Here is a 56,335-nt window from a genome sequence, read left to right on the forward strand (position 1 = left end):
GGCGGGGAGGGTGCGGGACGGGATGCGGGACATGGGGTGCGGGACGGGGTTCGCGGCGGGGTATGGGCGCGGCGGAGTGTGGGATGGGGTGGCGCTGCGGGGTGCGAAGGGGGCCGGCCCGGACGTTGCCGGTGGCGCGGGCGGGCGGCCTGTCGGGCTCGGATCCGGGAGGGTGGCGTGCGCGGGTCGGGGCGTGCGCATGGGTGGGTGGCGGGCCTGTCGACTCCCTGCGGGCCCTGCGAGCCCTGCGTGCGCTGTGGGCCCTGCGGGTCCTGTGCGCCTGTGGGCCCTACGTGGCCTGTGTGCCTGTGAGCGCTGCGTGCCCTACGTGGCCTGCGTGCGCTGTGGGCCCTGCGGGTCCTGTGAGCGCTGCGTGTTCTGCGGGCCCTGTGAGCCCTGTGAGCCCTGCGGGTCTGCAGGTGCTGCGGGTCCTACGCGCCTGCGGGCCCTGTGTGCCTGTGAGCGCTGCGGGTCCTACGTGCCTGCGGGCCCTGTGTGCCTGTGAGTGCCGCGTGCCCCACGTGCCTGCGGGCGCCGCATGTCGTGCCCTGCGGGCCCTGTGGGCGCATGTGAAAAGGCGCGCGGCCCGGCGGTCAACCGGGCCACGCGCCTTTTCGGTCTGTGGGTCAGACGGCGGGGGTGAGCGTGAGGTGGATGGTTCCGTCCGGGGTCGTGTGTACGCGGATCGACGTCAGGTCGAGCACGTGGGCCGTGGGGCCGTGCGCGGCGGCCCTGGAGCCGATGCCGATGACCCGCATCCCGGCGGCCTGGCCTGCGGCGATACCTGCGGCGGAGTCTTCGAGGACGATGCAGTCGGCCGGATCCACACCCAACTCGGCGGCGCCCTTGAGGAACCCCTCGGGGTCGGGCTTGCTGGCCCCTACCGACTCGGCCGTCACCCGTACCTCGGGCATGGGCAGTGATGCGGCCGTCATCCGGGCCCGGGCCAGCGCGGCGTCGGCGGAGGTGACCAGTGCGTGCGGGAGGTCGGCGATGGCGGCCATGAACTCCGGCGCGCCGCCGACCGGAACCACGCCGTCGGTGTCGGCGGTCTCGCGGGCGAGCATCTCGACGTTCTCGGCGTGGTTGAGCTCCATCGGCCGCTCGGGCAGAAGGATGGCCATCGTGGCGTAACCCTGACGCCCGTGGACCACCTTGAGGGCCTCGTGCGGGTCGAGCCCGTGGGATACGGCCCAGTCGCGCCAGCAGCGTTCGACCACGGCGTCGGAGTTGACGATGGTGCCGTCCATGTCCAGGAGCAGAGCCTTGGCGGTGAGGACGGTCGAGGTCGAGGCGGTGGTGCTGGCCGGCATCGGCGGGGCTCCAGACGGGGCGGGAAAAAGAACAAGTGGTTCCGCCCACCGGTCAGGGAGTGAAGGCGGAACCACTTTGTTCCCACACGATACAAAATCTGAGGCGGTCCGCGCCACCGTGCGCCCGGCGGGAAGTCCTTCAGGGGTGGGGGTGTGGTGTGGCGTGTGCGGCATTGCTGGTCAACTCGGCTGGTGAGGTGGCGAGTTGAGAATGCGGCTGCCGGCTCGACGGCCGGGGGCGGTGACGAACGGCACACGACCGAGTCGTCGGCCGGACCCCGATGGGTCGCCGGGGGGAGACGTCGGTGGCGGGGCGGGTTGCCGGGCGGGCGGGCGTGCGCGCGTGCGACGGGCCGGGCGCCGTTGCGCGAAGCGGCCCCGGCTGCGCCGGGATCTTCGGGGCTCCGCCCCGCACCCCGCGCCTCAAACGCCGGCGAGGCTGCAATGGACCGGGGTCGGCGTCCGCCTAGCCCTCCAGTGCGCGGCGGGTGGCGGGGCCGTAGACGCCCCAGGGGTCACCTTGGATGTCGTTGTACCACTGGAACTCCGACACCGCGTTCTCCACCGACCTGCCGTACCTGCCGTCCACCCTGCCGCGGTACAGACCCTGCCCCGACAGGAGCTGCTGGAGCTTCTTCACCTCTGATCCGGAGTCTCCGTACGCCAGGGTCGGACCCTGCACCGGCGGCGGTGGGGGTGACTGGGGCTTGGGGGTGCGGCTCGGCTTCGGCGGAGGGGTCGAGGTGGGCGGCGCGGTGGAACGGGACGTGCTCGGCGTGGGGGAGGGCGACGCGGAACGCGATGCGCTCGCGCTCGGTGACGCGGAACGGGACGCGGACGGTGACGGCGAGGCCGACCGGCTTGCCTTCGGGCTGGGTGAAGCCTCCGGCGAACCGGTCGGAGCCAGGCTCGCCACGGGGCCCGACGGCTTCGCGTCCAACAGCGCGGTATCGGTCTTCCCGGGCTCCGAGGATCCCCCCAGCGCCAGTGCCAGCGCCGTACCACCCAGGGCCACCACGGTGCAGGCGCCTGCCAGGAGCAGGACGAGCCGCTTGCGCTTCCTCGGGCCCCCGCCCCCGCCGGTGGGACGGGGCGCGGCGCCCGGCGTGGGGCCCGCAGGGGCCCCGCGCGGGGTGTGCGGAGCCGGGGCGCCGGTCGCCGTGGGCGGGACCGGGCGCAGGGGGATCGTGTGGTCCGACCAGGCCTGCGGCGGCTGCGGCGGTACGGGTATGCCGTACGCCGGGGTGTCGTGCGAAGGCGCGGCTGCCGGCGGGACCGGGGGCAGCAGCTCCGTCGGGGCTTCGCCGGGCGGGCCGAACGGGCCGAACGGGTTGCCGGACGATGGCCGGGCCGGATCGGCCATCGCGCCCAGCACCGGCTGCGGGTACGCCGAAGCGGATCCCGACTGCCCGGGGTCGGACAGGGATACGTACGGGCGAATGCGCAGGGGGTTGAAACCCGCCCCCGGCGCGCACTCGCAGCCGACGCCCTCGGCGCCGCATTCTGGACAGCGCTCAGCGCTCACTGGAACCCTCCCTGGCCACTGCCTGCGATTATGCAGACCCGCCAGGCCCGACCCAACCCTCCCGAGAGGCCATAACCGGACACACCACTCAGGATGGAAATGTTGATCCGGCCTGAGGAGGAGTCGATGGCCCAGGATGTGACCGCATCGGCCGTGCAACCCGGCCCCGGCGGTGAGCGCGCCTCACGTGACGTACTCGTTTCCATCGGCGCCCTGCTGCTGGGGCTGCTGATCGCCGCACTCGACCAGACCATCGTCTCCACCGCCCTGCCGACCATCGTCAGTGAGCTCGGCGGCATGGAGCACCTGTCCTGGGTCGTCACCGCCTACATGCTCGCCTCCACCGCCGCCACGCCGCTGTGGGGCAAGCTCGGTGACCAGTACGGGCGCAAGAGGCTGTTCCAGTACGCGATCGTGATCTTCCTGATCGGGTCCGCGCTGTGCGGGATCGCCCAGGACATGGCGCAGCTCATCGGCTTCCGAGCCCTCCAGGGCCTGGGCGGCGGCGGGCTGATGGTGTTGTCCATGGCGATCGTCGGGGACATCGTCCCGCCCCGTGAACGCGGCAAGTACCAAGGGCTCTTCGGCGCCGTCTTCGGCGCGACCAGCGTCCTCGGGCCGCTGCTGGGCGGCCTGTTCGTGGACCATCTGACCTGGCGCTGGGTCTTCTACATCAACATCCCCATCGGTCTCGTCGCCCTCGCCGTCATCGCCGCGGCCCTCCACATCCCGGTGCGCTCCACCAAGCACACCATCGACTACCTCGGCACCTTCCTCATCGCCTCCGTCGCCACCTGCCTCGTCCTCGTCGCTTCTCTCGGCGGTACCACCTGGGCCTGGGGTTCGGCCCAGATCATCGGTCTGGCCGTTCTCGGCGCCGTCCTCCTGGTCGCCTTCGTCCTCGTCGAGCGGCGGGCCGCCGAACCGGTCCTGCCGCTGAAACTGTTCGCGATCCGTACCTTCACCCTCTGCTCGGTGATCAGCTTCGTCATCGGCTTCGCGATGTTCGGCGCGATGGTCTACCTGCCGACGTTCCTCCAGATCGTCCGGGGCGTCTCGCCGACGATGTCCGGCGTCCACATGTTGCCGATGGTGTTCGGCCTGCTGATCGCCTCCACCGTCTCCGGGCAGATCGTCAGCCGCACCGGGCGCTGGAAGGTCTTCCCGATCGCCGGTACGGGCGTGACCGCCATCGGACTGCTGCTCCTGCACCAGTTGCAGCGCACCAGCTCCGACTGGGAGATGGGGATCTACTTCTTCGTCTTCGGAACCGGACTCGGCCTGGTCATGCAGGTCCTCGTCCTCGTCGTGCAGAACGCGGTCAGCTACGAGGACCTCGGAGTCGCCACCTCCGGCGCCACCTTCTTCCGCTCCATCGGAGCCTCCTTCGGCGTCGCCATCTTCGGCACGATCTTCACCAACCGGCTCGACGACCAGCTCTCCTCCGCGCTGGCCGGTGCGCAGCTGCCGGCCGGTGTGACCGTCGCGGGGCTGGAGGCCGACCCGCGGGCCATCGGAGGACTCCCCGCCGACCTGCGCACCCGGGCGCTCGACGCCTACTCCACCTCCATCACCGACGTCTTCCTGTATGCCGTGCCCATGGTGCTCGTCGCCTTCGTGGTGGCCTGGTTCCTCAAGGAGGACAAGCTCCGCGCATCCGTCACCGCACCCGATGTGACCGAGACCCTCGCCTCCAACCCCGTCCAGCGGTCCTCACACGAAGAGGTCGCCCGCGCCCTGTCGGTCCTCGGGACCCGTGAGGGCCGCCGGCACGTCTACGAGAAGATCACCGCGAAGGCGGGATACGACCTGTTGCCCGCGTCCAGCTGGATGCTGCTGCGGATCAAGAAGTACGGATCGACGGACCCGTCGGTGCTCGCCGACCGCACCGGCGTGCCGATCAAGGTGATCACGGACGCGGCCCGGCAGGTCGAGGGGCGCGGACTCGCGGTACGCGACGGGCTGTCCCTGGTCCTGACCGACCCGGGCCGTGAGAGCGCCGCCCGGCTGGCCGCCGCCCGGCAGGAATCGCTCGCCGAACTGCTCGGCGACTGGTGGGGCCCGAACCGGCCGACCGACCTGATCAAGCTGGTCGAGGAACTCAACGCGGAACTGTGCGGATCAGACTCCGAGGAGCCCTACGACACCCTGCCGCGCCGGGACCACGCCGCCCCCTGAACCCGTGTCGCCCCCTGAGCCCCTGTCGCCCCCTGAATCCCGCCTCAGGCCCTATGTGCCGCGGGCCTGTGTGACGACTACACCAGGGGCTTCTCGAACCAGTGCTCCGCATAGGGGCCGGAGTTGTACGCGGGTATCTCCGCGTACCCGTGCCGTGAGTACAGCGCCCGGGCCTCCACCAGGTCGGACCGGGTGTCCAGCCGTACGCGCTCGGCGCCCAGCGCGCGGCCCGCGTCCTCCAGGGCGGTGAGCAGCGCCGCCCCGCCTCCGGTACCGCGGGCGCGCCGGTCGACGTACACCCGCGTGAGCTCGGCGGTGACGGGGTCCAGCAGACGTATGCCGCCGCAGGCCAGGGCCCGGCCGTCGAGTCTGCCGACGACGAAGCGGCCCGTGGGTGGCAGGAGGTCGTCGGCGGGGAAGTCGAGCATGCCCTGGTCGATCTCCGCCTCGGTGACGGAGCGCTTCCAATACCGCCCGGCGACCTCCGCGTAGTACGCGCGGCGCAGGGCCGTTCCGTCGGGAGTGGTGAACGGTTCCGGGGCGACCTTCCAGGTGCCCGTGGTGGTGATGGCGTCGTTGTCGCTGTTCATGGCGTCATTGTGCGAGAGGAGAGGGGAGGTCCGCGTTGGATTATCCACAGGGGCGGGCCGATGATAGTGAAAAGGACAAATCGTGTACATGGAGGGCGTGAACCGTCATGTCGGAGCATCCTGACTGTGCCCTGATCCGCCGCGGCTACGAGGCTTTCGGCAAGGGCGACCTGGAGGCGTTGGGCGCGATGATGACGGCCGACGTCATCCACCACATGCCCGGAAACAACCCGTTGTCGGGGCATCACAAGGGGCGGGAAGCCGTCATGGGCCTCTACCGCCGCCTCGCGGAGGAGACGAACGGGACGCTCCGGCTCCACCTGGAGTCGGTCATGGCCGACGGCCGCGGCCACGTCATGAGCTTCCACACCGCGCGCGGCGACCGGGGTGACCGGGGGATCGAGATCCGAGAAGGGCTGTTCTTCACGATCGTCGGGCACAAGATCACCGACATCGACGGCTGCACCGAGGACATCGACGAGGCCGACGCGTTCTGGTCCGCCCGACCTGACCTGCCGACTTGACGGTCTGATCTGCCGACCTGTCGACCTGCCGATGTGACCTGCCGGCCTGCCGGTGTGGCCTTCCGGCCTGCCGGTGTGGCCTGCCGGTCTGGCCTGACGATCCGACTGCCGGTCCGATCTGCCGCCTGCCGCCTGCCGCCGCCGGCCGACCCGATGCGACCCGACCCGACATCCGACCCGACCCGATCCGACAGCAGATCCGACCCGCTCAGACCCGCTCCGACCCGACCGGCCGGAAGGCCCGGGGCCACGGCCCCCGGGCCTTCCGCCGCGCTCGTTCACGCCTGCTTCGGCGCCGCCTGCTGGACGACCTCGAACGACCACACCGAGGACCCGGAGGCCGCCGGCTTCGGCCGCTCGCCGCCACCCGCGCCGCCGCCCTGGTGGGCCGCCTTCATCGGGCCGTCCATCCACGCCTGGAAGTCCTCCTCGGAACGCCACCGCGTGTAGACGAGGTACTGGTCGGTGCCCTCCACGGGGCGCAGCAGCTCGAACCACTCGAAGCCGTCCGAACCCTCCACGGCTCCCGCCCGCGAGGCGAAGCGCTGCTCCAGCACCTCTCGCTGCTCGGCCGGGACGGTCAGTGCGTTGATCTTCACGATGCTCATGGACGCCATCCTAGGGATCCGCGAGGGATATCGTCCTTCGGGTAATCAAGTGGTGCGTGGGGCGCGGCAGCCTGGCGAAGTCGAGGTTGCGGCCGACAGGGCGGGAGGCCGGCGAGGCGTGGCTGACGCGGCAGAGCACAGCGGTGGTGACGGACACGTCGGGGTCATGGACGATCGCGGCAGACCGGGAGCCCTGCACCTCCTGCTGTGGGCGCTCGCGGGCGCGCTCGCGGTCAGACAGGCCGTCGCCGTGTTGCGGGTGCCGCCGACGCGATGGCTCGACGGCTTCCACCTCCCGGACGGTCTGTCGGGCTCGCTCTACGAGAGCGGATCCGGCCAGTTCACCGGCACCCCTTTCGCGGGACTGGTCCTGAAGCCGCTGGCCGGTCTCGCGGCGCCCTCCCTGGAAGTGGCCTGGACCTGCGCCACCCTGCTGTTCGTCGCCGCGATCGGGCTGGTCGCCGCGCGAGGCCTGCCCGATCCGGTGCCCCGGCGTGCCGCGTTGCCGGCGGCGCCCGTGCTGGTCGCCCTGATGATGGTCTCGTTGCCCGTGCGCGAGGCCGCGTCGCCGGGTCAGACCGCCGTCCTGCCCGTGCTGTTGGTGTTGCTCGCCGTCTTCAGGGTGCCCGGCGAACGCCCCGCCGGGTTCCTCGTCGGTCTCGCGGCCGCCCTGCAGCCCGGACTGCTGCTGTTCGCAGCGCTGTTGTGGCTGACCGGGCGCCGCCCCACCGCCGGGGCCGCCGCCGTGACGTTCGCGGGCGCGACCGCCCTGTCCTGGGCCTCGCTGCCGCGCGACTCGTGGACGTACTGGGTCGAGCACCTCGCCGGCACCGGCCTCGGGCGCGCCCCCGACGGCCTCGCCAACCAGTCCGTGCACGGCGCGCTGCTCCGCCTCGGCCTGAGCGGACCCGCCGAGATCGCCCTGTACGCGGCGCTCGCGGGCGTGATCCTGTGGATCGGGCTGCGCCGCGCGGTCCGGTACGCCCGCGACGGCCAACTGCTGCTCGCCGTCGCGATCACCGGCTGTGTGGCCGTCGCCGTGTCCCCGGAGGGCTGGCGCCACCAACTGCTGTGGGTACTGCTCGCCGTCGCCGGCAGGGTGGGCAGGCGGGCCGCCGACCGCACCGTCTGGCCGGTCGCCGTCGTGCTCGCCGTGATCCTGCCCAGCGCCGTGCTGCTGCCGAACCTGGGCGTGCTGGCCCTCGTACGGGACAACGTGCTGCTGCTGGCCGCCCTCGCGGCGGCGTGCGCGGTGCCGTTCCTGTCGCTTTCCTCGCCGTACTGGCGAGAGCCCGTGCCCACCGCGTACGGCCGGCCCGCCGCCGCGCGCTGGTCCCGGGTGCCGCTGCTGCCGTTCTGGCGGCGCGTGCTGTCCCGCCCGAACCTGCTGCTGGAACTGCTGTTGATACGGGTCGGCTACTCGATCTACTCGCACATCCGGGCCGCCGCCACGGCGGGCCGCGACCTCGCGGAGGCCAACGGCAGCCGGATCCACGGCATCGAGAAGGCGCTCGGCATCGACATCGAGTACGCCGTCAACCACGCCGTGGTGAACACGCCCTGGCTGGAGGCGTTCTTCGACTTCTACTACACCTCCTTTCACTTCGTCGTCCCCATGGGGATCCTGGCGGTCCTGTACTGGCGCCGCCCCGCCGACTACCGCTGGGCGCGCGCCTCGCTGGGGCTGGCCACGGTCCTCGCGCTCGTCGGCTTCTGGCTGTACCCGCTCGCACCGCCACGCCTGATGCCCGACCTCGGGTTCGTCGACACCGTGCACGGGGTGCAGGACCTCGCGAACCCGCGGTACGGGGCGATGACCGCGATCTCCAACCAGTACGCGGCCATGCCCTCGCTGCACTTCGGCTGGTCGCTGTGGTGCGGGATCGTGATCGTCGTACTCGCCCCGAAAGGGTGGCAGAAGCTGCTGGGCGCCCTCCACCCGCTGATCACGGTGTGCGCGATCGTGGCCACCGCGAACCACTGGGTGCTCGACGCGGTCGGCGGAGCCCTCGTCGTCGGCGCCGGGTTCGGGCTGGTCCACGTACTTTCCGGGCCGCGCGGCGAGCGGGGCGGGGCCGACTCCGGGTTGACGCTGCCGCGGCCCCGGGCCCCCGAGCAGGAGGGCAGCACCCGCGCGGCAGGGGAGCGCACCACCGCCTGACGGCGGGTCGGGTGGGAGCGCGGAGCCCTGCGGATCCCACGGGGGGCCGGTCGGGCGCGGAGCGCGGCCGAAGGGGTGCCGGAACGGTCTCGACACCGCTCCGGCACCCCTTCGGTGGATCGCCGCGTCCGTCCAGGATCCGCCCGGTACGGCGCTCCCGCCACTCGGCGCTCCCGCACGGCACCGGACGTACCGGGGCGGTCCCGACAACGCGGCGCCGGGCGGCGTGGGCCGGGCGGCGTGGGCCGGGCGGCGTGGGTCGGGCAGGATCCGAAGGAGACCGTCTAGTCCGGTGGGAGTTGGGCCACCACGAGGGCGATGGCCGCTTCGGCGGTGTCCGTCTCGCCGATCACGTTCGTCATGCGGGGGCCGCGCACCCGGAACCGGCCGTCGGCCAGCGGCTCGACCGCCGGCACGCCCACGTTGAACGGGGGGCTCGTACGGGAGCTGAACCACAGGGTCCAATGACTGGTGAACGGGTACAGCCGTCTGAGTCTGGGTTCCTTCGAGGCCGCTTCTATCAGCGCCAGGACGCCCTGGCCCATGGTCTTGGAGTCGGCGCGGTCGAGGACCAACTGCCACGTCAAGGGCATCCGCTGCCAGCGTGCTTCCACGGCGTCGGCGGGCCCGCGTTCGTCCTGAAGGTTCATCCGCGAAGTGTGCCGCGCCACCGGCTCCGGGACAACGGCCAAGAAGGTCACAACCGGAACATCGCAACCGGAACGTCACAACGGGAGGGCCGCAACCGGAACGTCACGACGGGAAAGCCATAACCGGAAGGTCACGACCGGAACGTGACGGGCCGGCGGACGGCACGGGCCGGGCATGGGGTGGAACGGCCCCGCCGCCCCCACCCCCGCCGCCCCCGCCCCCGCCGCGGGTCAGCGGCCGCTGACCCGGAGTTCCTTGATGCCGTTGAGCCAGGCGGCGCGCAGTCGCCTCGGGCCCTCGCCGGCCAGGCGCAGGTCGGGCAGCGCGTCGGCCAACGCGTTGAAGATCAGGTCGATCTCCATGACGGCCAGCGACTTGCCGAGGCAGAAGTGCGGGCCGCCGCCCCCGAAGCCCAGGTGGGGGTTGGGGTCGCGGGTGATGTCGAAGGCGTTCGGGTTCTCGAAGACCTCGGGGTCGTGGTTGGCGGAGGAGTAGAACATCCCCACCCGGTCGCCCGCCTTGATCTTCTGGCCGCCCAGTTCGGTGTCCTGGGTGGCGGTCCGCTGGAAGGACACCACCGGGGTGGCCCAGCGCACGATCTCCTCCGCCGCCGTGGCCGGCCGTGTCGCCTTGTACAGCTCCCACTGCTCGGGGTGGGTGAGGAAGGCGTACATGCCGTGGCTGATGGCGTTGCGCGTGGTTTCGTTGCCCGCGACGGCGAGCAGCAGCACGAAGAAGCCGAACTCGTCGGAGCCCAGGTTGCCCTGTCCCTCGGCCGCGACCAGCTGCGTGACGATGTCCTTGGCCGGACACTCCTTGCGGGCCGCCGACAGGTTCATCGCGTAGCCGATGAGTTCCATCGCGGCGTTCGAGCCGACCTCCTCGGTGATCGCGTACTCGGGGTCGTCGTAGGCGATCATCTTGTTCGACCAGTCGAAGATCCGGAGCCGGTCCTCCTGCGGCACGCCGATCAGTTCGGCGATGGCCTGGAGGGGGAGTTCGCACGCCACCTGCGTCACGAAGTCGAAGCTGCCGTCCGCGGAGGCGGTCACCGCCTCCTCGACGATCTTTCGCGCCCGGTCCCGCAGGGCCCCTTCCAGGCCGCGGATCGCCCGCGGGGTGAAGCCGCGCTGGACGATCTGGCGGACGCGGGTGTGTTCCGGCGGATCCATGTTCAACATGATCAGGCGCTGGGCATCGATCTGTTCGCGCGCGATGTGCTCGTTGAAGCGGATGATCGCCGTGTTGGTGGTCGAGGAGAACAACTCGGGGTGCGTGGAGACGTACTTGACGTCCGCGTGCCGCGTCACGGCCCAGTAGCCCTCGTCGTCGAAACCTGTGATGCCCCGCCGCTGCGGGCACCACCACACGGGGGCGGTCTGCCGGAGCTGTGCGAACTCCGGGAAGGGGACCCGGTCCTGGAGGAGGTCGGGGTCGGTGGCGTCGAAGCCTTCGGGCAGCGCGGGGCAGGGCATCGGGCGACTCCAAGGTCTGACGGCCCATCAGAAGTTGGCTCGAAGGTAGTAACGAGTTCCAGAAGTGACAAGGGCTCCGGCGCCAACTGTTGCGTGTGGAATCCGTGGAGCCACGTGCAAGACCCTTGCGTGCCGGGCCTCCAGGTCATAAGACTGCGGAGGGAACTAGAACGCGTACTAGTTCAGGGCGGGGCGCCGGGACGGCCCGCCGCGTCGGCACCGTGCAGGAGAGGACGAGCTCATGGCCGCGGAACCCGTCATCGTCGAAGCCGTACGCACCCCCATCGGAAAGCGCGGGGGCGCCCTCGCCAACCTTCATCCCGCCTACCTGCTCGGTGAGACCTACCGCGAACTCCTCGCCCGTACCGGAATCCAGCCCGACTGCGTGGAGCAGATCGTCGGCGGCACCGTCACCCACGCCGGCGAGCAGTCGATGAACCCCGCCCGCAACGCCTGGCTGGCCATGGGCCTGCCCTACGAGACCGCCGCGACCACCGTGGACTGTCAGTGCGGCAGCTCCCAGCAGGCCAACCACATGGTCGCCAACATGATCTCCGGCGGGGTCATGGACATCGGCATCGCCTGCGGCGTCGAGGCCATGAGCCGGGTCCCCCTCGGTTCCGGCTCCAAGCACGGTCCCGGCAAGCCCTTCCCCGACGAGTGGAACGTCGACCTCCCGAACCAGTTCGAGGCCGCCGAGCGCATCGCCCGCCATCGGGGACTGACCCGGGAGGACGTCGACACCCTGGGCGTGCTCTCCCAGGAGCGGGCGGCCACCGCCTGGGCCGAGGAGCGCTTCAAGCGCGAGACGTTCGCCGTGCAGGTGCCGACCACCGAGGCCGAGCAGGCCGCGGGTCAGGGCATGTGGCGGCTGGTCGACCGGGACGAGGGGCTGCGGGACACCTCCATGGAGGGCCTCGCCCGGCTCAAGCCGGTCATGCCGACCGCCGTGCACACCGCCGGGAACTCCTCGCAGATCTCCGACGGGGCCGCGGCCGTGATGTGGGCCTCGCGCAAGATGGCCCGCGCGCTGAAACTCAAGCCGCGCGCCCGGATCGTGGCCCAGACGCTGGTCGGAGCGGACCCGCACTACCACCTGGACGGGCCGATCGACGCGACACGGGCAGTGCTGGGCAAGGCCGGGATGTCCCTCCGGGACATCGACCTCGTGGAGATCAACGAGGCCTTCGCCTCCGTCGTCCTCAGCTGGGCACAGGTCTTCGACCAGGACCTGGAGAAGGTCAACGTGAACGGCGGCGGCATCGCGCTCGGTCACCCCGTCGGCGCCACCGGCGCCCGACTGATCACCACCGCGCTCCACGAGCTGGAACGGCGCGACAAGGAGTTCGCGCTGATCACCATGTGCGCGGGCGGCGCGCTGGCCACCGGCACGATCATCCAGCGGCTGTAACGGCCGCGTCCGCACCACCACCACCGCGCGAGCGGTCTCGGACCCAGTGGGATGGGAAGCCGAAGGCCCCGACGACCGGACCTGGGGAGGCCGGCCACCGGGGCCTTCGCATGTCTGTCACCGCCTTGTGGGCGGGTTCCGCGTCGCTGCGCGGAGGAAGTTCTCGTCGCCTTGTGGGCGGGAAGTCGTGCGCCGCCTCGCGGGCGGGTCCTGCCGGGTCCGCTGCCACTGGTCGGCTTAGTACCAGTGGTGGGACTGCCAGAAGTTCCAGGCGCCGACAGGGCTGCCGTAGCGGGAGTTCATGTAGTCCAGGCCCCACTTGATCTGGGTCGCCGGGTTGGTCTTCCAGTCCGCGCCCGCCGAGGACATCTTCGACGCCGGCAGGGCCTGGACCAGGCCGTACGCACCGGAGGAGGAGTTCGTGGCGGTGTGGTTCCAGCCGCTCTCGTGAGAGACGATCTTGGAGAAGGCTTCGAACTGGGCCGGGTCCTTGATCATCTGCTGCGCGATGGACTTGGCGTTCATCGGGGCCGCCTGGGCCGGGACCGTGGCGAGCATGGAACCGGCGACGCCGAGGGCGAGGACGGAACCGGCGATGGCCTTCTTGGAGGCGGTGATGCGGCGGATGACGGTGTTGGACACGGAATGGCCTTCCGTAGGGGACGGGGACGGCCGCAAGCACGCCGAAGACGTGCGTGAGCCACTCACGCGGTGGAGAGGGGTTCGTCGGCGGGGGGTGAAGTACCCCTGCCGCCTTGCGACTCATCCAGTTCTACAGACGCCCCGACGGCCTGGCAACGACCCCTCTTACTAGTGACCCTCGCAGGTGGGGCGTTTCGACCCCCCGGCCCGTCGACCGGCCTTCGCGCAGGTGGGGGCCGCTCACGAGGGGGTGATTCGGGCCCCTTGGGGGCTACTAGTCCCGTTCGTATGTGACGTGCGTCCTGTGGGGCGGGTCACCGGCCAGGGCCCCGAATCTCACCGTCCGTGGCGATCCGTACCCCTTTCGCGGGACGGGTCGGAAACGGACTAAACCCCCGAATCAAAGGAAATCGGGGCATCGAAGGCGGCTTTGCGTGTCGCCCGCCGCAGGGCCTTCAGCAGGGTGGCGCCGAGGCTGAGGGTCAGTACGACGGTCAGCGCCGCCCGCCCCAGGTCCCAGCCCAACGAGGTCGCCAGGCAGTACGCGACGAACCGCGCCAGGTTCTCCGGCAGCGGGTCCCCCGGGTGGAAGGAGACGCCCTGCCCCATGCCCTGGAGGATCACCCACCCCTGGAGGTTCATGATCGTGCCGTACGCGAACGACCCCACGAACCCGTACGCCGCGAGCATGCCCAGCTCCACCCGCCCCCGGATGCGGTCCGGACCGGGCAGCAGACCCGCCCCCAGCGAGAACCACCCCAACGCCAGCATCTGGAACGGCATCCACGGCCCGACCCCGCCCGTGAGCAGGGCGGACGCGAACATCGTCACCGAACCCAGGACGAAGCCGAAGCCCGGCCCCAGCACCCGGCCGCTCAACACCATCAGGAAGAACATGGGCTCCAGGCCCGCCGTACCCGCGCCCAACGGTCTGAGCGCCGCACCGACGGCGGCCAGCACGCCGAGCATCGCGACGGCCTTGGCGTCCATGCCGTTGTCGGCGATCGTCGCCACGACGACCGCGACGAGGAGGGGCAGCAGCGCCGCGAAGAGCCACGGCGCGTCCTGGGAGTGGGCCAGCCCCGACTGCCGGTCCGCGAGCAGCGGCCAGCCGAACGCGACGATGCCGATCAGGGTGACCAGGACCAGCGCGACGGCGGCGCGGGGGCCGATGCGGACGGGACGGGCGGAACGGGCGGTACGGGTGGAACGGGCGGTACGGGTGGTGCCGTCGACGGGGCCGGCCGGGTCGACTGGGCCTGCCGGGCCGGTCGGATCAGCCGGGTCGGCGGTGCGGGGGGTGCGCGTGGTGCTCACGGGGCGAGCCCCCCGGCCGTGCCGTCGGCGGCGCCACCGGAGTCCCCGGCGCCACCGGAGTCCCCGGCGTCCCCGGAGCCACCCGAGTCCCCGGCGCCACCCGAGTCACCGGAGAGGGCCCGCGCGACCTGGGACACCGTGAGCCACCGCCCCGGCGCCAGGATCTTGGCCACCTGCGGGGCGAAGGCGGGGGAGGAGACCACCACCTCGGCCGTAGGGCCGTCCGCGACGATCTCCCCGCCGGCCAGGATCACCACCCGGTGCGCCAGCTCGGCGGCGAGTTCCACGTCGTGCGTGGCCAGGACGACGGCGTGCCCCGACGCGGCGAGAGCCCGCAGGATCCCGATCAGTCGGGCCTTGGCGGCGTAGTCCAGGCCGCGGGTGGGCTCGTCGAGCAGCAACAGGGCCGGCTCGCCGGTCAGGACCAGGGCCAGGGCGAGCGCGAGACGCTGCCCCTCGGAGAGGTCCCGGGGGTGGGTGTCGTCGGGCACGTCCGGCAGCAGGGCCGTCACCAGGGCCCGGCAGGTGCCCGGTGCCGCGCCCGCGTCGGAGTCGGCGGCGGCGCACTCGGCGGCGACCGTGTCGGCGTAGAGGAGGTCCCGGGGGTCCTGCGGGACGAGCCCGACGTGGCGGACCATCTCCCGAGGCGGGGTGCGGTGCGGGGTGCGACCGCCGACGAGCACCTTGCCGGTGGTCGGTTCGATCGTGCCGACGAGGGTCGCGAGCAGGGTGGACTTGCCGGCGCCGTTGCGGCCCATGAGGGCGACGGTCTCGCCGGGGGCGATCGTGAGGTCGATCCCGTGCAGGACCTCTGCCCGACCCCGACGCACGGACACGCCCGCGGCCGTGGCCGCGACCGTGCCCGCCGTGGCGTCGACGCCGACACCTGCACCGGCACCGCCGGTGCGCGCGGGCGGGGTGCGGCGCAGCAGCCGGGCCAGCCGGCCGGGACCCTCGGGGCGGCCCGCCGAACCCGGCACCTTCGCGGGTTCGGACGGCGCCCGCACCCCCGCCTCGAACGCCTCGAACGCCGCCGGGGCCGGGTCCGCCCCCGCGTCCTGCGGAAGGCGGGACCGCAGGGGGCCTGCCAGACGGCGTGCGTCGCGGACCGACAGGGGCAGCGGGGACCAGCCCGCGAGCCGGCCCAGGGAGATCACCGGGGGGTGCACCGGGGAGATCGCCATGATCTCCGCCGGGCTCCCCATGACCGGGGCCGCTCCCGGCGACGGCAGGAGCAGTACCCGGTCCGCGTACTGGACCACCCGCTCCAGGCGGTGTTCCGCCATGAGCACCGTGGTGCCCAGGTCGTGCACCAGCCGCTGGAGCACCGCCAGGACCTCCTCGGCCGCCGCCGGGTCCAGCGCCGAGGTGGGTTCGTCCAGGACCAGCACGCGCGGGTGCGGGGTCAGCACGGAGCCGATCGCGACCCGCTGTTGCTGCCCGCCGGAGAGGGTGGCGATGGGGCGGTCGCGGAGTTCGTTGAGGCCCAGCAGGTCGAGGGTCTCCTCGACCCGGCGGCGCATCACCGCGGGCGGGAGCCCCAGCGACTCCATGCCGTAGGCCAGCTCGTCCTCCACCACGTCCGTCACGAAGTGGGCCATCGGATCCTGGCCGACCGTGCCCACCACGTCGGCGAGCTCGCGCGGCTTGTGCGTACGGGTGTCGCGCCCCGCGACCGTGACCCGGCCGCTCAACCGGCCGCCCGTGAAGTGCGGGACCAGCCCGCAGACCGCCCCCAGAAGAGTCGACTTGCCGACACCCGACGGGCCGACCAGCAAGGTCAGCTCCCCTTCCGGCACGACGAAGTCCGCGCCGCGCAGCGCCGGTCCGGCGGCTCCCTCGTAGGTCACCGACACCTGCTCGAAACGGATCACTGCGACGCCTCCTTCGGCGGAACGGGTGCCACGAAGGCGGGAAGCAGGCCGATGAGGATCGCGGCCGCCGGCCACAGCGGGAGGGTGGGCGCGACCAGGGGGACGACCCCCGGGCGCAGGGCCTCCGGGTCCCGGGTGCCCGCGTAGATCAACAGGGCCGCGACCGCCGCCCCCGACCCGGCGACCAGCCAGGCCCGAAGGCCCCAGCGGTCGGGCCGGTACCGGGTGCGGACGCTGCGCCGGCCGCCCAGGCGCAGGCCCGCCAGGGCCAGTGCCAGCCCGACGATGAGCAGGGGCAGGCCGAACGCGGCGCCCTCCGCCGCGAGCAATCCGTACGTGCCCGCGCACATGCCGAGGAGCCCGCCGAGGGTGAGCGCGTTGGTGGTGTGCCGGACCGCGGGCGGAACCCGCGCCGTGCGCCCGTACCCGCGCGCGTCCATCGAGGCGGCCACCGCCACCGAACGCTCCAGCGCGCCCTCCAGGACCGGCAGACCGATCTGGAGGACGGCCTTGACGCCGCCGGTGGGGCGTCCGCGCAGCCGGCGGGCGGTCCGCAGCCGCACCACGTCCGCGACCATGTTCGGCGCGAACGTCATGGCGACGACCACGGCGACCCCCGCCTCGTACAGGGCGGCCGGCAGGGACTTCAGCAGCCGGGCCGGATTGGCGAGGGCGTTGGCGGCGCCCACGCAGATGAGGAGGGTGGCCAGCTTCGCGCCGTCGTAGAAGGCGAAGACCAGCTGCTCGGCGGTCACCCTGCCGCCGAAGCGGATGCCCTGCGCCCAGGCCGGCAGGGGAACCTCCGGCAGGGTGAAGAGGGTGTGCGAGCCGGGCAGCGGGGAGCCGAGCAGCATGGAGAAGACCAGGCGCAGGCCGATGACGAACAGGCCGAGCTTGACGAACGCCCCGTACGAACGCGCCCACGGCGCCGAGGTCCGGCGGGCGGCGACCACGTAGCCGGCGACGCCGACGATCAGGCCGAGGAGGAGGGGATTGGTCGTCCGGGAGGCGGCCGTGGCCAGCCCGAGCGCCCACAGCCACCAGGCCCCCGCGTGCAGGGCGTTCCCGCGACGCGCCTCGGGGGCCAGGTGCGGCCTCTTCTTGTACACGGGCCCGTGCGGGTCGGTCTTCGCCGCCGCGAGGCGGCTCCGCCGGGGCGGTGTCACGTCGCCGACCGCCGCGCCGTGGGTGGTCCCCGACCCGTCGACGGACCCCGTCCCGGACACGGCGGCGGACCCCGTCCCGGACACGGCGGCGGCACCGGTGCCGGGCACCGCGCCGGACCCCGTCCCGGACACGGAAGCGGGCGTGACGCCGGATCCGGTGCCCGACGCCGTACCGGGCCCGCGCGCCGGCTCCGTCATCGGGCGCGGCGGCGGGACTGCCAGACGCCGGCCGCGGCCAGCGCGGCCACCGCCACGATGCCCACGACGAGCCCCGCCGAGGGCCCGCCGGACCCGCCCGAGGACGACGCCGAGGACGCGGACGGGGACGACGGGGAGGAAGGGGACGCCGACGGCCGCTGCCCGGCGCCGTCGGCGATCGGTTCGCCGCAGCCCTGCCGCGGGTACCCCGAGATCCCGCACAGCAGCGCGGCGCTGTTGTAGCGCAGCGGCTTCGCGACCGCCGCCAGGGCCTCCGCCGAAGTGGCGTCCGGCGCCACCCGGGCGCAGGCCGTGCGCGGCGCGTCCCCGGGCGGGGTCTCGCCCGAAGGGGCCTCCGCGGGGAGCCCGAAGTCGATGACGAGGGCCACCCGCTTGCGGCCCTGCTCCGCGGGCGTCGCGGAGCAGACGGCCTCGAAGTCGGCGTCGGCGCGCGGCCGCCCGGACTGGTCCCCGGCGTCCTTGCTCACGCCGAAGCGGAACCCCTGCACCGAGCCGTCCGCCGGGCGCGCCATCGAGGGGCCCTGGGTGGCGTACGACCAGGAACCGTTCGCACCGCCGTCCCAGAACGACCAGTAGCGGTAGCTCGACGCCATCGCCGGGGCGGAGGCGAACAGCACGAGGAGGACGCCGAAGGCGAGGGCGAGGGCCGGGAACCGGCGAGCGGGCAGCCCGCGCATCAGATCTGGTTCTTCTTCCGGCGGCCGCTCAGCAGGATGCCGATGCCCATGCCGGCCGCGGCGCCCGCGCCGATGATCCACCAGAGGTTCCCGTTGCCGGAGCCCTCGTCGTCCTTCTTCTTGTCGGCGTCCTCGGAGGCCTGCGCCTTCGGGGTCGCCGACCGCGGCGCCGGGCCCGTCGCGTTCAGCGCGGCGACCAGGTCGGTGGACCCGAAGGCCTTCGGGTCGGTGCCCGTGGCGTGCGCGGTGAGGATCAGCGTGCCCAGGGCCGCCGGGTTGCCCTTGGACCACTCGGCGGAGTTGGCCTTCAGCCACTCCAGCGCGCCGGCCGCCGACTGCTTGTGGCCGGCCGCGGCCAGGGCGATCACCGCGTCGGCGGTGTTGCCGGTGTCCGGGGTGGGCTGGTCGGCGCCCGGGGTGACGGCGGTGAGGTGGCCGTCCTTCTTCAGGGCCTCGGCGAGGTTCCCGGCCGCGCCCTGGGCGGCGGCCGTCGGGTCGCCGGCGGTCGCCGGGCAGGCGAGCGCGGCGGCCGGGGTGTCCGCGGCGGCCGGGGCGACGAGCGCGCCCTTGCCGAGCGCGGCCAGCGTCGCGGCGGCGGTCGCGTCGGCGTTCGCCGCGAGCTTGCCGTCGGCCGGCTGGTACCCGAAGGCGCCCCGGTCGGCGGCCGGCTCGGCGGAGCAGCCCAGCTGGAAGGAGAGCAGGCCGTCGTACGCGGACTTGCCCGCCTTCGACTTCACGTCGGCGGGCTTCTCGCCCGCCTCGGCCAGCGCGCTGATGACGACCGAGGTGGAGCTGCCCTCGCTGGGGGAGCCGGGGACGTACGCCCAGCCGCCGTCCTCGTTCTGGACGGACTTCAGCCAGTCGACGCCCTTCTTCACCGCCGCGTCGTGGCCGCCGAGCGCCTTGAGGGCCTGCACGGCCACCGCGGTGGCGTTGGTGTCGAGCACGGTCTTCGCGTCGCAGGCCTTCGAGGCGTCGGCGCGGAAGGAGGCGAACCCGCCGTCGGCGCACTGCTGGCCGACGAGCCAGTCCACGGCCTGCGCGGCCGGCTGCTCGCCGACGGTCCGCTGGGCGAGCAGGGCGAACGACTGGCGCCACACGCCGTCGTACGTCGGGTCGCCCTTGCCGAACAGTCCCGAGGGGACGACCGGCGCCGGGGAGGGGGAGGGCGCGGCGAGGGTCGCGGGGGCGGCACCCGCGCAGAGCACGGCGGAGGCGGCGAGCGCGGCGGCGCTGCGTCGTACGTTCATGGTGGGGCGGGTGCCTCTCGTGCTGGGGAACGGAGGCAGGCACGCGCGGGTACCGGGCTCCGGCTCCGTTTACCTCGACGGTGCCGGCCGCCGGAAGACCCGGCGGCACGAGCCGCGCACCTCCGGTACAGGGCATTCCGGCTCCCCGCCCCGATGTCGCGGGGGTGGGTCACGGTTGCGGGTCAGCGCCGGATTCGCACCGGCTTCCCCCCGTACGGAAGTGTGGACGACGGGCCCACTCTACCGGCCCGTAGGTTTCGGTGACCGGGGCGTGGGGCCCTGAGCCCCTTACCGCACCCGGCCCGCGGCGCCCGATGCACGGCGCCGGTGCCCCGTTCCCGGCTCCGCGTTCACAGGGCCCGGTACGTCACCGGGTCGCTGCCCGGTACCGGCTCCGCCCGGCCCTGCTTCACCAGCCGCCGCAGATGCGCCTCCGCCTCGGAGACGGCGATGTTCCGGGAGCCGTACGGGATCTGCTCCCAGGGGCGGTTCCACTCCATCCGCTCCGCCAGCTCCCACGGGGTCAGGGGGGTGGCGAGGAGCCCCCAGAGCCCGGTCAGCCGTTCCTCGTGGTGGTCCAGGAGTTCGCGCACGCGGCCCGGGGCGTCGGTGAAGGGGTGCTGGTGGGCCGGGAGCACCTCGGCGGGCTCCAGCCGGCCGACGCGTTCGAGGGAGTCGAGGTAGTCGCCGAGGGGGTCGGTGACCCGGTGCTCGGAGGGGTCCTCGTACAGGCCGATGTGCGGGGAGATGCCGGGGAGGAGGTGGTCGCCCGAGAACAGCCGGCCGTTGCCGGGCAGGCCCGCGGGATGGGCCTCCTCCAGGTGGAGGCAGACGTGGCCGGGGGTGTGGCCCGGCGTCCAGATGGCGCGCAGCCGCCGCCCGGCGAGGGGCAGCAGTTCGCCGGGGACGATCTCCCGGTCGGGGACGGCCGCGTGCAGGCCGGGCAGGGTCCGCAGTCGGCCGCTCGTGCGGGCCGCCCGCAGGGGGGCGATGTGCTCCTCGGGGGCCCCGGCGACGGCCAGTTTCTCGCTCATGTAGTCGAACCAGACGCCCGGTTCGGCGGAGCGGGTCCGCACGACGACCTCGGTGTCGGCGGCGTGCATGGCGATCCAGGCGCCCGATGCCTCCCGGACCCGGCCGGACAGGCCGTGGTGGTCGGGGTGGTGGTGGGTGATGACCACGCCGTGGACGTCGGCCATCGCGATGCCGAGGGCGTCGAGGCCGGCGACGAGGGTGTCCCAGGACTCCGGGTCGTCCCAGCCGGTGTCGACGAGGACCGGGCCGCGGTCGGTGTCGAGGACGTGGACGAGGGTGTGTCCGAGGGGGTTGTCGGGGATGGGGACCTTGACGCCCCACACGCCTCCGCCGTGGTCGGTGACCTGAGGTGTCACGAGGGCTCCCTGTCTGCCGGCTGTCCGGGCGGTCGTGCGTCCGCCCGCACACGATAAAGAGAACTTGTTCCAGTAGTCGCCCAAGTCGACCATCTCTTCGGGTTTCTGGCTACCCGTCGGATGTCCGTTGGATCTTCTCCGCCGTTCCGTCCTGACCGTGGACTCCTGGAACTAGAACTGGTATCAGTTCTGGAACGTCACGCCGCAGGTAGCCGCAGGAGGCCTCAGCCATGACCGAGCTCGTGGAACACGGACAACTGTTCATCGGCGGGGAGTGGACGGACCCGCTGGGCACCGACACCATCAAGGTCGTCTCCCCGCACACCGGACAGGTCATCGGCAGCGTCCCGCACGCCACCGCGGCGGACGTCGACCGCGCCGTCGCCGTCGCGCGCAAGGCGTTCGACGAGGGCCCCTGGCCCCGGATGTCGCTCGACGAGCGGATCGCCGTCGTCGCGCGCGTCAAGGACGCCATCGCGGTGCGGCACGAGGAGATCGCCCGGTCCATCAGCTCCCAGAACGGATCCCCGTACTCCTGGTCCGTCCTCGCCCAGGCGCTGGGCCCGATGATGGTCTACGACGCGGCGATCACGGTGGCGCGCGACTACGCGTACGAGGAGCACCGCCAAGGCGTGCTCGGTCCGATCCTCGTCCGCCGGGAGCCGGTCGGCGTGGTCGCCGCCGTCATCCCCTGGAACGTCCCGCAGTTCGTCGCCGCCGCCAAACTGGCGCCCGCGCTGCTGACCGGTTCCGCGGTGATCCTCAAGCCCTCGCCGGAGTCCCCGCTGGACTCCTACATCCTCGCCGACATCGTGCGCGAGGCCGGGCTGCCCGAGGGCGTGCTGTCGATCCTGCCCGCCGACCGCGAGGTCAGCGAGTACCTCGTCGGGCACCCCGGCATCGACAAGGTGGCCTTCACCGGATCGGTGGCGGCGGGCCGGCGCGTCATGGAGGTCGCCTCCCGCAACCTCACCCGGGTCACCCTCGAACTCGGCGGCAAGTCGGCGGCCGTGATCCTGCCGGACGCCGACCTGGAGACCACCATCGCCGGCATCGTCCCGGCGGCCTGGATGAACAACGGTCAGGCCTGCGTCGCCCAGACCCGCGTCCTCGCACCGCGCGCCCGGTACGCGGAGGTCGCCGAGGCCCTCGCCGCCGCGGCCGGCGCGCTGGTGGTCGGCGACCCCCTGGACCCGGCGACCCAGCTCGGACCGCTCGTGGCCCGCCGTCAGCAACAGCGCTCGCTGGACTACATCCGGATCGGACAGGAGGAGGGCGCGAAGATCCTCGTCGGCGGCGGCCGCCCCGCCGGTCTGGACCAGGGCTGGTACGTCGAACCCACCCTGTTCGGCGACGTCGACAACTCCATGCGCATCGCGCGCGAGGAGATCTTCGGGCCCGTGGTCTGTCTGATCCCCTACGGCGACGAGGCCGAGGCCGCGCGGATCGCCAACGACTCCGAGTTCGGACTCAGCGGCAGCGTCTGGACGGGCGACGTGGAGCACGGAATCGACTTCGCGCGCGGAGTGCGCACCGGCACCTTCAACGTCAACACCTTCAGCCTGGACATGCTCGGACCGTTCGGCGGCTACAAGAACAGCGGCGTCGGGCGGGAGTTCGGCCCCGAGGGACTGAGCGAGTACCTGGAACACAAGATGATCCACCTGCCCGCCGGGTACCGGCCTCCGGCCGCCCCCGAAACGGACGCGTGATGGGGGACCGCTGGCAGGTGGAGGTGGACCGGGGCGTCTGCATCGGCTCCGGCATGTGCGTGAACCACGCCCCGGCCGGCTTCTCCCTCGACTCGGCGCGCCAGTCACACCCGGCGGCCTCCGAGACGGACGCGAACGAACCGGTCCTGACGGCGGCCGAGGGCTGCCCCGTCGAGGCGATCACGATCACCCTGCTGGGCAGCGGGGAGGCGGTGTTCCCGCCGGAGGAGTAGGAGAACCGGCCCCGCCCCGCAGGCCCTACGGCAGGATCAGGACTTTCCCCGGGCCTTCGGCGGGGCCGGGGCCGGCGTCGTCAGGTCGATCAGGCGACAGACCGTCTCTATGTCGATCTTGACCTGGGCGATCGAGGCACGGCCCGACAACCAGGTGATCAGTGCCGAGTGCCAGGTGTGCTCGATCACGCGCACCGCCGAGAGCTGTTCCGCCGTCGGCGGGGCGTCCAGACCCATCGCGTCCAGGATGATCGCCGTGGTCAGCCGCGACACCGTGTCCACCTCGGGGCTCACGCTCCGGTCGGCGAACGTGAGGGCGCGCACCATCGCGTCGGCGAGGTGCGGTTCGCGCTGGAGGGCCCGGAAGGCGCCCATCAGGGTCTCCGAGACCCGGGCCGCCGGATCGTCGCCCGCCGGGGGGCGCTTGCGGAGCGTGGTGTGCATGTGCTGGAGCTGGTCCTGCATGGTGGCGACCAACAGGTGCACCTTGGACGGGAAGTACCGGTACAGGGTCCCCAGCGCCACGCCGGCCGCCTCGGCGACCTCCCGCATCTGGACCGCGTCGAAACCGCCCCGGCCGGCCAGTTGGGCGCTGGCGTGCAGGATGCGGCGCCGGCGCGCTTCCTGGCGCTCCGTCAGGGGCGGAGACGCCGGTGTGGTCACGGCCTTCACTTCCGCTGTCATCTGTCCCGTTCCAAGGCGTTCAGTGTCGTTGCGCCGGCCGTTCCGGGGCCGATCCGGGGCCGGCGTGTCAGGCGTCGGGGTCGTGGCGTGAATCACCTGCTCCGCCTCTTACGGTGGGGTTTCCGGCCGGTAGATTCAATGCTCTCAGACGGATCAAGTCTGAAACTTGTTCTACATTATCCGAGCGGTTACGCTCCGGCGAAAGTGCAGGGAGAAGGGGGCCGAGAGTGACCGCAGAGGCCGTGGTGACGAGCCCTTTCGCGAGTTCCGCCACCGAAGGTGACCGCCCGTTGCGCATCGCACTCCTCACCTACAAGGGGAACCCGTTCTGCGGCGGCCAGGGCGTCTACGTCCGCCACCTTTCGCGGGAGCTCGTCCGGCTCGGCCACAGTGTCGAGGTCATCGGCGCCCAGCCCTACCCGGTGCTCGACACCGGGGCCACGCTGACCGAGCTGCCGAGCCTGGACCTCTACCGCAGCCCCGACCCGTTCCGTACGCCCAAACGGGCGGAATACCGGGACTGGATCGACGCCCTCGAAGTCGCCACCATGTGGACCGGCGGCTTCCCCGAACCGCTGACCTTCTCGCTGCGCGCGCGCCGGCACCTGGCCGCGCGCGCCGGTGAGTTCGACGTCATCCACGACAACCAGACGCTCGGATACGGGCTGCTGGGGGATCTCGGCGCGCCGCTGGTGACGACGATCCACCACCCGATCACCGTGGACCGCACGTTGGACCTGGCCGCCGCCAAGGACCGCAAGAAGCGGCTCTCGGTGCGCCGTTGGTACGGGTTCACGCGCATGCAGGGCCGGGTGGCCCGCCGGCTGCCGTCCGTGCTGACCGTGTCGGGTTCCTCGCAGGTCGAGATCGCCGAGCACCTGGGCGTGCGCGGCGAGCGCATCCACGTGGTGCACATCGGCGCCGACACCGACCTGTGGTCGCCCGACGCGTCCGTGGCCGAGGTGCCCGGGCGGATCGTGACGACGTCCAGCGCCGACGTGCCGCTGAAGGGGCTCGTCCACCTGGTGGAGGCGCTCGCGAAGCTCCGCACGGAACAGCCCGACGCGCACCTCGTCGTCGTGGGCCGGCGTGCCGAGGAGGGGCCGGTCGCCCGCGCGATCACCACGTACGGACTCCAGGACGCGGTCCGCTTCGTCAAGGGCATCACGGACGCCGAGCTCGTCGACCTGGTGCGCAGCGCGCAGGTCGCCTGCGTGCCCTCGCTGTACGAGGGCTTCTCGCTCCCGGCGGCCGAGGCCATGGCCACCGGCACCCCGCTGGTCGCGACCACCGGCGGGGCGATCCCCGAGGTGACGGGGCCCGACGGGGAGAGCTGCCTGGCGGTGCCGCCCGGTGACGCGGGCGCGCTCGCCGCCGCGCTGGGCCGGCTGTTGGGTGACGCCCCGCTGCGCGAGCGGCTCGGCGCCGCCGGACGCGACAGAGTCCTGACCCGGTTCACCTGGGCCAAGGCCGCCGAGGGGACCGTGGTGCACTACCGGGCCGCCATCGAGCGGGCCGCCCGTACGCGTCGTGCGCGCTGACCCCTCGCCGATGAGTCACCCCCGTTCCGAGTTCCACCCCGTAGACCCCCGCGACCGCGAAGGCAGGACCCCGTGCTGACCGTCGATTTCTCCCGGTTCCCGCTCGCCGCAGGCGACCGCGTGCTCGATCTGGGCTGCGGCGCAGGCCGGCACGCCTTCGAGTGCTACCGGCGCGGCGCGCAGGTGGTCGCCGTGGACCGCAACGGCGAGGAGATCCGCGAGGTCGCCAAGTGGTTCGCCGCGATGAAGGAGGCCGGTGAGGCGCCGGTCGGCGCCACCGCCACCGCCATGGAGGGCGACGCGCTGGCCCTGCCGTTCCCCGACGAGTCCTTCGACGTCGTGATCATCTCCGAGGTGATGGAGCACATCCCCGACGACAAGGGCGTGCTCGCCGAGATGGTGCGGGTGCTCAAGCCGGGCGGCCGGATCGCGATCACGGTGCCGCGCTACGGCCCGGAGAAGATCTGTTGGGCGCTCAGCGACGCCTACCACGAGGTCGAGGGCGGTCACATCCGCATCTACAAGGCGGACGAGCTGATCGGCAAGATGGAGGCCGCGGGCCTCAAGCCGTACGGCACGCACCACGCGCACGGGCTGCACTCCCCGTACTGGTGGCTGAAGTGCGCGTTCGGCGTCGACAACGACAAGGCGCTGCCGGTGAAGGCGTACCACAAGCTGCTGGTCTGGGACATCATGAAGAAGCCGCTGGCCACGCGCCTCGCGGAGCAGGCCCTGAACCCGGTGATCGGCAAGAGCTTCGTGGCGTACGCGACGAAGCCGCACCTGCCCGTGGACGCGGCGAAGTGACGTTCCCCGGTCGTACCGAACACCTGGTCCTGGACGGCGTGCTGACCGCCGAGCAGGCGGCCGGGACCGTCGCGGGCATCCTCGCGGCGCAGCGGGCGGACGGGGCGATCCCGTGGTTCCGCGGCCATCACCTCGATCCGTGGGACCACACCGAGGCCGCGATGGCGTTGGACGTGGCGGGCGAGCACGAGGCGGCGGAGCGGGCGTACGCGTGGCTGGCGCGGCACCAGAACGAGGACGGTTCCTGGTTCGCGGCCTACGCGGACCGGCCCGAGGGCGTGGACACGTCCGCCCCGCAGGACGCGAGCCGTGAGTCGAACTTCGTCGCGTACATCGCGGTGGGGGTGTGGCACCACTACCTGGCGACCGGCGACGACACCTTCCTGGACCGGATGTGGCCGGCCGTGTACGCGGCGGTGGAGTTCGTGTTGGGACTCCAGCAGCCGGGCGGCGAGATCGGTTGGAAGCGGGAGTCGGACGGCGCGGCCGTCACCGACGCGCTGCTGACCGGGTCCTCGTCGATCCATCAGGCGCTGCGGTGCGCGCTCGCCATCGCGGAGCACCGCGAGGACCCGCAGCCGGACTGGGAGTTGGCGGCGGGCGCGCTGGGACACGCGATCCGACGGCACCCGGAGCGGTTCCTCGACAAGTCCCGCTACTCGATGGACTGGTACTACCCGGTGCTGGGCGGCGCGTTGACCGGGCCGGAGGCCACGGCGCGCATCGAGGAGCGGTGGGCGGAGTTCGTCGTCCCGGACCTCGGGGTGCGGTGCGTGCTGCCGAACCCGTGGGTCACGGGCGGGGAGTCCTGCGAACTGGCCCTCGCGCTGTGGGCGTTGGGGGAGTCCGACCGGGCGTTGGAGATCCTGCGGTCGATCGGGCACCTGCGGGCCGACAACGGCATGTACTGGACGGGGTACGAGTTCGTGGACGGGGCGGTGTGGCCGGTCGAGCAGACCACGTGGACGGCGGGCTCGTTGTTGTTGGCCGTCGCCGCGTTGGGCGGGGACGAGGCGACGGGCGAGGTCTTCGGCGGGCTGAACCTGCCGCGGGGGCTTGAGCCGGACTGCTGCGGTTGAGCGTGTGGGGCCCGCGGGCCCCACACGCCCCGTGCGTCAGCGGCGGGAGAGTCGGCTCGCCAGGGCGTGGCCGATGAAGAGGTAGACGACGGCCGCGAGGCCGTAGCCGACGACGACCTGGACCCAGGCGCGGTCGAAGGTGAACAGGTCGTAGGACCAGCCGGCCAGCCAGGTCGCCGCGTCGTGGACGAGGTCGACGAAGGCGTTGCCCTGGTTGGCGTCGAGCAGGAACAGCAGGATCCACAGGCCGATCACGAAGGCTGCGATGTCCGCCACCAGGGCGACGGCCCGGCCCGCTGAACTGCTTCCTCGGGTGTGTACTCGGGTGTGTGTGGGCATGCACCCCGTGTTGCCGCGCAGGCGCGCCGCAAACCCCCGAACGGGTCCCCCAAGTGGCGGAGCCGCATGGCCCGGGTGAGGGTGCGGAGGACACCTCAGTCCCCGGAGGCAACTGTGTCCGTACCCAGAACCGTTCGATTCCGTCGTGCCGTCACGTCGGTGCTCCTGTCCTGTGCGCTGCTGGCGGGCGCCACCGCCTGTGGTTCCGACGGGGGCGGGAAATCCAAGAGCGAGGACGTCTCGCTGTCCGCGGCCACGGCGGCCGACCAGGCGGCGGCGGAGGCCTCGGCCGTCGAGGTGCTGGCCGCCGAGGAGGCCGCCGCCGCGACTCCCGCGCCGAGCACGTCCGCCGAGAAGCAGAAGTTCGCGAAGACCCGCTTCGTCGCGAACGCCGGTCTCGCGGCCGGCGCGACGTACCAGTGGATCGTCAAGCCGTACCAGGCGGGCAAGTTCAAGAAGGGCGCGAAGGGCCGTACGTTCGCGCTGATCAAGGCGGGTCTTGCGGGTGCCTTCGCCTACAACCGGTTGAAGGCGGCGACCGACAACGCCAAGGGCGATCCCCTGCTGTCCAAGGCGGTGGCCCCGCTGACGGCCGGCATCGCGTCCCTCAAGGGTCTCGCCACCAAGCTCCGCAAGGGGCAGGCGGGTGACGCCGACATCGGCGCCTTCGAAAGCGTCATCAACGGGGTCAAGGACGCCGGCAAGAGCGCGGGGGCCGTGGTGACCGACAAGGTTCCCAGCACCTCCCAGCTCGGCGGCTGACCGGCCGCGTCCCCGGGCGGGCCCGGGGTCGGGAGGCGTCGCGGCCCCTCGACCCCGGGCCCGCCGGCACGCGAGGGCCGGCCGCGGCTGTTTCAATGGGGCGCGTGATCGAGTTCGTGGTGGCTGCCGCAGCGGTGGCCGGGGTCGGGTGGCTGGTGCGGCGCAAGCACCGCGAGCGGCAGGCCGCCGAGGTGGTGCCCGGGCTGCCGGGCATGGCACGGCTGCCCGCCGGCGAGGGGCGCTGGCGCATGGGCCGGCTGTACGTGGACGGGGGCGCGCCCCGTTGGGAGCCGCAGCGGGGTCCCGTGGTGGAGCTGGCCGGCGCGCGGGCCACGGCGGTGCGGGCGCCCTCCGTGAAGGAGGGCATGAGCATCAACCCGGGCTCGCGGATCGTCACGTGCGCCCGCCCGGGGGGCGCCGACATCGAGATCGCGGTGATGGCGCTGGACCTGAGGGAGTTCCTCGACGCGGTGCCGCGGGCCGAGCAGGTCTGAGTCGTCAGGTGTTCAGTTCCGCGAGGACCCGCAGGGTGTGCGGGTCGGGGGCGGTCAGGAGCAGGTCGGTGACGGGGCCCTTGCGCCACAGGTCGAGGCGTTCGGCGATCCGCTCCCGGGGGCCGATCAGGGAGATCTCGTCGGCGAACGCGTCGGGGACGGCCAGGACGGCCTCCTCCTTGCGGCCGGCGAGGAACAGTTCCTGGATGCGGCGGGCCTCCTCCTCGTAGCCCATCCTGGCCATCAGGTCGGCGTGGAAGTTGCGGGCCGCGTGCCCCATGCCGCCGATGTAGAAGCCGAGCATCGCCTTGACGGGCAGGAGGCCCTCGGCGACGTCCTCGCAGACGTGGGCCCGGGCCATCGGGGCGATCATGAAGTCTTCGGGGAGGTCGGCGAGGGAGGCCTGGTACACGTCGGTGCGGGACGGCGACCAGTACAGGGGGAGCCAGCCGTCGGCGATCCGGGTGGTCTGGGCGATGTTCCGGGGGCCCTCCGCGCCGAGCAGGATCGGGAGGTCCGCGCGCAGCGGGTGGGTGATCGGCTTGAGCGGTTTGCCGAGGCCGGTGCCGTCCTCGCCGCGGTACGGGTGGTGGTGGAAGCGGCCGTCCAGGGCGACGGGGGCCTCGCGGCGCAGGACCTGGCGGACGACGTCCACGTACTCGCGGGTCGCGGTGAGCGGGGAGGCGGGGAAGGGGCGCCCGTACCAGCCCTCGACGACCTGCGGGCCGGACAGGCCCAGGCCCAGTGTCATCCGGCCGCCGGAGAGGTGGTCCAGGGTGAGGGCGTGCATGGCGGTGGCGGTGGGGGTGCGGGCGGACATCTGGGCGATGGCGGTGCCGAGGCGGATCCGCGAGGTGTGCGCGGCGATCCAGGTCAGCGGGGTGAAGGCGTCGGAGCCCCAGGCCTCGGCGGTCCACACCGAGTGGTAGCCGAGGTTCTCGGCCTCGGTGGCGAGGTCGAGGTGGTTGGGGTTGGGGCCGCGACCCCAGTAGCCGAGTGCCAGTCCGAGGCGCATGGGGGTTCCCTCCGCGAAGCCGCCGACAGCCACCGCCATTCCTGACGGTGCGTCAGGTGACTGTAGGGCACCACCACCGTCCCGGGAAGACCGACGACCCCCGCCCGGGAGGGCGGGGGTCGTTCGGCCGCGCGGGCGAGGAGGCCTCAGCCGCGCTGGATGTCCGACGTCTCGTTCAGCACGCCGCGTCGACCGTCCTGGGTCTGGGCGATCAGCGTGGACGGGCCGCGCTGGTCGACGGCCAGGTACCAGGTGCCCGGCGCGAGTTCCGCGATCGGGTTGTGCGAGCCGTCCTCGGCGAACAGGGGCCGGGTCACCGGCACCGCGAACCAGAACGGGGTGAAGTCCGCCGCCGGGGCGGGCGTCGCGTCCTGCGGGGCCGGGGCGGGCGTGGGGTTCGGCTGCGGGGTGCCGCCGTAGGGCGGTACGGGCTGCGGGGTCTGCCCGTACGGCTGGGGCTGCTGCCCGCCCGGGTAGCCGTAGCCGGCGCCGGGCGGCTGCGGCTGGCCGAGCGGCTGGCCGCCGTACGGCGGGACGGCGGCGGGACGGGACTCGGGAACGAGCTTGCCGGCCAGCGCGGGGACCTTGTCGCCGAACAGGGTCACGCCGGCCAGCGCCAGGGTGGCGAGGAAGGCGATGATGCTGCCGGCGCCCAGGTCGGCGCGGCTCGGGCAGGTGATCAGGGACCACAGGGAGGCCCAGGCCGCCGCGACGGCCAGCACGGTGCCCCAGGCCTGCATGGGCAGCCCGGCGAGCTGGCGGCCCTGCGGCAGGAACCGGGCCGACAGGACCAGACCCGCCGCGATGAACCCGAGCAGGAAGACCGTCGGGAGCACCAGGCTGTACACGTCGGTGTCCCAGGCACTCGGCGTGTCGATGCCGGTCGCGGAGTAAAAATCGAGGAACGAGGCGATGAACAGCAGCACCGCTGCTCCGATCACCACGCCGTCGCCTCGAGTGAGGGAGCGGATGTTCACGTCTCAGGTGTCCTTCTCGGTCTCGGTCGTCTCGTGGTGCCGCGGTCGCAGATCAGGACTGGAGCGGGGCGGGCGGCACCATGGTACGGAGGTTTTCCGTGACCGAGCGGACCGGGGCGGCGGGCTGTCCCGTTGGGGCTACCCGCCGAGGAACCCGACAATGCCGTCCGCGATGCCCTGCGCGGCCTTCTGGCGCCACTGCGGACTCGTCAGTTGAGCCGCGTCCTTGGCGTCACGCATGTTGCCGCATTCGATGAACACCTTGGGGCGAGTTGAGAGGTTCAGTCCGCCCAGATCGTCGCGGACCACCAAACCCGTGCCGGAACCGAGGTAGTTGGCGGGGCCGGAACCGGTCGTGCGGGAGAAGTTGGTCGCGATGCGTTCGCCCAGCAGCCGCGAGGGCTCGATGATCTTCGCGGTGTCCGCGCCACCGCCCTTGACCTTGGCGGGAAGGATGACGTGGTAGCCGCGACTGCCCTCGGAGACCCCGTCGGCGTGGACCGAGACGACGGCGTCGGCCGTGGCCTCGTTGCCGATCCGGGCCCGCTCGTCGATGCAGGGACCCCAGGGGCGGTCGGTTCCGGCCTCGTGGGTGAGGAGCACCTTCAGGCCCTTGGACTCCAGGACGGTGCGCAGCCGGCGGGACACGTCCATCGTGAACTCGGCCTCCATGTAGCCGGAGTTCGTGGTGGTGCCGGTGGTGTCGCACTCCTTGTGGTTGGTGCCGATGTCCACCTGGCGGTCGATCTCTTTGGTGTGCTTGAAGTTGCCCGTGTTGTGGCCGGGGTCGATGACCACCGTACGGCCGGTGAGCGGGACCTTGTCGGCGGTGGGGGCGCCGGACGTGCTGCCGTTCGGGGTGGGGCTCGCGGGCGTGGGCTCGCCGGCCGTGGTCGGTTTCGCGTCCCCGGCGGGCGTGTGGGACGCGGACGGCACCGACGCCTGCGGGCGGTGGTCGTCCTGCCCGTTCCCGGTCAGGACCTGGGTCAGGACCCAGCCCGCCAGACAGGTCGGGGCGAGGGCGGCCGCCGCGACCGCGAGGGTGGAGCGGCGCGTGAACCAGTGCCGGTCCGGGGTGACCGAGGAGCCGGACTCGGGGGGCGGGGGGCTGTCGTCGTAGCGCACCCGGCGATGCTAGACCGGCCGCCCGCCGCCCGGACGGACCGTGCTCCATCCGGGGGCGTGGTGTGTTTGTATGCCTGGCGGTGTCCCGGTTATATGCCCTGGTCGGTGCGTCGCAGGACCCGCAGGGAGTCCGTGACCGAGATCTCCTCGAAGGCCCCGGAGGCCAGCGCGCGCAGGTAGATCCGGTACGGGGCCTGGCCGCCGTCGGCCGGGTCCGGGAACACGTCGTGGATCACCAGCGTGCCGCCCACGGCGAGGTGCGGGGCCCACCCCTCGTAGTCGCCGCTCGCGTGCTCGTCGGTGTGCCCGCCGTCGATGAAGACCAGGCCCAGTGGGCCGCTCCAGGCCGCGGCGACCTGCGGGGAACGGCCCACGATCGCGATCACGTGGTCCTCCAGACCCGCCCGGTGCAGGGTGCGGCGGAAGGTCGGCAAGGTGTCCATCAGGCCGATCTCCGGGTCCACCACCGTCGGGTCGTGGTACTCCCAGCCCGGCTGCTGCTCCTCGCTGCCCCGGTGGTGATCGACGGTGATCGCGGACACCCCCGCCTCGCGGGCGGCGTCGGCGAGCAGGATCGTGGAACGCCCGCAGTACGTGCCGACCTCCAGGAGCGGCAGCCCGAGCGCCGCCGCCCGCGTCGCCGCCGCGTGGAGGGCGAGGCCCTCGCCCACGGGCATGAAGCCCTTGGCCGCCTCGAAAGCGGCGAGGGTCTCCGGCTTGGGGCTGGCCATGTCGTTCCTCCTGAGCTGCGGGTGAGTGGCCGCCCATGCTGCCCTACCGCCCGGTAGGACGCCACGGCCGGGGGCCCGTGACCCGTGGTCGCGCGCGATCAGCGGCCGAAGAGCCGGGACAGGCCACCGCCGAGGTCCGAGCGCCGGTCCTCCCACAGCATCCGCCGGAAGTCCGCACGGACGTCGGTCACCTCGCGGGTCAGCCAGTGGGTGTTGCCGGCGGTGAGGTGGAGCCGGTGCAACAACGGCTTCAGGAGGGTCAACGCGCGGGCGGGATCACCGGCCTCGCCGATGCTCCGGGCCACCCGGTACGCCACCTCCGCGTGACCGCGCTCCGCCAGGCCCTCGGGATCGGGGTACAGCCACAGGTACAGCCGGGCGGCGGTCGGGAAGTCGCCGAGCAGCCAGGCGGCGTGCGCCAGGCGGCGCCGTACGTCCAGCAGGACGGGGCTCTCGGCCGGCAGCCGGCGTTCGAGGTCGGGCAGCAGCGGGCCCAGCCACTCGCGCTCGCTCCGCGCCTGCTCCGGTGTGCGCGAACCCCACTCCCCGTCCGGGCCGCCGTCACCCCGCCGGCGGGCCCCGGCCAGGTGGTAGCGGGCGGTCAGCGTGACGGGATCGTCGGCGCCGAGGACCCGGGCCGCCTGTTCGATGATCTCGCGCAGTTCGTCCTCGTGGCGGCGGCCGTCGCCGGGCCCGTGGGCCGCGGCCTCACCGACGTACGCGGCGCGCGCGGCGATGGTGTCGGGGTGCTCCAGACCGAGCACCCGCATCATCCGGGGCAGGATGCGCTCCAACTCCGTGGCCGACTGGCCCCGCACGGCCATGGCCCGGTGGTACGCGGCCCGCACGGTCAGGGCGTCGTGGGCGCCGAGCTCCTCCGTCAGGTCGGCGACCAGCATGCCCAGCCGCTCGGGGAGGTCGGTCGGGGCGTCCTCCAGCAGCAGGTTCAGCCGCCGCCCGAACATCGCCCGGACCGGATCCCCGGCAGCGGTGTGCACGGTGGGGGAGTAGGCGGGCGGGGGCGGCCACGCGACGGCCGGGGCCGCCGGAGCAGCCGGTACGGGGGCGGGGGCGCCGGCGGGGGTGTGGGCGGGGACGGCCGCCGCGCCCCGGGCGATCTCCGCTAGGCGCAGGCTCACCTCCCGCGCGGTCGCCGGACGCTGCCGGGGGTCCTTCGCGAGCAGGTCGAGCACGAGGGGGTCCAGCGCGGCCGGCAGCCCTTCGCGGAGCGAACCGGGCGCGGGCGGCTCCGTCGTGAGGTGCTGGGCGAGGAGCTCGTGCATCTCACGGGCGGGGAAGGGGCGACTGCCGGTGAGCAGCTCCATGAGCACGCAGCCGAGGGCGTACAGGTCGCAACGCCCGTCGACGGGAACCCCGTTCGCGCCGCCGGTCCAGCGTTCCGGCGCCATGTACGGGAAGGACCCGATGATCATGCCGGTGGCCGTGAGCTCCGTACCGGGGCCGCCCGGGGCCTTGGCGATGCCGAAGTCGAGGACCTTCGTCATCCCGCTCTCGGTGACCATGACGTTGGCCGGCTTGATGTCCCGGTGGACGATCCCGGCGTCGTGCGCGGCCCCGAGCGCGTCCGCGATCCGCGTGGCCCAGTCCAGCGCGTCCGCGAGCGGCGGTACGCCGGCGTCCAGGACCTCGGCGAGGCTGTGGCCCCGGAGCAGTTCCATCACCAGGAACACCGCGTCCCGTCCGCCGTGTTCGGTGCGGCCGAAGTCGTGGATGGTGGCGATGTTGGGGTGCGCGAGGTTCCCGGCGAGGCTCGCCTCCCGCTCGAACCGGCGGGCGGCCTCGACGGTCTCCGGGTATCCGATCTTCACGGCCACCCGGCGGCCCACCCGGGCGTCCCTCGCCCGCCAGACCTCGCCGAATCCGCCCCGTCCGAGCAACTCCTCCAACTCGTACCGGTCTTCGATCACTTCCCGCACACCCTCGACCCCCGTCAACACCCTGCTCCGCCCGCGCGGCAGGAGCATTATCGCCGAGTGCGGGCGGGTTCCGAGTGTGGGCCGGGGAGGGTCAGCGCCTCACCCGTCGCACTCGAACCACACCGTCTTGCCGGTGGCATTCGGTTCGGCGCCCCACCGATCGGTGACGGCGTCGATCAGCAGCAGCCCCCGCCCGCCCTCGGCGAGTTCGGGGCCGGGTGGCCCCGCCACCCGGGGGAGCGCGGGGCAGTCGTCCGACACCTCGACCCGCAGACCGCCGGGCCGGCACAGGATGAGCACGGAGCATCCCCGGCCGGGGACGTGACGCACGACGTTGGCGATCAGCTCGGTGAGCGCCAGTTCGGCGGCATGGGTCAGCGAGGCCAGACCCCAACTGGCGAGGTACATGCGCAGGATGCGCCGAAGGTGACGGGCGGAGTGCTCACCCACGGTGAACCCCATGCGATAGCTCTCGTCAACTGTGTTGGTTGAGTACTCAGTTGTGCGATTCATGAGACCAGCGTGGAGTGATCTGGTTACGCTCGGCTACGGACCGAACCGAACGCCGCACGGCGTGTACTTGGAGGTGACCGCTCCATGGTCAACATCCGTGATCTCGATCCCAGCGCCTCGGCCCTGGACTACTACGGTTCCGAACTACGCCGCCTGCGGGAAGAGGCAGGGCTCAAGCAGGGACAGCTGGGGGGCATCCTCTACTGCGCGGGCTCGCTGGTCGGGCAGATCGAGACGGCGCGGAAGGTTCCGACGAGGGGTTTCTCGGAACGGCTGGACGCCGCGCTCGACACGGGCGGGTTGTTCTCGCGATTGGTGGGGCTGGTGCTGCGGAGCCAGCTCCCGACGTGGTTCCAGCCGTACGCGGAGATGGAGGCGAAGGCGGCGTACATCTCCACCTTTCAAGCGCAATTGGTCGATGGGCTCCTGCAGACTCCCGAGTACGCGCGGGCGGTACTGGGGGTGCGTACGGAGGGGGATCTCGACGCGAAGGTGGCCGCCCGTATGGAGCGGCAGCGGATACTCGACCGCGAGAACCCGCCATTGATGTGGGTCGTACTGAGCGAGGCCGCGTTGTACCAGGAGATCGGCGGCCGGGAGGTCATGCGCAACCAACTGGCGCACCTGTTGGGGCTGCGGGGGCGTGAGTGGGTGCGGGTGCAGATCCTGCCGTTCGAGACGGGCGCCCATGCGGGGGTTCTGGGTTCGTTCAATCTGCTGCGGTTCGACGGGGACCCGGATCTCGTCTACACCGAGGACTTCGTCCAGGGTCATATGACGGCCAATCCGCAAGCTCTCAGGGAGGGTTCGCTCCGTTACGATCACCTTCAGGCCGCTGCTCTCTCCGTGGAGGACTCGGCGGTACAAATTGCCCGTGTAATGGAGGAGCGATATGGACAGCACCCAGAACCTGACGGGCGCGCGGTGGCGTAAGTCCTCGTACAGCGGAGACACCGGCGGCGACTGCGTCGAATGCACCCCGCTCGGCGGCGACTGGCGCAAGTCCAGCTACAGCGGTGACACCGGTGGCCAGTGCGTCGAGATCGCCGCCCGTCCCCACCTGGTCGCCGTCCGGGACTCCAAGGACCCGGACGGCCCCGTCTTCACCGTCGCCCCCGAGGCCTTCGCGGAGTTCGTGCGCAGCGTCTGAGTCGCCGGCCTCGATTAGCCGGGGAGGGCGCCGGGGTCGACGCCCGTGAGGTCGCGGCTCGCGTCCCACAACCGTGCCGCGACGGTGGTGTCGGCGAGGTGGTCCCACAGCGGTTCGCGTCGGGGCTCGCCGCGCAGGCCGAAGTGGCGCGGCCCCCAGAGCTGCCCTCCGCGTACGGCCGGGTCGAGCACCGCCCGGACCGCCGGCCACGCGCCGGCGTGCTTGCCCTGGAGGAGGAGGGCCGAGGGCGCCGCGCCCAGCCGTGCGGCCGTGGTGCGCACGTGGATCGGCGGCCGTGACGGGGTGAGGGAGTCCAGCGCGCCCCCGGGATGGACGACCACGCTCGCCACCGTGCTGCCGGCGGCGCGCAGGCGGCGGTCGAGTTCGAGGCCGAAGTGCATCTGTGCCAGCTTGGAGCGCCCGTAGGTCCGCTTGGGCCGGTAGTCCCTCCGGGACTGGAGGTCGTCCAGGTCGAGCCGCTCGGACTTCGCCGCGAAACTGCCCGTGCTGACGACGCGGGCCGCAGGGGCGGCCGACAGCAGCGGCATGAGCCACTTGGTCAGGGCGAAGTGCCCGAGGTGGTTCGTGCCGAACATCAGCTCGTGACCGTCGCCGGTCTCCTCGCGCGGCGGGTCGTCCAGGGCGACCCCGGCGTTGTGGACCACCGCGTCGAGGCGTTCCACTCCCAGGGATCCCACCGACGCTTCGAGCGACGCGAGGTCGGCGAGGTCCAGTCGTACGGCCCGCACCCGCGCACCGGGGACCCGGGCGCGGATCGAGGCCGTCGCGGCCTCGGCCCGGGTGGGATTGCGGCTGCCGAGCAGGACGTCGGCTCCGGTCGCAGACAACTGCTCCGCGACGAAGTACCCGATGCCGGCGTTGCCGCCGGTCACCAGGACGACGCGGCCGGCGGCGCCGGGCAGCCGTCGGACGTTCCAGGGCGGGGTGGAGGATGCGGACGACACGGTGACGGGCTCCCTTGGTGGAGGGCGGCTGCGGCTGCCCCTCGGGCAACCCGACCTCCACCGTCGCGCCGGCCACCGACACCTCGCGTGTGCACCACCGACGAACCCGCCGGACGCCCGACATCCCACCGACAAGCCGGGGCGGGCCCCCTGTGAGGTTCGTCCTGATCCACCGGCCACTCCGTCATCTGACCTTCCGTCAGAATGGAACGTGTTCTACTCTGGCCCGCGTTCGGGGGGACGACCGGCGCCGGCCGGAAGCGTCGGAGAGGCGGCAGGGAACCGTATGGGCATCGGAATCACGCGGGAACACCAGGAGTTGGCCGAGGCCGTGCGCGGCTGGGCGGCGCGCACCGTGCCCCCCGAGGAGGTGCGCAAACTGCTCGACGGCCCGCCCAGGACCGGGGTGCGGCCCGCGTACTGGGACGCGCTCGCCGCCGCCGGACTGCTCGCACCCCACCTGGAGGGCGGCAACCTGCTCGACCTCGCCGTCGCCGTGGAGGAGGCCGCCCGGGCCGCCCTTCCCGGCCCCTACCTCGCCGGCGCCCTCGCCTCCGCCCTGCTGGACCGGGCCGGGGCGGACGACCTGGCCGCCGCCCTCGCCGACGGCACCCGCGTCGGGGCCGTCGCGCTGGGCCCCGGCAGCCTGACCGCCGTCGCCGTCGAGGGCGGCGGCCACCTCCTCGACGGCCTCGCGCCGCCCGTGCTCGGCGCCGGGGAGGCCGACCTCGTCCTGCTCGCCGCCGAGGCGGCCCACGGCACCTGCTGGTTCGCCGTGGACACCGCCGGCCTGGACATCCGCACCCACGAGAGCGCCGACCCGACCCGGCCCACGGCCGAGGTGCGCGCACGCGCGATCACCGTGCCGCCCGGCCGCCTCCTCGCCCTCGACGCCGCCCTGGTCCGGGACCTGGCCTGCGTCCTGTTCGCCGCCGACGCCTGCGGCACCGCCGCCTGGGCGGTCCACACCGCCGCCGACTACGCGAAGACGCGCGAGCAGTTCGGCCGGCCCATCGGCCGGTTCCAGGGCGTCAAGCACCTGTGCGCCGACATGCTGGTACGCCTCGAACAGGCCCGCGCCCTGGTCTGGGACGCCGCCCGGGCGACGGACGAACCGGCCGAGGTGCGCTCCCTGGTGGCCGCGCTGGCCGCCGCCACCGCCCTCGACGCCGCCTACTCCTGCGCCAAGGACTGCATCCAGGTCCTCGGCGGCATCGGCTTCACCTGGGAACACGACGCGCACATCCACCTGCGCCGGGCCGTCGTCGCCCGGCAACTGCTCGGCGCCGGCGACGGCCACCGGTTACGGGCCGTACGCCTCGCGGCCGGCGGGGCACGCCGCGAACTGCGCCTCGAACTCCCCGCGCGGGCCGAGGACCACCGCGCGAAGGCCCGCGCCGCCATCGAGGACGCGCACGGGCTCGACCCGGCCGCCGCCCGCCGGATCCTGGCGCCCACCGGATACGCGGCCCCCCACCTCCCGCCGCCGTACGGACTCGGCGCCGGCCCCGTCGAACAGCTCGTCGTCCAGCAGGAGATGGCGACGGCCGGCGTCAAGGTCGCCGACCTCGGCATCGCCACCTGGGTCGTGCCCTCGCTGCTCGCCCACGGAACGCCCGCGCAGCAGGACGCCTACGTGCCGGCGACCCTGCGCGGGGACCTCACCTGGTGCCAGCTCTTCTCCGAACCGGGCGCCGGCTCCGACCTGGCCTCGCTGCGCACCAGGGCCGAACGGACCGCCGACGGCTCGTGGAGGGTCAACGGACAGAAGGTGTGGACGAGTTCCGCGCACACCGCCGACTTCGGGATCCTGCTCGCCCGCACCGATCCGACCGCGCCCAAGCACAAGGGCCTCGGCTACTTCGTCATCGACATGACCACCCCCGGCATCGACGTCCGGCCGCTCAAGGAGATCACCGGCGAGGCCCTCTTCAACGAGGTCTTCCTCGACGACGTGCTGCTGCCCGCCGACGCGCTGGTCGGCGCGGTCGACGGAGGCTGGAAGGTGGCCCGCGACACCCTCGGCAACGAACGCGTACACATGGCCGACCAGATGACCTTCGACACCGGCCTGGAGGCGCTGATCACACACTCCGCCGCACTCGACGGCTCGTACCGCGCCCGGATCGGCGCCCTCGCCGCCGAGGCCCACGCGCTCGCCTGCATCGGCCTGCGGACCACCCTCCGGCAGGTCTCGGGAGCGGAACCCGGCGCGGGCGCGTCCGTACGCAAACTCGTACAGACCCCCCACCAGCAGAAGACCGCCGAACTCGCCCTGGAGCTCCTGGGCCCGGCCGGCGCGGTGCGCGAGGGGGCCGGGGAGCGGGCGGTGCACGGGATGCTCATGTCCCGCTGCCTGACCATCGCCGGAGGCACCACACAGGTCCAGCTCAACGTCGTCGCCGAGCGGATTCTCGGCCTTCCCAGGGACTGACCGAAGGGCGGTAGGGCACATGAAGTCGTACATCGTGGGCGTCGGCATGACGAAGTTCGAGAAGCCGGAGTCGAGGGACTGGCAGTACTGGGACATGGTGCGCGAGGCCGGAACCGCGGCACTGGCCGACGCCGGCATCGGATACGACCTGGTGGAACAGGTGCCGGTGGGCTACTGCTTCCAGGCCTCCACCGCAGGCCAGCGCGCCGCGTACGAACTGGGGCTGAGCGGGGTCCCCGTCTACAACGTCAACAACAACTGCGCGACCGGCGCCACCGCGCTCATGATGGCCCGGCAGTTCGTCGAGGGCGGCATCAACGACTGCGTGCTCGCGCTCGGCTTCGAGAAGATGAAGCGGGGCGCGCTCGGCGGCGGAGCCGACGGCGGCGACTTCGCGACCTCACCCGTCGCCCGGCACTACGGGATCATGGCCGGCGGGCACGGCTTCGAGATGTCCCCGCCCACCGCGCAGATCTTCGGGAACGCGGCCCGCGAGCACGCGGAGCGGTACGGCACCACGGCCGCGCAACTCGCGGCGGTCGGCGAGAAGAACCACCGGCACTCGGCGAACAACCCCCACGCCCAGTTCCAGGACGTGTACACGATCGAGGAGATCCTCGCGGCCAAGACCATCCACGAACCGCTGACGAAACTCCAGTGCTCGCCGACCTCCGACGGGGCCGCGGCGGCCCTGGTGGTGTCGGAACGGTTCGTCGTCGCCCACGGCCTCCACGACAAGGCGGTCGAGATCGTCGGCCAGTCGATGACGACGGACACCGTCGAATCCTTCGCGTCGGGATCCTGCATCGACGTCGTCGGCAAGCCGATGTCGGCGGCGGCCGGCCGGGCCGCCTTCGAGACGTCGGGTCTCGGCATCGAGGACGTGGACGTCATCGAACTGCACGACTGCTTCTCGATCAACGAACTGCTGACCTACGAGGCGCTCGGCATGTGCGCGGAAGGCGCCTCGGGCAAACTCGTGGAGAGCGGGGCCACCACCCACGGCGGCCGGTGGGTGGTCAACCCCTCCGGCGGCCTGATCTCCAAGGGGCACCCGCTCGGGGCGACGGGCCTCGCGCAGGCGGCGGAACTGGTGTGGCAACTGCGCGGCGAGGCGGGACCCCGGCAGGTCGCCGGAGCCCGCGTCGGCCTCGCCCACAACATCGGGCTGGGCGGCGCGGCGGTGGTGACCCTGCTGCGCCGCGACACCCCGCCGTCGAAGTAGCGCCGGTCAGGGTGGTGTTCGGGCGGACGGGATCCGGGTACTCGTACAACTTTTCGCCCTCTCAGGAGTCAGACGGGTGTGGCGCACAGTGCGCCTGGTGCCTTTGAGGGAGAAGTGAACGTGGCTCACGCCCGCTCGACCCGGCGGCGGATCCTCGCCGCCACCACCACCGTTCTCGCCGTCACGCTCGGCGCGGGCGCGCTGTCCGCCCCGGCGCACGCCGCCACCACCCCGGTGGGCGCGGCGAAGACGACGAAGGCGCCCGCGGCGAAGACCGCCGCCGACGTCATCGGCTTTCCGAAGAACTCCAAGCTGCTCGACGCCGGCCTGACCGGCTTCCTGACGCGGGAGGAAGGGACCTTCGACAAGCGCTGGACGCGCTACTCGAACGGTGCCTCGCAGGGCTACGGCTCCACCACCGTCCTGCGGTCCTCGAAGACCGCGGACTACCTGGTCTTTCCCATGCACTATCAGGTCACGCTCCGGAACCTGAGCACGATGTCCGTGCTCGACGTACCCGTCGGATCGGCCGGCAACGGCGCCACGTACGCCGGTTCGGCGGCCGACGCCGTCTTCACGACGTCCTCGGACGGCACCGTGCTGCGCAAGCACACGCACCCCACCGAGGGCAACGGCACCGTGACCGTGACCGGCCTCCCGGCCGGCGCGAGCGCCATCGCGGTCACCCCGGGCACCCCGGAGGACGCCCTGGTCACCTTCACCGTCGGCACGGCCGCGAAGTGGGGCCTGCTCGACCTCGCCACGGGCGTCGTCGACGAGATCCAGGACCGGACGCCGGGCTCCGCCGGCGGCGACGTCGCCGTCTCGCGGACACACCTCGCCTGGACCGAGGGCGACTCCACCGACAAGCCGGCGGTGTTCCTCAAGGAGCGGGCCACCGGCACCGTCCGCGAGATCCCCGTCGAGGACGCCTGGTCCAGCGACCTCCGGATCGGCCTGGTCGGCAGCCGGCTGGTGTACGGCGAGGCGGGCGGCCTCTCCAACGGCGACACGAACCCGCTGTACGCCCTCACCGCGTACGACCCGGCCACCGGCACGAAGGTGAAGCTGCTCGACCACCTCACCTCCTCCGCGGCCGCCCCCGACGGCCTGTACGTCCGCGGCGGCACCGTCGACCGGGGCGAGGGCCTCTACAAGATCGTGACCGGTGCGGACGGAACACCGACCGTCACCCTGGTGGCGAGCACCGGCGAGCCCACCAAGGTCGTCATCACCGAGAACAGGGTCCCCGCCGTCGTCGACCTCGACCAGAACGGCGGGGAGATCCACCTCGGTTGGGGGCTGTCCCGGAGCACCGTCGAGGCGGACCTCACCCTGCGCCACGTCCGGACCGGCCTGACCCGCGAACTCTCGATCAGGCACCCGAACACCCCGGACGCGACGTTCCGCTGGGACGGCACGATCGGACCGGACCACGCGAGCGCCCACAACGGGCAGTACACCTGGGAGTTGAAGGTCCGACCGCTCAACGGCATCGGCCCGGCCACCTCCGCCTCCGGCACGTTCGCCGTCACCCGCAAGACCGCGCCGCACGACTTCGACGACAACGGCAGCACGGACGTGCTCTCCCGTGACAGCTCCGGTCGGCTGTGGCGCAGCGACACCACCTTCTTCAAGGAGTTCGGACAGCTGACGGCCCAGCCGCGCCAATCGCTCGGCGCCGGCTGGGACGCCTTCGACCGGATCGAGGCGACGGGGGACCTCGACGGCTCGGCGTTCGGCGACCTCGTGGCCCGGGACAAGACCGGCGTGCTGTGGCTCTACCCCGGCACGGGCCGAGGCGGATTCGCCAATCGCGTCAAGGTCGGCGGGGGCTGGCAGATCTACGACAAGATCGCCGGCGGCAGCGACCTGAACGGGGACGGACGCGCCGACCTGCTCGCCACTGACACCGCCGGGGCGCTCTGGCTCTACAAGGGCACCGGCTCCGCCACCACTCCGTTCGCCGCGAAGACCAAGCTCGGCGAGGGCTGGGGGATCTACAACGAACTCACGGCCGTCGGCGACATCGCGGACACCCCGGCGGGCGACCTCCTCGCCCGGGACAAGGCCGGCGTCCTGTGGCTGTACGCCGGCAAGGGCGACGGGACCTTCGCGCCCCGCACGAAGCTCGGCGCCGGCTGGAACGAGTACGGCTCGCTCGTCGGCATCGGCGACGGCGACCGCGACGGCCGCCCCGACCTCCTCGCCTCCGGCACGGCGGCGCAGTACCTCTACGGGGGCACGGGGAACCTGAACGCGCCCCTGCGGGGCAGGCAGCTCGCCTCCCTGCCGTACGTGAACGACCCGGGCAACCTCATCGCCTGACGGCCCCGCCCGACCCGACCGCCCCGACCGCGCCCCCACTCCGGGGCGCGGTCGGGGCGGTCCGCGTTCCGGGGGCGGGGACCGGGGGCGAGCCGCTACGGACCCGCCAGGGCCGGGTCCACGACCGTCTCCCCCCGCGAGGCGCGGCGGACGGACTCCGCCAGGTCATCGATCGGGCCGTCCCGCAGGATCAGCCCCGCCGCCCCCGCGGCCAGGGCTGCGTCGCGCAGCCCCGGATGCGCCGAACCCGTCATCAGCAGGACGGCGCACTCCGGGTCGTCGGCCAGCAGGGCCGGCACCGTGTCCAGTTCCTCGACCAGGGCCACCGCGGGGCGGCTCATCGTCGAGGCCACCACGTCGATGTCCGGTTCCAGGCCGAGCCGCAGCGCCAGGGCCGGGTTCGGCGGGTCCAGCAGCACCCGCAGGGATCGGGCGGGTCGGGAGGCAACGGGCATTTCGTCCACCCTGTCAGAGTAGGCCCCCCGCGCCGCCGGGGCAGGACTTCCCTCCTGCCGGGGCGGCACTTCCGTCCCGCCGAAAGAGGATCTGACGTGAAGTCAGGAGTCTTCCCAAGTGCTGGGCCGTGCGTTATACATTCCTTCACCGACCCTAGAACGCGTTCTAGAACGAGTCGCGGAGTCGGTCCCGCATACGGCCTCGGTGCGACCGACGGTGCGGACGGCCGCACCGAGGTCTTCCACTCGGTGGAAGCACGAACCACACACAAGGAGCAGCGTCCTCAATGCCGATCGATGCCGCGAAGGCCCTCGCCGCCGCCCCCCGCCGCGGGGACATCGCCTGGGACCACAAGGACATCCAGCTCTACCACCTCGGCCTCGGCGCCGGCCGCCCGGCCACCGACCCCGACGAGCTGCGCTACACCCTCGAATCCAAACTCCACGTCCTCCCCAGCTTCGCGACCGTCGCCGGCGCCGGCATGGCGATGCTCGGCGGCCTCGCCGCCCCCGGGATCGACGTGAACCTCGCCGCCGTCCTGCACGGCGGACACTCCATCGAGCTGCACCGGCCGATCCCCGTCAAGGGGCAGGCCACTTCCAGCTCCCACGTCGCCGCCATTCACGACAAGGGCAAGGCGGCCGTGATCGTCCTGCGCTCCGAGGTCGCCGACGCCGACGGCCCGTTGTGGACCAGCGACGCCCAGATCTTCGTCCGCGGCGAAGGCGGCTTCGGCGGGGAACGCGGACCCTCCGTCAAGGAGGAGGCGCCCGACCGGGAGCCCGACCGGACCGTCGAACGACACATCCGCGAGGAGCAGGCGCTGCTCTACCGGCTGTCGGGCGACTGGAACCCGCTGCACGCCGACCCGGAGTTCGCCAAACCGGCCGGCTTCGACCGGCCGATCCTGCACGGCCTGTGCTCGTACGGGATGACGCTCAAGGCCGTCGTCGACACCGCGCTGGGCGGCGACGTCACCCGGGTCCGCGCCTACCGCACCCGCTTCGCCGGGATCGTCTTCCCCGGCGAGACCCTGCGCATCCGGATGTGGGAAGAGCCCGGCCGGGTGCGGGTGTCGGTGACCGCCGTCGAACGGGACGACGCGCCGGTCCTCGCCGACACCGTCGTCGAACACGCGTAAGCGCCGAGCACGCGCAAACCACACGACCCAAGGAGCCGCACCGTGCGCGCAGCACTGCAGAGCCAGATCGGTCAGGACAAGCTCGAAGTCGTCGACGACATGGAGGCCGTGGGCTTCGGCCCCGGCAAGGTCAGGATCCGGATCAAGGCCACCGGCCTGTGCCACTCCGACCTCTCGGCGATGAGCGGCGTGCTGCCGCAGCCGGCCCCCTTCATCCCCGGGCACGAGGGCTCGGGCGTGATCACGGACGTCGGCGACGGGGTCACCGACCACAAGATCGGGGACCGGGTCCTGGTCTGCTGGCTGCCGCCCTGCGGGCACTGTCCCTCCTGCAAGCGGGGCCAGGGCCACCTGTGCCTGGAGGCGTTCGGAAACGTCGCCACCCCCAACTTCCGGCGCGGGAGCGACGACATCTTCGGCTTCGCCGGCACCGGCACCTTCGCCGAGGAGATGGTCGTCCCCGCCGGGTGCGCCGTACCGATCCCCGACGACGTCCCCTTCGACATCGCCGCCCTGATCGGCTGCGGCGTCACCACCGGACTCGGCGCCGCCATCAACACGGCCAAGGTCGAGGCCGGCTCCTCGGTCGCCGTCATCGGCTGCGGCGGCGTGGGCATCTCCGTCATCCAGGGCGCCAAGGTGCAGGGCGCCGCCCAGATCGTCGCCGTCGACCCGGTCGCCTCACGGCGGGAGGCGGCGCTGCGCTTCGGGGCGACCGAGGCCGTCTCCCCGGAGGCCTTCGGTGACGCCAGGAACCGGATCACCGCGGGCGAGGGCTTCGACTACGTCTTCGAGGTGGTCGGCAAGTCCACGACCACGCAGACCGCCTACGAGATGACCCGGCGCGGCGGCTCCGTCGTCGTGGTCGGCGCGGGCGCCCTCGACGACACCTACTCGATCAACATGTTCTCGCTGTTCTTCGACGAGAAGAAGATCCTGCCGTCGATGTACGGCGGCGGAGACGTCCTGCGTTCCTACGAGCGCACCATCGCCCTGTGGCGGGCCGGCCGGGTGGACCTCGCGGGCCTGATCACCCACCGGGTGCGGCTCGGCGAGATCAACGACGCCCTCGACCAGATGCGCACCGGCGTCGCCCTGCGCACCTGCATCGAACTCTGAGAGAGGAACCGTACGGATGTCACTGCCACTTGAGGGACTCTCCGCGATCGTCACGGGGGCGGGCCGGGGCCTGGGCCGGGCGGAGGCGATCGAACTCGCCCGGCTCGGCGCGAGCGTGGTCGTCAACGACTTCGGCCAACCCGGCCGCGACGGCTCGGGGGAGGCCTCCGCCGCCCCGGCGGAGGAGGTGGCCGCGGAGATCCGCGCGGCGGGCGGAGCGGCCGTCGCCCACCTCGGCGACGTCGCCGACTTCGAGCAGGCCCGGGAACTGGTCGAACTGGCCGTCGCCAGCTTCGGCAAGCTCGACGTCCTCGTCAACAACGCGGGCATCCTGCGCGACCGGATGGTCTTCTCGATGTCGGAGGCCGAATGGGACTCGGTGATCCGGGTCCACCTCAAGGGCCACTTCAACACCACGCACTTCGCCTCGGTGCACTGGCGGGAACGCTCCAAGGCGGCCGGCGGCCCGGTCTACGGCCGGATCGTCAACACCTCCTCCGAGGCCTTCCTCGGCGGCTCGGCGGGCCAGCCGAACTACGCGGCGGCCAAGGGCGGCATCGTGGGCCTCACCACCTCGACGGCCCTCGCCCTCGCCAAGTACGGGGTCACGGCCAACGCGATCTGCCCGCGCGCCCGCACCCGCATGACCGAGGACGTCTTCGCCGGCTTCCAGGTGCCGCAGGACGGCAAGCTCGACGCCCTTGCCCCCGAGCACGTCTCCCCGCTGGTCGGCTACCTGGCCTCGCCGGCCTCGGCGAAGGCCAACGGGCAACTGTTCGTGGTGCACGGCGGCATCGTCGTCGTGATGGAACGCCCCAAGCCGGCCGCGAAGTTCGACACCACCAAGGAGGCCTTCTCCTACGAGGAACTCGACGAGGTCCTCACCCCGCACTACGACGCCCGCCCCGCGAACGAGACCTTCGCGGCCACGGAGGTGCTCGGCCTCAAGCACGACTGACACGAGAGCACGACTGACACGAGAGCGCGACTGGCACGAGCGGGGACCGGAGCCCCCGGGCCCCGGGCCCCGCTCGCGTCACGCCCCGGGCGCCAGGCCCAGCGCGGCGCGCAGGTCGGCGGGCTCCCGGTAGTGGACGCCCGTCATGCCGAGCGCGACGGCCGCCCGGACGTTCTCCTCGCGGTCGTCGACGAACAGGCAGCGGGCCGGGTCGACGCCCGCCCGGGCGGCTGCGATCTCGTAGATCTCCCGGTCCGGCTTCGCCACGCCCACGCGGGCGCTGCTCACCACGTGGTCCGCGAGGTCGGCCAGCCCCAGGGACTCCAGGTCGTCCTCCAGGTCCAGGGTCGCGTTCGTCACCAGGACCACGGGCCTCCCCGCCGCGCGCACCCGGCGCAGCAGGTCCACGACCGCCGGGTCGGCGGAGAACGGCGCCCCGGTGAAGGCGTCGGCCAACGCGCGGGCCGTGTCGACCGGCAGGCCGAACGACCCGGCGAGTTCGGCCGTGACGGACTCCGCCCACTGGTCGCGGGTGAGCCGGCCCACCATCAGCGGCTCCTCCCGCTCGGGGGCGAACGCCACCTTGCCGGTCGTGCCCTCGGCCAGCCCCGCCGCCCGCTCCAGCTCCGTCACCCGGGTCGTGTCGTAGAACCGGATCACCTGGTCGACATCGCACAGCACCGCGTCGTGAGCCCCTGGGTTCGCCATCTCCCCTGTCTAGCAGAGGCCCGCCGGCGCCCGACGTACGGGCCTCAGCTCAGCGGTGCCTGTTGGAGCGGGACCGGGCGCGGCGCCGCCGGCGGGGCGGGGTCCACGTGCGCGGCGGCCACGTCCTCCGGCTCCGCGTCCACCGGGGGCACCTCCGCCGGGGCCACCCGCACCGGGGGCGGCGGGGCGATCGGCCGGCGCAGGGTGGCCACACCGCACGGGACCTCCGGCGTGGCGTACGGAAGCCGCAACCGGCCCTCCGCGTTCCACAGGCCGCCGCCGAGCCAGCCCATCGGGGCCGCCAGGCGGAAGACGTGCCGGTCGGCGGGCCGCCACAGCACGATCCCCTCGGGCACGCGCAGCGCCACCCCACAGGTCTCCGGCATCAGCGCCTGCCCCGGCTGCACCGCGAACGGCACCGCGTCCGCCGGCCGCAGGCACTCCGGGAAGCGGACCGGGCGGGAACTGCCCAGGACCCCCCAGCCGAGCCGGGGCTCACCCGGCGCGTCCGAGCGGATCAGCAGCAGGCCGCTGTCCGGGGCCGCCGACAACAACCGGTCGTCGCTTTCCTCCGCGATCTGCAGGAGCGGGGTGACGTCCCCGCCCCGGCACAGGTCGACGGCCACGCTCTTGGTGCGGCCGTCCAGTTCACGGTCCAGCGCCAGCAGGCGGCCCGTCCGGTCCAGCCAGACGCCGCCCGAACAGCGGCCGGGCACCAGGGCCACGCGCTCCGGGCCGAACGCGCTCCCGGCCACCTGCCAGACGGTGGTCTCGTCCGCCCCCACCTCCAGGGCGAAGGCCGCACCGCCGTCCGGGCACGGCGGCAGCAGGCTCACCCGTACGTCCTCGGTCGCGGGCTGTACGGCGCCCAGCGGGCGTTCCCCGGTGCGGGGACCCCCGGCGGCGCCGCCCGCCGACCCGACGGGCCCCGTCGGGTACAGCAGCGCGAAGGCGTGTCGCTCCGCGACGCGACGGTGGATCAGCACCCGCCCGTCGGCGAGCGGCGACACCTCGGTGTCCGCCTCCTCCGGCTGCGAGAGCGGCAGCGGGACCGCGTACGGCTCCGGTCCGGAGAGGGTCCAACGCTCCGGGTAGCGGGCCTCGCCGTCCCCGGCCAGGCGGGTCGCGTACGACCCGTCCGCGGCGATCGTGAACGGGGCCGTCGTCGTCATTTCGATGGCACAGACAGTCATCCGGGCCGTCACCTCCGGTGAGGAAGCTAGTTTTCGCGCCTCACGCCGAACAACACCAGCAACCGCGCTTCACACGTACGGGTGGCCCGATGCTCGTTCCCCCCTGACGGAGACCGGCAGTGTGCTGTGCCATTTCGGGGGGTTTGGGATGAGGAGGGCGGGTCCCGCGCCACCCCCCGGGAGTTCCCGAAGACGCCCCGGGACACCCGGCGACCGCCCGCGGGAACGGCCCGACGTCGAGCACGGGGCCGGTCCGGGCGGACGGTAGCCTTGGCCCGTGCCCCGTCTCTCTGAAGTCATCGCCGCGCTGGACGCTCTCTGGCCCCCCTCGCGGGCCGAGCAGTGGGACGCGGTCGGAACCGTCTGCGGCGACCCCGACGCCGAGATCTCCCGCGTCCTGTTCGCCGTCGACCCCGTCCAGGAGATCATCGACGAGGCCGTGAAACTGGGCGCCGACCTGGTCGTCACCCACCACCCCCTCTACCTGCGGGGCACCACCACCGTCGAGGCGGGCACCTTCAAGGGCCGCGTCGTGCACACGCTGATCAAGAACGACATCGCCCTGCACGTCGCGCACACCAACGCCGACACCGCCGACCCCGGCGTCTCCGACGCCCTGGCCGGCGCTCTCGACCTGCGCATCACCGGCCCCCTGGTCCCGGACCCCACCGACCCCGAGGGCCGCCGCGGCCTCGGCCGGATCTGCGAACTGGACCACCCCGAGACCCTCCGCGAGTTCGCCGCCCGCGCCGCCGCCTGGCTGCCCCAGACCGCACAGGGCATCCGCGTGGCCGGCGACCCGGACACGCCGATCCGCACCGTCGCCGTCAGCGGCGGCTCCGGCGACAGCCTCTTCGAGCAGGTCCGCGCCGCCGGCGTGGACGTCTTCCTCACCTCCGACCTGCGCCACCACCCGGTGTCCGAGGCCCGCGGGCAGAGCCCGCTCGCCCTCGTCGACGCCGCCCACTGGGCCACCGAGTGGCCCTGGTGCGAGCAGGCCGCCGCGCAGCTCGACGCGATCTCCGAGCGCCACGGCTGGGGTCTGCGGACCCACGTCTCGCGCACGGTCACCGACCCGTGGACGGCGCACGCGCCGTCCGTGACCTCCCCTTCTAACCCTGGAGCCCCCAACTGAACGCCGAGCCCGCCGACCAGATCCGACTTCTCGACGTCCAGGCCCTGGACGTCCGGCTGTCTCAGCTCGCCCACAAGCGCAAGTCGCTCCCCGAGCACGCCGAGGTCGACTCCCTGGCCAAGGACCTCACCCAGCAGCGCGACATGCTCGTCGCCGCCCAGACCCAGGCCAAGGACGCCGCCCGCGAGCAGACCAAGGCGGAGCAGGACGTCGACCAGGTCCGTCAGCGCGCGGCCCGCGACCAGCAGCGGCTCGACTCGGGCGTCGGCGTCTCGGCCCGCGACCTGGAGAACCTCCAGCGCGAGGTCGTCCTGCTCGCCAAGCGCCAGGGCGACCTGGAGGACGTGGTCCTGGAGGTCATGGAGCGTCTGGAGGGCGCGCAGGAGCGCGTCACCGAGCTGACCGAGCGGGTCGCCTCGCTGGAGGTCAAGCTCGCGGACGCCACCGCGCGCCGTGACGCCGCCACCGGCGAGATCGACGCCGAGGTCGCCGGCATCGCCAAGGACCGCGAGGTCATCGTCGGCTCCATGCCGGAAGCCCTGATGGCGCTGTACGAGAAGATCCGCGTCAAGCAGGGCGGCGTCGGCGCCGCGCGCCTCTACCAGCGCCGCTGCGAGGGCTGCCGCCTGGAGCTCGACATGGCCGAGGTCAACGAGATCAAGGCCGCGGCCCGCGACCAGGTCGTCCGCCACGACAACTGCGGCCGCATCCTCGTCCGTACGGCCGACTCGGGCATCTGATGCCGCGGTTTGTCGTGGAAGCGGACGGCGGCTCCCGGGGCAACCCGGGGCCCGCCGGCTACGGCGCGGTCGTCCTCGACCCGGCGACGGGGGAGACCCTCGCCGAGCGCGCCGAGTACATCGGCGTCGCGACGAACAACGTGGCGGAGTACAAGGGTCTGATCGCCGGGCTGCGCGCCGCGCACGAGCTGGCGCCGGACGCGGTGGTCCTCGTCCGCATGGACTCCAAGCTCGTCGTCGAGCAGATGTCGGGGCGCTGGAAGATCAAGCACCCGGACATGAAGCCGCTCGCGGCGGAGGCGGCGAAGATCCTGCCCCGCTCGCAGGTGACGTACGAGTGGATCCCGCGCGAGAAGAACAAGCACGCGGACCGGCTCGCCAACGAGGCCATGGACGCCGGCAAGCGCGGCGGGCAGTGGGAGCCGTCGGGCTCCACGGCCGTCTTCGACCGGAGCGCCGCGCGCGCCCTGGCGACCCCGCCGGCCTCCGGGCCGCCCGGGGACGCGGTGGCCGGCGCGGCCGCCGTCCGGGCGGCGCTCGCCGCCTCCGCGGCCCCGGCCGCCGACACCCTGTTCGCGGAACCCGCCGCCGAGGAGGCACCCGCCGGCGCGCCCGCCGCGGGCACCGGCTGGGGTCCCGACCTCGGCGCGCCCGCGACCCTGGTACTGCTGCGGCACGGCGAGACGGCCCTGACCCCGCAGAAGCGCTTCTCCGGCAGCGGCGGCACCGACCCCGAACTCTCCCCGGCCGGCCGTCGCCAGGCCGCCGCGGTCGCCGAGGCGCTGGCCGCGCGGGGCACCGTACAGGCCGTCGTCAGCTCCCCGCTGCGACGCTGCCGGGAGACCGCCCAGGCGGTCGCCGACCGGCTCGGCCTGCCGGTGGCGATCGAAGAGGGCCTGCGCGAGACGGACTTCGGCGCGTGGGAGGGCCTGACCTTCGCCGAGGTGCGCGCACGGTTCCCCGACGACCTCCAGGCATGGCTGGACTCCCCGAAGGCCGCCCCCACGGGCGGCGGCGAGAGCTTCGCCACCGTCACCCGCCGGGTCTCGGCCGCGCGCGACCGGCTGGTGTCCGCGCACGCGGGCCGGACGGTGCTGGTCGTCACGCACGTGACCCCGGTCAAGACGCTGGTGCGCCTCGCCCTGGGCGCCCCGCCCGAGTCCCTGTTCAAGATGGAGCTGTCCGCGGCCTCCCTCTCGGCCGTGGCCTACTACGCCGACGGCAACGCCTCGGTGCGGCTGCTGAACGACACCGGCCACCTGCGCTGACACCACCGCGCGCCCCGGACACACGGGGCCGCCCGGACGCACAAAACCGCCCTGACCGGAGGAAACCCCTGGTCAGGGCGGTGGCGCAGAACGACACAAGCTGTACGCCGGGTTCTGTCGCCCGGTGACCTCGCGGTCGCCGGGGAGACGGCCATCCATCTAGGACCGGCGTTGCCGCCGGCCTCGTGCGGTCTACCCGCGGACTCGGGCGGGCAGCCCTCGATCGTCCGCGCAGAGCCGTCCGGAGACGACTCCTCTTGACCTTGCTCCGGGTGGGGTTTACCTAGCCGCCTGAGTCACCTCAGGCGCTGGTGGTCTCTTACACCACCGTTTCACCCTTACCGAGGACCGAGGTCCCCGGCGGTCTGTTTTCTGTGGCACTGTCCCGCGGGTCACCCCGGGTGGCCGTTAGCCACCACCCTGCCCTGTGGAGCCCGGACGTTCCTCGGCGGGATCCGAGGATCCCGACGCGGCCGCCCGCTTGTGTCGTTCTGCGTGACGACCATGCTACCGGCACCCCCGCGACCGCTTGACCTTGACGTGACGGCAGGGTTTCTACTGGCCCCATGCGGATCGGAGAGATCGCCGCGCTCGTCGGGCTCACCACCCGGGCGATCCGGCACTACCACCATGTCGGGCTGCTCCCGGAACCGGAGCGGCGCCCCAACGGATACCGGGCCTACACCGTGCGCGACGCCGTCCTGCTGGCCCGCGTACGCCGGCTCACCGAGCTCGGGCTGAGCCTCGACGAGGTCCGCGACGTCCTCGCCGACGACGCGGGCCGCGAACTCGCCGAGGTGCTGGCGGAACTGGACGCCGACCTGGCCCGGCAGCAGGCCGAACTGGCCGCCCGCCGGCAGCGGCTCGCCCTGCTCCTCGCCGCCCCGCCCGGGGAGGTCGAGCCGCTGTCGCCGGCGCTCGCCGCCCTGCTCGCCAAGGCGCCGGCGACGGACTCGCCCAGCGCCGCCCTGGACCGCGAGCACCTCACGCTGCTCGACGGCACGGGCGCCATCGGCGAGGAGGTCTACGCCCTGCTCGGGACGCTGGCCGCCGACCCGGCCGTCCTCGGCCTGTACGAGCGGCTCGACGAGCTGGTCGACGCGCCCGTCGACGACCCGCGGATCGCCCCCCTCGCGCGGGCCCTGGTCGCGGCCGTGCCCGACGAGGTGTTCGCCGCGATCCCGTCGGACGGACCGGTCGCCCCCGGGTTCAAGGAGGCGCTGCTCGCCGAGTACCCACCGGCGCAGGCGGAGGTCGTGCGCCGGGTCATGGAGGGGTTCGTGGAGAGGGGCAGGCGATGAGCGCGATCCGGGCGGCCCGGATCGCGGCGACCGCCGTCATCCCCGGGGAACTGGCGCTGGTGGTCTGTCTGGTGGCCGGGGTGCGGCTGCCCGGCTGGGTACCGGTCGTGGCCGAGGCGCTGGTGCTCGGGACGCTGCTGCTGGAGGCCCGGGTGCTGCGCGGGCTGTACGTCGAACGGCGCGCCCGGGGCGCCGCCCCCGGGGAGGCCTGGCGGGGAGCCGTGCGCGCGGTGGTCCCGGCCCCCGTCCGGCGGCTGCTGCTGCACGAACTGCGGGCCGCCGCCTCCCTCGGGCGGTGGCTCGGGCGCCGGGCGCCGCACGGCGTCGGGACGGGCGATGTGCCCGCCGGGTACACCGGCCCGCAGACGGCCATGATGTATGGCCTGCTCTTCGTGTCGCTGATCGAGACCGTCGCGCTGGCTTACCTGATCCCCTGGCCGACCGTGCACCGGGTGGTGCTCGTCCTCGACGTGTACGGGGTGGTGCTGGTCCTCGCGATGCACGCCGCCTGCGTGGTGCGACCGCACGTCGTCGGCGCCGACGGGTCCCTGCGGATCCGGTACGGGGCCCTGTTCGACCTCACCGTCCCGCCGGACGCGGTGGCCTCGGTCCGGGTGGACCGCCGCTACCCCGAAGGCCGGCTGGTCACCCTGGACGAGGAGGAGGGGCTGCTCGACCTGATCGTCGGCAGCCAGACCTCCGTGACCCTGGAACTGAACCGTCCGCTGTCCTTCGTCCGCCCCCTCGGCGGGCCCGGGCGGGCGCGCACCATCCGCTTCCACGCCGACGACCCGCGCGCGCTGGTCACCGCACTGCGCCGGCTCACACCCCCGTGACGAGCCGACGCAGTGCGGGGTCCCGCGCCGAGCGTGGCAAACCGGAGCGGTCCTGTCTTGTCAAAAACGGCACGCACGGCCGATTCACAGCAGCACGCTCGTGATCCGGCCCGGTGTCCGGTCCAGGGCCGACCCCGGAGGCAGCCCCTCGCGCAGCAGCGCGAAACGGGAGGGCGGCAGCCCGGTCATCGCCTTCACCTCGCGGCTCAAGTGGGCCTGGTCGTGGTAGCCGCAGGCCGCCGCGACCCGGGCGGGCGGCTCCCCGGCCGCGAGCCGGCGCAGCGCGTGCTGGAGGCGGAACACCCGGGCGACGGCCTTCGGCGACAGCCCGACCTGCTCCCGGAACCGGGCGCGCAGCGTGCGTGCGCTCCAACCGGATCCGGCCGTCGCCCGCGCCAGGGAGGTCCCGCTGTCGGCCCACAGCCGGGCCAGCGCCCCGCGCACCTCGGGCGCGACGGCCGGCCCCCGCTCCAGACGGGCGACGAACACCGAGTCGAGCAGGTCGAACCGCTCCCGCCAGCCGCCCAACGCCGCGAGCCGGTCCGCCAGGTGCCGCCCGTCGGGGCCCAGGACCTCCGCCAGGTCCACCCGGGCCTCCTCGAAGTGCACCATGGGGATGCCGAACAGCCGGTAGGCGCCCAGCGGACTCATGTTTACCTCCAGGCCGTGGACCCGGCCCGCGTGCACCCCTATCGCCGGACCGCTGCGGGGGCCGCTGATCAGGGCGTGGGAGGCGGGCATCAGCCGGGCCGTGTCGAGCCCGACGCCCGCGAGGGCGGTGCCCGTGCCGTCGGCTCCCTCGATGTCGGCTCCCGCGCCGGTGCGGGCCACCCACAGCCCCTCGGTGAAGGTGAAGACGAGCGTGACCAGGCCGGTGGGCAGCTCCAGCCGGCGTCGGGGGACCGCGAACTCGGTACGGAATCCGGTGTAGTTGACGATGTGGGGGCGCAGCGGGGGAGCCGGCGGGCGGGTCAGGGGCCGGGGCGGGGGAGGGCGGTGCGCCGGTGGGCGCGCGGGAAGGTCGACGGCACCCATCCGTTGTCCCTCCCCCGAGGCGTCGCACGGCCCGGTCCTGCGGCGCCGTGCGCAGATGATGACAGGAGCCGTGGCCCGTGGCCATGGCCGACGACGGGCGTACGGGATCAGGCCGGGGCGAACAGGATCCGCGCGGTGCCCAGGTCGGCCTCCGTGAGCCGGACCCGGATCCGTTCGCCGAGCGGCAACGCGTCGGCCGGGGACTCGACGCGGCCGACCACCGCCGGGTCCTCCAGGTGGACCGTTCCCACCAGCGGCTCCCGCTCCTTGACGTCGATGACCACCGCGTCGAAGGTGTCGCCGACGTGGCCCGTCAGCAGGGCGGCCTCGACCAGGTTCACGGACTCCCGTTCCACGGTGTTGGCCAGCCGGTTGCCCACCTCCATCTCCCGGGGTAGCCCGGCCAGCGCGTCGACCGCCCAGGCGGGCGGTGCGACCCCGGCCGCCGCCGCGACGCACAGTTCGCCGGTGTACCGGTCGACGAGCCGGCGCAGGGGAGCGGTGCAGTGCGTGTACGGGGCGGCCACCGCCGCGTGCAGCAGCGGGTCCGGGGTCCGCCCGTCGGTGAAGACGGTGTACCCGGCGCCGCGGAGCAGGGTCGTGCACTCCTGGAGGAACGCCGCGTGGTTCGGCAGCCGCGGATCGAGGGAGCGCACGAGTTCGGCGTACGGGACGTGGTGGGGCCACTCGATCCGCAGGGCCTTCGCCACCCGGTGCAGCCGGCCGACCGCGCCGTCGGGGGCGTTCGGGAGGGTGCGCAGGATGCCGGCGCCGGCGGTGAGCATCAGTTCGGCCGCCGCCATGCCGGTCATCAGCGACATCTGGGCGTTCCAGCCGTCCGCCGGCAGCGGGATGCGGTAGGCCGGGGTGTACGCGCCGTGGTGTTCGACGATCTCCTGGTCGGGCACGGCGAGGGAGATTCCGCCGCGTTCGGTCTCCAGGGCCTCGCGGCGCACGCCGACGTCCTTGAGCAGGGCCACGGTCTCCTCGGCCGTACCGGAGTCGATCGCCCGCTGTACGCCGGCGTAGTCGAGCTTGGCGCGGCTGCGCACCAGGGCGCGGCGCACCTCGGTGGTCTCGACGCGGCCGTCGGCGTCCAGGTCGAACCGCCACAGCAGCGCGGGGGCGTCCTGGTCGGGCAGCAGGCTCGCCGCGCCGTCCGAGAGCACCGCCGGGTGCAGGGGGACCTTCCCGTCGGGGAAGTACAGGGTGGTGATCCGGCGGTGGGCCTCGGTGTCGAGGGCGCCGCCGGGCGTGACGAACGCGGCGACGTCCGCGATGGCGTAGTGCACGCGGTAGCCGCCGGCGGGCCGCCTCGCCAGGTGCATCGCCTGGTCGAGGTCGAGGGAGGTCGGCGGGTCGAGGGTGAAGAGGGGGAGGTCGGTGGCGTCGTACGCCGGCAGGCGCGGGTCCCGCGCGACC

The 56,335-nt window shown here is 73.0% G+C and carries 51 protein-coding genes, 1 other RNA gene and 1 riboswitch (1 of these 53 cut by a window edge); of the genes, 24 read left to right on the plus strand and 28 right to left on the minus strand.

The window, feature by feature from the left end:
- Positions 1-626 precede the first annotated feature (626 nt).
- Positions 627-1,313 (minus strand): HAD-IA family hydrolase, encoded by a 687-nt coding sequence (locus ADK55_RS15285; RefSeq protein ID WP_053679027.1) that lies wholly within the window; start codon positions 1,311-1,313, stop codon positions 627-629.
- Positions 1,314-1,779: 466 nt separating this feature from the next.
- Positions 1,780-2,838, minus strand: a complete 1,059-nt coding sequence (locus ADK55_RS36405; protein WP_159041403.1) for a peptidoglycan-binding domain-containing protein — start codon at positions 2,836-2,838, stop codon at positions 1,780-1,782.
- Positions 2,839-2,937: 99 nt separating this feature from the next.
- Between ADK55_RS36405 and ADK55_RS15290 the strand changes: the two genes are divergently transcribed.
- Positions 2,938-5,016, plus strand: a complete 2,079-nt coding sequence (locus ADK55_RS15290) for an MFS transporter (protein ID WP_266947375.1) — start codon at positions 2,938-2,940, stop codon at positions 5,014-5,016.
- 77 nt (positions 5,017-5,093) lie between these two features.
- Here the strand turns inward: ADK55_RS15290 and ADK55_RS15295 are convergent, their stop codons facing one another.
- Complete coding sequence (locus ADK55_RS15295) at positions 5,094-5,606, minus strand: GNAT family N-acetyltransferase (RefSeq protein WP_053679029.1); 513 nt, start codon at positions 5,604-5,606, stop codon at positions 5,094-5,096.
- A gap of 107 nt (positions 5,607-5,713) precedes the next feature.
- Here ADK55_RS15295 and ADK55_RS15300 point away from each other — a divergent pair, with 107 nt between their 5' ends.
- On the plus strand, positions 5,714-6,130 hold the full coding sequence (locus ADK55_RS15300; protein ID WP_053679031.1) for a nuclear transport factor 2 family protein: 417 nt from the start codon (positions 5,714-5,716) through the stop codon (positions 6,128-6,130).
- A 278-nt stretch (positions 6,131-6,408) separates the two neighbouring features.
- Here the strand turns inward: ADK55_RS15300 and ADK55_RS15305 are convergent, their stop codons facing one another.
- Positions 6,409-6,738: an antibiotic biosynthesis monooxygenase family protein gene (locus ADK55_RS15305; protein ID WP_053679033.1), complete on the minus strand. Its 330-nt coding sequence runs from the start codon at positions 6,736-6,738 to the stop codon at positions 6,409-6,411.
- A gap of 118 nt (positions 6,739-6,856) precedes the next feature.
- On the opposite strand from ADK55_RS15305, the gene ADK55_RS15310 reads away from it, so the two are divergent.
- Positions 6,857-8,899, plus strand: a complete 2,043-nt coding sequence (locus ADK55_RS15310) for a bifunctional glycosyltransferase 87/phosphatase PAP2 family protein (RefSeq protein ID WP_420713630.1) — start codon at positions 6,857-6,859, stop codon at positions 8,897-8,899.
- Between the two features lie 284 nt (positions 8,900-9,183).
- On the opposite strand, the gene ADK55_RS15315 is transcribed toward ADK55_RS15310, so the two are convergent.
- Together ADK55_RS15315 and ADK55_RS15320 are read right to left on the minus strand one after the other, a co-directional pair.
- A complete protein-coding gene (locus ADK55_RS15315; RefSeq protein WP_053679035.1) occupies positions 9,184-9,549 on the minus strand; it encodes a DUF6193 family natural product biosynthesis protein in 366 nt (121 codons plus the stop codon).
- A gap of 231 nt (positions 9,550-9,780) precedes the next feature.
- The gene (locus tag ADK55_RS15320) at positions 9,781-11,025 is read right to left on the minus strand and encodes a cytochrome P450 (protein ID WP_053679037.1); all 1,245 of its coding nucleotides are present in this window, start codon (positions 11,023-11,025) and stop codon (positions 9,781-9,783) included.
- Between the two features lie 241 nt (positions 11,026-11,266).
- On the opposite strand from ADK55_RS15320, the gene ADK55_RS15325 reads away from it, so the two are divergent.
- Positions 11,267-12,436, plus strand: coding sequence for a steroid 3-ketoacyl-CoA thiolase (locus ADK55_RS15325; protein WP_053679039.1), 1,170 nt, complete (start codon positions 11,267-11,269; stop codon positions 12,434-12,436).
- Between the two features lie 237 nt (positions 12,437-12,673).
- Here ADK55_RS15325 and ADK55_RS15330 read toward each other — a convergent pair whose 3' ends face one another.
- The 7 genes from ADK55_RS15330 to ADK55_RS15360 form a co-directional block, all read right to left on the minus strand.
- Positions 12,674-13,078 carry a transglycosylase SLT domain-containing protein gene (locus ADK55_RS15330; protein WP_053679041.1) on the minus strand — a complete coding sequence of 135 codons (405 nt, stop codon included), beginning with the start codon at positions 13,076-13,078 and terminating at the stop codon, positions 12,674-12,676.
- A 387-nt stretch (positions 13,079-13,465) separates the two neighbouring features.
- A complete protein-coding gene (locus ADK55_RS15335) occupies positions 13,466-14,251 on the minus strand; it encodes an ECF transporter S component (protein WP_053679136.1) in 786 nt (261 codons plus the stop codon).
- A gap of 140 nt (positions 14,252-14,391) precedes the next feature.
- Positions 14,392-16,269: an ABC transporter ATP-binding protein gene (locus ADK55_RS15340; protein ID WP_078998945.1), complete on the minus strand. Its 1,878-nt coding sequence runs from the start codon at positions 16,267-16,269 to the stop codon at positions 14,392-14,394.
- Positions 16,266-17,378: an energy-coupling factor transporter transmembrane component T gene (locus tag ADK55_RS15345; RefSeq protein WP_053679139.1), complete on the minus strand. Its 1,113-nt coding sequence runs from the start codon at positions 17,376-17,378 to the stop codon at positions 16,266-16,268. The genes ADK55_RS15340 and ADK55_RS15345 overlap by 4 nt, the downstream gene beginning before the upstream one ends.
- Positions 17,379-17,629: 251 nt before the next feature.
- On the minus strand, positions 17,630-18,331 hold the full coding sequence (locus tag ADK55_RS15350; protein ID WP_053679044.1) for an SCO2322 family protein: 702 nt from the start codon (positions 18,329-18,331) through the stop codon (positions 17,630-17,632).
- On the minus strand, positions 18,331-19,581 hold the full coding sequence (locus ADK55_RS15355; RefSeq protein ID WP_053679047.1) for a prenyltransferase/squalene oxidase repeat-containing protein: 1,251 nt from the start codon (positions 19,579-19,581) through the stop codon (positions 18,331-18,333). Before ADK55_RS15355 ends, ADK55_RS15350 begins: the two co-directional genes overlap by 1 nt.
- A 130-nt stretch (positions 19,582-19,711) precedes the next feature.
- Positions 19,712-19,791, minus strand: a riboswitch (cobalamin riboswitch).
- Between the two features lie 140 nt (positions 19,792-19,931).
- Complete coding sequence (locus ADK55_RS15360; protein WP_053679049.1) at positions 19,932-20,972, minus strand: MBL fold metallo-hydrolase; 1,041 nt, start codon at positions 20,970-20,972, stop codon at positions 19,932-19,934.
- 230 nt (positions 20,973-21,202) lie between these two features.
- On the opposite strand from ADK55_RS15360, the gene ADK55_RS15365 reads away from it, so the two are divergent.
- Together ADK55_RS15365 and ADK55_RS15370 are read left to right on the plus strand one after the other, a co-directional pair.
- Positions 21,203-22,684 carry an aldehyde dehydrogenase gene (locus tag ADK55_RS15365; protein ID WP_053679051.1) on the plus strand — a complete coding sequence of 494 codons (1,482 nt, stop codon included), beginning with the start codon at positions 21,203-21,205 and terminating at the stop codon, positions 22,682-22,684.
- Positions 22,684-22,917 carry a ferredoxin gene (locus tag ADK55_RS15370; protein ID WP_053679053.1) on the plus strand — a complete coding sequence of 78 codons (234 nt, stop codon included), beginning with the start codon at positions 22,684-22,686 and terminating at the stop codon, positions 22,915-22,917. Before ADK55_RS15365 ends, ADK55_RS15370 begins: the two co-directional genes overlap by 1 nt.
- A gap of 36 nt (positions 22,918-22,953) precedes the next feature.
- Here ADK55_RS15370 and ADK55_RS15375 read toward each other — a convergent pair whose 3' ends face one another.
- Positions 22,954-23,601, minus strand: coding sequence for a TetR family transcriptional regulator (locus ADK55_RS15375; protein ID WP_053679055.1), 648 nt, complete (start codon positions 23,599-23,601; stop codon positions 22,954-22,956).
- 227 nt (positions 23,602-23,828) lie between these two features.
- Between ADK55_RS15375 and ADK55_RS15380 the strand changes: the two genes are divergently transcribed.
- The 3 genes from ADK55_RS15380 to ADK55_RS15390 all read left to right on the plus strand — a co-directional run bounded on the left by ADK55_RS15380 (position 23,829) and on the right by ADK55_RS15390 (position 27,028).
- Positions 23,829-25,142 carry a glycosyltransferase family 4 protein gene (locus ADK55_RS15380; RefSeq protein WP_053679058.1) on the plus strand — a complete coding sequence of 438 codons (1,314 nt, stop codon included), beginning with the start codon at positions 23,829-23,831 and terminating at the stop codon, positions 25,140-25,142.
- 72 nt (positions 25,143-25,214) lie between these two features.
- Positions 25,215-25,949 (plus strand): class I SAM-dependent methyltransferase, encoded by a 735-nt coding sequence (locus ADK55_RS15385; RefSeq protein ID WP_053679060.1) that lies wholly within the window; start codon positions 25,215-25,217, stop codon positions 25,947-25,949.
- Positions 25,946-27,028 carry a prenyltransferase gene (locus ADK55_RS15390; protein WP_053679062.1) on the plus strand — a complete coding sequence of 361 codons (1,083 nt, stop codon included), beginning with the start codon at positions 25,946-25,948 and terminating at the stop codon, positions 27,026-27,028. Before ADK55_RS15385 ends, ADK55_RS15390 begins: the two co-directional genes overlap by 4 nt.
- 36 nt (positions 27,029-27,064) lie before the next feature.
- Here ADK55_RS15390 and ADK55_RS15395 read toward each other — a convergent pair whose 3' ends face one another.
- Positions 27,065-27,367: a hypothetical protein gene (locus ADK55_RS15395; protein ID WP_078998949.1), complete on the minus strand. Its 303-nt coding sequence runs from the start codon at positions 27,365-27,367 to the stop codon at positions 27,065-27,067.
- Positions 27,368-27,433: 66 nt separating this feature from the next.
- Between ADK55_RS15395 and ADK55_RS15400 the strand changes: the two genes are divergently transcribed.
- Together ADK55_RS15400 and ADK55_RS15405 are read left to right on the plus strand one after the other, a co-directional pair.
- Positions 27,434-28,129 carry a hypothetical protein gene (locus ADK55_RS15400; protein ID WP_053679066.1) on the plus strand — a complete coding sequence of 232 codons (696 nt, stop codon included), beginning with the start codon at positions 27,434-27,436 and terminating at the stop codon, positions 28,127-28,129.
- Positions 28,130-28,233: 104 nt separating this feature from the next.
- Positions 28,234-28,623: a hypothetical protein gene (locus ADK55_RS15405; protein ID WP_159041404.1), complete on the plus strand. Its 390-nt coding sequence runs from the start codon at positions 28,234-28,236 to the stop codon at positions 28,621-28,623.
- A 4-nt stretch (positions 28,624-28,627) separates the two neighbouring features.
- Here ADK55_RS15405 and ADK55_RS15410 read toward each other — a convergent pair whose 3' ends face one another.
- From ADK55_RS15410 to ADK55_RS15435, 6 genes are all read right to left on the minus strand, one after another.
- The gene (locus tag ADK55_RS15410; RefSeq protein WP_053679142.1) at positions 28,628-29,638 is read right to left on the minus strand and encodes an LLM class F420-dependent oxidoreductase; all 1,011 of its coding nucleotides are present in this window, start codon (positions 29,636-29,638) and stop codon (positions 28,628-28,630) included.
- A 146-nt stretch (positions 29,639-29,784) separates the two neighbouring features.
- Positions 29,785-30,615 carry a DUF5336 domain-containing protein gene (locus tag ADK55_RS15415; protein WP_053679070.1) on the minus strand — a complete coding sequence of 277 codons (831 nt, stop codon included), beginning with the start codon at positions 30,613-30,615 and terminating at the stop codon, positions 29,785-29,787.
- Positions 30,616-30,753: 138 nt separating this feature from the next.
- Positions 30,754-31,740: an N-acetylmuramoyl-L-alanine amidase gene (locus ADK55_RS15420; protein WP_053679073.1), complete on the minus strand. Its 987-nt coding sequence runs from the start codon at positions 31,738-31,740 to the stop codon at positions 30,754-30,756.
- Positions 31,741-31,829: 89 nt separating this feature from the next.
- The gene (locus ADK55_RS15425) at positions 31,830-32,471 is read right to left on the minus strand and encodes a class I SAM-dependent methyltransferase (protein WP_053679075.1); all 642 of its coding nucleotides are present in this window, start codon (positions 32,469-32,471) and stop codon (positions 31,830-31,832) included.
- Positions 32,472-32,569: 98 nt separating this feature from the next.
- Complete coding sequence (locus ADK55_RS15430) at positions 32,570-34,399, minus strand: serine/threonine-protein kinase (RefSeq protein ID WP_159041405.1); 1,830 nt, start codon at positions 34,397-34,399, stop codon at positions 32,570-32,572.
- Positions 34,400-34,507: 108 nt separating this feature from the next.
- Entirely contained in the window at positions 34,508-34,870 is a 363-nt protein-coding gene (locus ADK55_RS15435; RefSeq protein ID WP_078998950.1) for an ATP-binding protein, read from the minus strand.
- Between the two features lie 135 nt (positions 34,871-35,005).
- On the opposite strand from ADK55_RS15435, the gene ADK55_RS15440 reads away from it, so the two are divergent.
- A complete protein-coding gene (locus ADK55_RS15440) occupies positions 35,006-35,854 on the plus strand; it encodes a helix-turn-helix domain-containing protein (protein WP_053679081.1) in 849 nt (282 codons plus the stop codon).
- On the plus strand, positions 35,814-36,071 hold the full coding sequence (locus ADK55_RS36410; protein WP_078998958.1) for a DUF397 domain-containing protein: 258 nt from the start codon (positions 35,814-35,816) through the stop codon (positions 36,069-36,071). Before ADK55_RS15440 ends, ADK55_RS36410 begins: the two co-directional genes overlap by 41 nt.
- Positions 36,072-36,085: 14 nt before the next feature.
- Here ADK55_RS36410 and ADK55_RS15445 read toward each other — a convergent pair whose 3' ends face one another.
- Entirely contained in the window at positions 36,086-37,036 is a 951-nt protein-coding gene (locus tag ADK55_RS15445; protein ID WP_053679084.1) for an SDR family NAD(P)-dependent oxidoreductase, read from the minus strand.
- Between the two features lie 286 nt (positions 37,037-37,322).
- Here ADK55_RS15445 and ADK55_RS15450 point away from each other — a divergent pair, with 286 nt between their 5' ends.
- The 3 genes from ADK55_RS15450 (at position 37,323) to ADK55_RS15460 (ending at position 43,023) form a co-directional block, all read left to right on the plus strand.
- Entirely contained in the window at positions 37,323-39,470 is a 2,148-nt protein-coding gene (locus tag ADK55_RS15450; RefSeq protein WP_053679085.1) for an acyl-CoA dehydrogenase family protein, read from the plus strand.
- Positions 39,471-39,489: 19 nt separating this feature from the next.
- Positions 39,490-40,695 carry a lipid-transfer protein gene (locus ADK55_RS15455; RefSeq protein WP_053679087.1) on the plus strand — a complete coding sequence of 402 codons (1,206 nt, stop codon included), beginning with the start codon at positions 39,490-39,492 and terminating at the stop codon, positions 40,693-40,695.
- A 120-nt stretch (positions 40,696-40,815) separates the two neighbouring features.
- Positions 40,816-43,023, plus strand: coding sequence for an FG-GAP repeat domain-containing protein (locus tag ADK55_RS15460; protein ID WP_053679144.1), 2,208 nt, complete (start codon positions 40,816-40,818; stop codon positions 43,021-43,023).
- A gap of 95 nt (positions 43,024-43,118) precedes the next feature.
- Here ADK55_RS15460 and ADK55_RS15465 read toward each other — a convergent pair whose 3' ends face one another.
- The gene (locus ADK55_RS15465) at positions 43,119-43,478 is read right to left on the minus strand and encodes a response regulator transcription factor (protein WP_053679089.1); all 360 of its coding nucleotides are present in this window, start codon (positions 43,476-43,478) and stop codon (positions 43,119-43,121) included.
- A 287-nt stretch (positions 43,479-43,765) separates the two neighbouring features.
- Here ADK55_RS15465 and ADK55_RS15470 point away from each other — a divergent pair, with 287 nt between their 5' ends.
- Genes ADK55_RS15470 through ADK55_RS15480 form a run of 3 tightly spaced genes read left to right on the plus strand, consistent with a single transcriptional unit; the run spans position 43,766 to position 46,697 of the window.
- On the plus strand, positions 43,766-44,620 hold the full coding sequence (locus ADK55_RS15470) for a MaoC/PaaZ C-terminal domain-containing protein (RefSeq protein WP_053679090.1): 855 nt from the start codon (positions 43,766-43,768) through the stop codon (positions 44,618-44,620).
- Positions 44,621-44,662: 42 nt separating this feature from the next.
- Positions 44,663-45,739: a Zn-dependent alcohol dehydrogenase gene (locus tag ADK55_RS15475; RefSeq protein ID WP_053679092.1), complete on the plus strand. Its 1,077-nt coding sequence runs from the start codon at positions 44,663-44,665 to the stop codon at positions 45,737-45,739.
- Positions 45,740-45,755: 16 nt separating this feature from the next.
- On the plus strand, positions 45,756-46,697 hold the full coding sequence (locus ADK55_RS15480; RefSeq protein WP_053679095.1) for a 3-oxoacyl-ACP reductase: 942 nt from the start codon (positions 45,756-45,758) through the stop codon (positions 46,695-46,697).
- Between the two features lie 78 nt (positions 46,698-46,775).
- Here the strand turns inward: ADK55_RS15480 and ADK55_RS15485 are convergent, their stop codons facing one another.
- Positions 46,776-47,405: an HAD family hydrolase gene (locus ADK55_RS15485; protein WP_053679096.1), complete on the minus strand. Its 630-nt coding sequence runs from the start codon at positions 47,403-47,405 to the stop codon at positions 46,776-46,778.
- Between the two features lie 44 nt (positions 47,406-47,449).
- A complete protein-coding gene (locus ADK55_RS15490; RefSeq protein ID WP_053679098.1) occupies positions 47,450-48,598 on the minus strand; it encodes a hypothetical protein in 1,149 nt (382 codons plus the stop codon).
- A 277-nt stretch (positions 48,599-48,875) separates the two neighbouring features.
- On the opposite strand from ADK55_RS15490, the gene ADK55_RS15495 reads away from it, so the two are divergent.
- The 3 genes from ADK55_RS15495 to ADK55_RS15505 are packed head-to-tail and all read left to right on the plus strand — an operon-like array spanning position 48,876 to position 51,741.
- Positions 48,876-49,733 carry a Nif3-like dinuclear metal center hexameric protein gene (locus ADK55_RS15495; protein WP_053679100.1) on the plus strand — a complete coding sequence of 286 codons (858 nt, stop codon included), beginning with the start codon at positions 48,876-48,878 and terminating at the stop codon, positions 49,731-49,733.
- Positions 49,730-50,473 (plus strand): zinc ribbon domain-containing protein, encoded by a 744-nt coding sequence (locus tag ADK55_RS15500; RefSeq protein ID WP_053679101.1) that lies wholly within the window; start codon positions 49,730-49,732, stop codon positions 50,471-50,473. The genes ADK55_RS15495 and ADK55_RS15500 overlap by 4 nt, the downstream gene beginning before the upstream one ends.
- Positions 50,473-51,741: a bifunctional RNase H/acid phosphatase gene (locus ADK55_RS15505; RefSeq protein ID WP_053679103.1), complete on the plus strand. Its 1,269-nt coding sequence runs from the start codon at positions 50,473-50,475 to the stop codon at positions 51,739-51,741. Before ADK55_RS15500 ends, ADK55_RS15505 begins: the two co-directional genes overlap by 1 nt.
- A gap of 87 nt (positions 51,742-51,828) precedes the next feature.
- On the opposite strand, the gene rnpB is transcribed toward ADK55_RS15505, so the two are convergent.
- Positions 51,829-52,230, minus strand: an RNA gene (rnpB, locus tag ADK55_RS15610) — RNase P RNA component class A.
- 77 nt (positions 52,231-52,307) lie between these two features.
- On the opposite strand from rnpB, the gene ADK55_RS15510 reads away from it, so the two are divergent.
- Both ADK55_RS15510 and ADK55_RS15515 read left to right on the plus strand, forming a co-directional pair.
- Positions 52,308-53,042 (plus strand): MerR family transcriptional regulator, encoded by a 735-nt coding sequence (locus tag ADK55_RS15510; RefSeq protein WP_053679105.1) that lies wholly within the window; start codon positions 52,308-52,310, stop codon positions 53,040-53,042.
- A complete protein-coding gene (locus ADK55_RS15515) occupies positions 53,039-53,878 on the plus strand; it encodes a hypothetical protein (protein ID WP_053679107.1) in 840 nt (279 codons plus the stop codon). The genes ADK55_RS15510 and ADK55_RS15515 overlap by 4 nt, the downstream gene beginning before the upstream one ends.
- An 84-nt stretch (positions 53,879-53,962) precedes the next feature.
- Here the strand turns inward: ADK55_RS15515 and ADK55_RS15520 are convergent, their stop codons facing one another.
- Both ADK55_RS15520 and ADK55_RS15525 read right to left on the minus strand, forming a co-directional pair.
- Positions 53,963-54,913 (minus strand): AraC family transcriptional regulator, encoded by a 951-nt coding sequence (locus ADK55_RS15520; RefSeq protein WP_053679109.1) that lies wholly within the window; start codon positions 54,911-54,913, stop codon positions 53,963-53,965.
- A gap of 107 nt (positions 54,914-55,020) precedes the next feature.
- Positions 55,021-56,335 carry the 3' portion of an RNB domain-containing ribonuclease gene (locus ADK55_RS15525; protein WP_053679111.1) on the minus strand. Its footprint extends 128 nt past the window's final position, so the window shows 1,315 of its 1,443 coding nt (coding positions 129-1,443); its start codon lies off the right edge, out of view; it ends in the stop codon at positions 55,021-55,023.

The sequence above is a fragment of the Streptomyces sp. WM4235 genome (assembly GCF_001279725.1).
Taxonomy (GTDB): Bacteria; Actinomycetota; Actinomycetes; order Streptomycetales; family Streptomycetaceae; genus Streptomyces.

Coding starts and splice junctions, on each gene's coding strand:
- ADK55_RS15285 (WP_053679027.1), bottom strand. CDS start 1,313: ATGCCGGCCAGCACCACCGCCTCGACCTCGACCGTCCTCACCGCCAAG.
- ADK55_RS15290 (WP_266947375.1), top strand. CDS start 2,938: ATGTTGATCCGGCCTGAGGAGGAGTCGATGGCCCAGGATGTGACCGCA.
- ADK55_RS15295 (WP_053679029.1), bottom strand. CDS start 5,606: ATGAACAGCGACAACGACGCCATCACCACCACGGGCACCTGGAAGGTC.
- ADK55_RS15300 (WP_053679031.1), top strand. CDS start 5,714: ATGTCGGAGCATCCTGACTGTGCCCTGATCCGCCGCGGCTACGAGGCT.
- ADK55_RS15305 (WP_053679033.1), bottom strand. CDS start 6,738: ATGAGCATCGTGAAGATCAACGCACTGACCGTCCCGGCCGAGCAGCGA.
- ADK55_RS15315 (WP_053679035.1), bottom strand. CDS start 9,549: ATGAACCTTCAGGACGAACGCGGGCCCGCCGACGCCGTGGAAGCACGC.
- ADK55_RS15320 (WP_053679037.1), bottom strand. CDS start 11,025: ATGCCCTGCCCCGCGCTGCCCGAAGGCTTCGACGCCACCGACCCCGAC.
- ADK55_RS15325 (WP_053679039.1), top strand. CDS start 11,267: ATGGCCGCGGAACCCGTCATCGTCGAAGCCGTACGCACCCCCATCGGA.
- ADK55_RS15350 (WP_053679044.1), bottom strand. CDS start 18,331: ATGCGCGGGCTGCCCGCTCGCCGGTTCCCGGCCCTCGCCCTCGCCTTC.
- ADK55_RS15355 (WP_053679047.1), bottom strand. CDS start 19,581: ATGAACGTACGACGCAGCGCCGCCGCGCTCGCCGCCTCCGCCGTGCTC.
- ADK55_RS15365 (WP_053679051.1), top strand. CDS start 21,203: ATGACCGAGCTCGTGGAACACGGACAACTGTTCATCGGCGGGGAGTGG.
- ADK55_RS15370 (WP_053679053.1), top strand. CDS start 22,684: ATGGGGGACCGCTGGCAGGTGGAGGTGGACCGGGGCGTCTGCATCGGC.
- ADK55_RS15375 (WP_053679055.1), bottom strand. CDS start 23,601: ATGACAGCGGAAGTGAAGGCCGTGACCACACCGGCGTCTCCGCCCCTG.
- ADK55_RS15395 (WP_078998949.1), bottom strand. CDS start 27,367: ATGCCCACACACACCCGAGTACACACCCGAGGAAGCAGTTCAGCGGGC.
- ADK55_RS15400 (WP_053679066.1), top strand. CDS start 27,434: ATGGCCCGGGTGAGGGTGCGGAGGACACCTCAGTCCCCGGAGGCAACT.
- ADK55_RS15410 (WP_053679142.1), bottom strand. CDS start 29,638: ATGCGCCTCGGACTGGCACTCGGCTACTGGGGTCGCGGCCCCAACCCC.
- ADK55_RS15425 (WP_053679075.1), bottom strand. CDS start 32,471: ATGGCCAGCCCCAAGCCGGAGACCCTCGCCGCTTTCGAGGCGGCCAAG.
- ADK55_RS15435 (WP_078998950.1), bottom strand. CDS start 34,870: ATGGGGTTCACCGTGGGTGAGCACTCCGCCCGTCACCTTCGGCGCATC.
- ADK55_RS15440 (WP_053679081.1), top strand. CDS start 35,006: ATGGTCAACATCCGTGATCTCGATCCCAGCGCCTCGGCCCTGGACTAC.
- ADK55_RS36410 (WP_078998958.1), top strand. CDS start 35,814: ATGGACAGCACCCAGAACCTGACGGGCGCGCGGTGGCGTAAGTCCTCG.
- ADK55_RS15450 (WP_053679085.1), top strand. CDS start 37,323: ATGGGCATCGGAATCACGCGGGAACACCAGGAGTTGGCCGAGGCCGTG.
- ADK55_RS15455 (WP_053679087.1), top strand. CDS start 39,490: ATGAAGTCGTACATCGTGGGCGTCGGCATGACGAAGTTCGAGAAGCCG.
- ADK55_RS15465 (WP_053679089.1), bottom strand. CDS start 43,478: ATGCCCGTTGCCTCCCGACCCGCCCGATCCCTGCGGGTGCTGCTGGAC.
- ADK55_RS15470 (WP_053679090.1), top strand. CDS start 43,766: ATGCCGATCGATGCCGCGAAGGCCCTCGCCGCCGCCCCCCGCCGCGGG.
- ADK55_RS15480 (WP_053679095.1), top strand. CDS start 45,756: ATGTCACTGCCACTTGAGGGACTCTCCGCGATCGTCACGGGGGCGGGC.
- ADK55_RS15485 (WP_053679096.1), bottom strand. CDS start 47,405: ATGGCGAACCCAGGGGCTCACGACGCGGTGCTGTGCGATGTCGACCAG.
- ADK55_RS15490 (WP_053679098.1), bottom strand. CDS start 48,598: ATGACTGTCTGTGCCATCGAAATGACGACGACGGCCCCGTTCACGATC.
- ADK55_RS15505 (WP_053679103.1), top strand. CDS start 50,473: ATGCCGCGGTTTGTCGTGGAAGCGGACGGCGGCTCCCGGGGCAACCCG.
- ADK55_RS15510 (WP_053679105.1), top strand. CDS start 52,308: ATGCGGATCGGAGAGATCGCCGCGCTCGTCGGGCTCACCACCCGGGCG.
- ADK55_RS15515 (WP_053679107.1), top strand. CDS start 53,039: ATGAGCGCGATCCGGGCGGCCCGGATCGCGGCGACCGCCGTCATCCCC.
- ADK55_RS15520 (WP_053679109.1), bottom strand. CDS start 54,913: ATGGGTGCCGTCGACCTTCCCGCGCGCCCACCGGCGCACCGCCCTCCC.